This window comes from Paraburkholderia sp. DD10 (assembly GCF_049177125.1).
GTDB classification, from domain to species: domain Bacteria; phylum Pseudomonadota; class Gammaproteobacteria; order Burkholderiales; family Burkholderiaceae; genus Paraburkholderia; species Paraburkholderia terricola.
The window spans coordinates 1,661,567-1,719,237 of sequence record NZ_CP185393.1; the positions used below are offsets into that span (position 1 = coordinate 1,661,567).

The window sequence follows — 57,671 nt, forward strand, 5'->3', positions numbered from 1 at the left end:
GGCGCATACCGTCCGCCATACCGTCATTTTGCCGCACACAATGGCTCGGCTGCTTCCGGAATCCTCAAAAATTTTGCTTCTAGATCAATGACTTACAACGAAACGATCAACAAAGAACTTTTTACATCAATCATTACAAGCCATTGATTTTATTGAGATTTTTTTACCCCCTACTCCCACTCAATCGTCGCCGGCGGCTTCCCCGAAATGTCATAAACAACCCGGTTGATCCCGCGCACTTCATTGATGATCCGGTTCGACACATGCCCCAGCAGCTCATGCGGCAGATGCGCCCAATGCGCGGTCATGAAATCGAGCGTTTGCACCGCGCGCAGCGCCACCACGTACTCATAAGTCCGCCCGTCGCCCATCACACCGACACTCTTCACCGGCAGAAACACCGCGAACGCCTGGCTCGTCAGGTCGTACCAGGACTTGCCGGTTTCCTTGTCGATGAAAGTCCGCAGCGTCTCGATGAAAATCGCGTCCGCGCGACGCAACAAGTCCGCGAAATCGCGCTTCACTTCGCCGAGAATCCGCACACCCAGACCCGGGCCCGGGAACGGATGGCGATATACCATCGCGGGCGGCAAACCAAGCTTCACGCCGAGTTCGCGCACTTCGTCCTTGAACAGTTCGCGCAGCGGCTCCAGCAGCTTCAGATTCAGCGTCTCAGGCAGGCCGCCCACGTTGTGGTGGCTCTTGATGGTTTGCGTCGCCTTCTTGCCCTTGCCGGCCGATTCGATCACGTCCGGATAGATCGTGCCTTGCGCCAGCCACTTGGCGTCGGTGAGCCTGCCGGCCTCGGCCTGGAACACCTCGACGAACTCCGCGCCGATGATCTTGCGCTTCGCTTCCGGATCGCTCACGCCGGCGAGCTTCCTCAGGAACACATCGCTGGCGTCCACGTGAATCACCTTCACGCCGAGGTGATCGGCGAACGTCGCCATCACCTGCTCCGCTTCGTTCAGGCGCAATAGGCCGTGATCGACGAACACGCAGGTCAGTTGATCGCCGATCGCGCGATGCAGCAGCGCCGCCGCCACCGACGAATCCACGCCGCCCGACAGCCCCAGGATCACGTGTTCGTTGCCGACCTGCTCGCGAATCTTCGCGACGGCTTCGTCGATGTAATGACCCATCTCCCAATCGGGCCTGGCGCCGCAAATCCGCAGCACGAAGCGCTCGAGCATCGCGCGGCCCTGCACGGTGTGCGTGACTTCCGGATGCCACTGTAGACCGTAGAAATGGCGCTTTTCGTCGGCCATCGCCGCGATTGGGCACGATTCCGTCGACGCCATCAGCGCGAAGCCCGGCGGCATTTCCAGTACCTTGTCGCCGTGGCTCATCCACACCTTCAGCATGCCGTGACCTTCCGGCGTGGTGAAGTCGCTGATGCCCTCGAGCAGGCTCGTATGGTTGCGCGCGCGCACTTCGGCATAGCCGAACTCGCGCAGGTGGCCGATGTCGACCTTGCCGCCCAATTGCTCGGCCATTGCCTGCATGCCGTAGCAGATGCCGAGCACCGGCACGCCGAGCTCGAACACCGCTTGCGGCACGCGCGGCGTGTCCGTTTCGGTGACCGAGCTCGGGCCGCCGGACAGGATCACGCCCTTCGGCGCGAAATCGCGAATGAACGACGCGTCGACGTCGTACGGATGAATTTCCGAGTACACGTTGGCTTCGCGAACGCGACGTGCAATCAGTTGGGTGACTTGCGAACCGAAGTCGAGAATCAGGATCTTGTCATGCATGGCAGCGGACGGAGTCAAAAGTGAACGGATACGGAATGCCGCGCACGAGGCGCGGCGTTGAATTCAAAGCGGTCCACGTGGGAACGGTCGAGCATGAAACGTAACAATGAAGCGCGCTGGCGGGGCCGACCGCAGGCACTGATTTGCGGCACGCGCGAACGAATCCGGTAGCTTCGAAGGACGGGGCGGTCCGGCGCTTCAGCCATGAAACGGCGGGCGGGGCGCACCCGGCGCGTCGGCGGCGGCGTTGCGGGCCTCGTCGCGTGCGCTCGCAGCCTCGGAACTGGCGGCCCTCGCTGCATGTTCAGCGCGTACAGCACGCTCGGCCGCCAGCCTACCCGGTTCGTCGACCGCTGGATCGACCGGCGCACCCGTAGCCGGACTCACCGGCCGCGTAGCCGGCATGACCGGCTCGATCACCGGCTCCGCACGGTAGACCGGAAAGCCCGCCGTGACGGGAGTGGGCCCGCTCGCGGGTTCGCGTTTGTAGGCGGCGTCTTTCGCGGCATCTTTCGCCGCTTGGCGCTCGGCGCGCTCGGCAGCGGCGGCTTCAGCCAGCCGCGCCTTTTCACGCCGCCGCACCGCGCTCGATAAACGCACGCCGCCCAGGCCGATCACCAGCAGCACCACACCCGTCAGCACCGCCACGATCTGCCCGAAACCCGTCAGCGACGGCGTATGCAAACCGAGCAACCAGACCAGCATCAGCACGCCGGTCAACCAGTTCACGTGCCCGACGACTCTCGCGACACTCGAAGTGAGCGCCCCGTCGATCGACGCGTGCAGGGCCAGCCAGCCGAGCCCGATCAGCGCCACGCCAAATCCCTGGCCGACCAGAGCCGGCTGGGTTTGCACCAGAAGCAGCGCGTTGTACAACGAAGTCCAGGGCGTCAGCACGAACAGCAGGCCGAACGCAAGCAACAGCAACGCATCGAGGATGAGTACAGCACGCAGCAATGGCTTCATTGGCGTTTAGTCCACGTGATAGTTGGGCGCTTCCTTGGTGATCTGCACGTCATGCACATGCGACTCGCGCAAGCCCGCGCCCGTGATCTGCACGAACTCGGCCTTCTCGTTCATCTCCGCGATGGTGCGGCAACCGCAGTAGCCCATGCTGGCGCGCACGCCGCCGATCAACTGGAACAGGATCGCGTTGACCGACCCCTTGTAGGCGACGCGGCCCTCGATACCTTCCGGCACCAGCTTGTCGATGTTCGCGGAGTTGTCCTGGAAGTAGCGGTCCGCCGCGCCGTCCTTCATCGCGCCGACCGAGCCCATGCCGCGGTAGGACTTGTACTGGCGGCCCTGAAACAGGAAGACGTCGCCCGGCGCCTCTTCGGTGCCGGCGAACATGCTGCCCATCATCACCGCGTTCGCGCCCGCTGCCAGCGCCTTGCTGACGTCGCCCGAGAAGCGCACGCCGCCGTCGGCGATGACCGGCACGCCGGTGCCCTTCAGCGCTTCGGACACGTTGGCGATCGCCGTGACCTGCGGCACGCCCACGCCCGCCACGATGCGTGTCGTACAGATCGAACCGGGGCCGATACCGACCTTCACGCCGTCGGCGCCGTATTCGACCAGCGCCCTGGCTGCCGCCGCGGTGGCGATGTTGCCGCCGATCACCTCGACGTGCGGGAAGTTCTGCTTGACCCACTTGACGCGCTCGAGCACGCCCTTGCTGTGGCCGTGCGCCGTATCGACGACGATCACGTCGACACCCGCCTGCGCCAGCAGCGCGATGCGCTCCTCGTTGTCTTCGCCCACGCCGACCGCCGCGCCCGCGCGCAGCTTGCCGTGTTCGTCCTTACAGGCGTCCGGGTGTTCGGTTTGCTTGGTGATGTCCTTCACCGTCATCAGGCCGCGCAGTTCGAACGCTTCGTTGATGACCAGCACGCGCTCGAGGCGGTGGCTGTGCATCAGCGCCTTGGCTTCGGCGAGCGGCGTGCCTTCCTTGACGGTGACGAGGCGCTCGCGCGGCGTCATGATGCTGCGCACCGGTTCGTCCAGACGCTCCTCGAAGCGCAAGTCGCGGTTCGTGACGATACCGACCAGTTGCGCGCCCTCGACCACCGGGAAACCCGAAATGCCATGCTGGCGCGACAGCGCGATCACGTCGCGCACTTTCATCTGCGGCGGCACCGTGATCGGATCACGCACGACGCCCGATTCGAAGCGCTTGACCTTGGCGACTTCACGCGCCTGCTCGGCCGGCGTGAGATTCTTGTGGATGATGCCCACGCCACCCATTTGCGCCATCGCGATCGCAAGGCGTGCTTCTGTGACCGTGTCCATGGCGGCGGACACGAGCGGCATATTCAGGGAAATATTGCGGGTCAGCCGGGTCTTGAGGCTGGTGTCGCGCGGCAGAACATCGGAGTAGGCCGGGACGAGGAGCACGTCATCGAACGTGAGTGCTGTTTGGATCAGACGCATGGCAAATCCTATAGGCGCAAAAGCGAATTATACGCGATACCTCCTGGTTTTCACTGCACGAACAGCAGCTTAGCGAGTTTCCGCCGATTTTTTTCGTGACTTTGGGCGCGGCGATTTCGCCTCGCTGTTCGGCTCGGGTTCGATCGGGTTTCGTTTGCGCGTTCGGGCGCATCGGCGCCGAATGCAGAATCGAACAAGACGCCCCGCCACCACCGGGCTATTCTGCCGACCATTCGAGTCTTTCCGGCAGGGGTAGTCGATGCAGCGCGGTGTGGCATATGGAGTGATGGCTGGAGCCTTGTGGGGCATGGTGTTTCTGGTGCCGCGCGTGCTGCCCGACTTTTCGCCGCTGCTGCTCTCTGCCGGCCGCTACACGATGTACGGCCTCGTCTCGCTGGCCGCCGCGCTGCCGATGATGCGCTCGCTCGTCAAGCGTCTCACTCGCGAGGATCTGGGCGCGCTCGTCAAGCTCGCAGTGGTCGGCAACCTGCTCTACTACCTGCTGCTAACAGCGGCCGTCCATCTGATCGGCATCGCGCCGGCGTCGCTGATCGTCGGCGTGCTGCCCGTCACGGTCACGCTGCTAGGCCGGCGCGATCGCGGCGCGGTGCCGCTCGCCCGCCTCGCATGGCCGCTCGCGATGGTGATGGCGGGCATCGCCTGCATCAATGTCGACGTGTTCACGGTCGCGGACGGCACGCCGGCGAGCGTCGCCATCAGGCTCATCGGACTCGCCTGCGCAGTCGGCGCGCTGGGATGCTGGACGTGGTTCGCGGTCGAAAACACCCGCTACCTGCAGCGTCAGACGCATTTCAGCGGCAACGAATGGTCGGTGCTGTGGGGCGTGGTGACGGGTGCGCTCGGCGCGGCGCTGTGGCTCGTGATCGGCGTGCTGCCGTCGGACGGCCTGCAAGGCGAACTCGCGGACGGCCGCTGGCATACCTTCTGGATGCTGAATCTCGGGCTTGCCGTCGGCGCATCGTGGCTCGGCAACGGGCTGTGGAACGCCGCGTCGAAACGGCTGCCGCTAACGCTCTCGGGTCAGATGATCGTGTTCGAGACGCTGTTCGCGCTGCTCTACGCGTTCATTTACGATCAGCGCCTGCCGCGTCCGCTGGAAATCGCGGCGATTTTGCTGCTAGTGGCGGGGGTCTGCTGGTCGGTGCGCCAGCATGCGGATGATGATTCGTCCGGGGCGGCGTCGCTTGGGGACAAGGCGCGGGACGAGGCAAGGATCGCGGCGCCTTGAGGCGGGGCGCGGCAGGCGCCGCCGACCGGTCTAACGCGAATCCTTGTTCTGCCAGCGGCGGCCCTCGATCGAGCCCGCCTTGCGCGTCTTTTCGACGCGCCGTTGACGCGACACCTTCGGATCCACCTGCAGCGGCCGGTAAATCTCGACGCGATCGTGGTCGGCAAGCACCGTATCGAGCGGCTTGAGTTTGCCGAACACGCCGACTTTCTGCGTGTCGAGATCGATCCGCGGGTAGCGTTGCAGGATGCCGCTCGCCTCGATCGCCTGCCGCAGCGTCGCGCCCAGCGGCAAATCAACCGCGATCAGCGTCTGCTCCGTGGCGCTCGCGTAGCAGACTTCGATCGACAGCCGCGCGCTCATGCCTTACCGTAGCGCTGATCGGCGCGCTTCACGAACGATTCGACAAAAGTATTGGCGATGTGATTGAACACCGGCCCAATGATCTTCTCGAGAATGATGTTGGTGAATTCGTAGTGCAGCGCGAATTCGATCTTGCAGGCGTCGGCGCGCAACGGCGTGAAGCGCCAGAAACCGGTGAATTTGCGAAACGGGCCGTCCGCGAATTCCATATCGATGCGTGTGGGCCGCTCCATGCTGTTACGCGTGGCGAAATGCTGCTTGATGCCCTTGAAGTTGATATCGATCTTCGCCTCCATGCCGGTTTCGTCCTGGCGGCGGATTTCGACGCCTCCGCACCAGGGCAGGAAGTTGGGGTAATCGGCGACGTCGGTAACGAGGTCGAACATCTGTTCCGCCGAATGGCGGATCAACACGGTTTTCTGGACATCTGCCATAAATTGAACAGCACGTGGCAAGGGTGGACAAGCGCCGCGGGCTTTCCTTGCCCCGCTTTGCTAAAATCGTGATTTTAAACGAGTTGGGCACTTTCCATTCATGAGCATCATCGACAACAGAAAAGCCTTCTACGACTACTCGGTCGAAGAACGCTATGAAGCAGGGCTCGTGCTCGAAGGATGGGAGGTCAAGGCGCTACGCGCCGGGCGCGGCCAGATCAAGGAGGGTTATGTCGTTATCCGCAATAACGAACTGTTCCTGATCGGCACGCACATCAGCCCGCTGCCCGAAGCCTCGACCCACATCCACCCGGACCCCGTGCGCACGCGCAAGCTGCTTCTGCACAGCGAAGAGATCAGCAAACTGATCGGCAAGGTCGAGCAGCGCGGCTACACGCTCGTGCCGCTGAACTTCCACTACAAGGGCGGCCGCGTCAAATGCGAAATCGGTCTCGCCAAGGGTAAGAAGCAGCACGACAAACGCGAAACCGAGAAGAAACGCGATTGGGAGCGCGAGAAGGCGCGCCTGATGCGCTCGCCGAGCTGATCCAGGCTTGACGACGGGCGCCACAAGCAGGCGCTCAATGAAAAATGGCCCGCACACCGCGCGGGCCATTCTTTTTTCTGCGGACCAAGCCGTGCACTGACACGCGCACCCGCGACGAACTCACCGCACGTCGGTCGCGCCCTTGCCTTTGTTCACGATGGTCAGCGCCGAGGCGATCATCGAACTCATATCCGACATATTGCCTGGCACGATCAGCGTCGTGCCCTGCTTCGCCAGGTTCGCGAACGCGTTCACGTATTGTTCCGCCACCTTGAGGTTCACCGCCTCCATCCCGCCATTCGACTGGATCGCCGCCGCGATCTTCTGAATCGCCTGCGAATTGGCTTCGGCCACCGCCAGGATCGCCGCCGCCTGGCCTTGCGCCTGGTTGATCGCGGCCTGCCGTTCGCCTTCGGACTTCTGGATCGACGCTTCACGGCCGCCGGAGGCGATGTTGATCTGCTCCTGCTTGCGCCCTTCGGACGCCGCGATCAGCGCGCGCTTCTCGCGCTCGGCGGTGATCTGCGCCTGCATCGCGTGAAGAATCTCCTTGGGCGGCGTGAGGTCCTTGATTTCATAGCGCAACACCTTGACGCCCCAGTTCGCCGCGGCCTGATCCAGCGACGACACGATGCTGTGGTTGATGAAGTCGCGCTCCTCGAACGTCTTGTCGAGCTCCAGCTTGCCGATCACGGAGCGCAGCGTGGTCTGCGACAACTGCGTGATCGCGAACACGAAATTGCTCGACCCGTACGAGGCCTTCATCGGATCGGTAACCTGAAAATACAGCACGCCGTCCACCTGCAACTGCGTGTTGTCACGCGTGATGCAGACCTGGCTCGGCACTTCGAGCGGAATCTCCTTGAGGATGTGCTTGTACGCGATCCGGTCGACGAAGGGAAACGCGAAGCTCAAGCCCGGCGTCAGCGTGCGGTGATAGCGGCCGAGCCGCTCCAGCACCCACGCATGCTGTTGCGGCACGATCTTGATGGTCTGCGCTGCCAGCACGATCACGATGACTAAAAACACCGCCCCGATGATGGTCGAATCCATTAATGTCCTCCGGTTCTTGTTCGAATAGTCGTGTGCATTGCAAACGTTCAGGTCGCCGTCGCCTTTTGCTTGCGCCTCGCATGCGGGCTCGCCACGACGATGAGACAACTGCCGCGCAGCTCCGTGATCTCGTAGACCTGCGCGTCTTCCGGCTCGCCCGCGGCCAGTTCGACGTCCCATGCCGCGCCGCGATAATCGACGCGCGCCCGGCGCTCGTGCCACGCCGGCACGCTCAGCGTCTGACCGATGTCCAGATTGACGTCCGGGTTCTTCGACGCCTCCTTGCGCGTTCTGCGGCCAAAACCGGAGCGCCGGAGCAACAGCACCGCGGCGAGCGCCACGCCGGCCGCCAGCGCGAACTGCGCGTCGGCGGCGGCGCCCATGAGGTGCGCGACGGCAGCCGCCACGAAGCCCAACGCGATCATTAGCAGATAGAACGTGCCGCTGATCAGTTCCAGCACGACAAGCACACCCGCCCCGACCCACCAGAACCATCCCGCTGGCGCCACGTCGACCTCCACAAAGCAAAACACCCCGGATCTACCGGGGTGTTTATAGCACGAAGCGGGTGCATTTTACCGAGCGGTGCAACAAGCTTTAACAGGCGCCTGACACGCGCTCGGCTGGGCACACCGCTCGCCCTGCATGCCGCCTGAAAACGGCATGCATGGCGCGCGCTTTACTTCTTCGACGACTTCGCCAGTTGCTGCCACGTCTCGATGATCGTGTCCGGGTTCAGCGAGATTGACTTGATGCCCTCATCGGTCAGCCATTGCGCGAAGTCCGGATGATCCGACGGGCCCTGGCCGCAAATACCGACGTATTTGTCGAGGCGCAGGCAGGTGTCAATCGCGCGCTTGAGCATGAACTTGACCGCCGGATCGCGTTCGTCGAAATCGACCGCCAGCAGTTCCATGCCGGAGTCGCGGTCGAGGCCGAGCGTGAGCTGCGTGAGGTCGTTCGAACCGATCGAGAAACCGTCGAAGAATTGCAGGAATTCCTCGGCGAGAATCGCGTTCGACGGCACTTCGCACATCATGATCAGGCGCAAGCCGTTTTCGCCGCGCTTGAGGCCGTACTTCGCGAGCAGCCCCACCACGCGTTCCGCCTGCTTCAGCGTGCGCACGAACGGCACCATGATCTCGACGTTGTCGAGGCCCATTTCTTCACGCACCTTCTTCAGCGCGATGCATTCCATCTGGAACGCTTCGGCGAAGTCGTCGGCGATGTAGCGGGACGCGCCGCGGAAGCCCAGCATCGGGTTTTCTTCGTCCGGCTCGTAGCGCGAACCGCCGATCAGCTTCTTGTACTCGTTCGACTTGAAGTCCGACAGACGCACGATGACGGGCTTCGGATAGAACGCCGCGGCAATCGTCGCGATGCCTTCGGTCAGCTTGTCGACGTAGAACGCGCGCGGCGATGCATGACCGCGCGCCACGCTTTCGACAGCCTTCTTCAAGTCCTGATCGATGTTCGGATACTCGAGAATCGCCTTCGGATGAACGCCGATGTTGTTGTTGATGATGAACTCGAGCCGCGCGAGCCCCACGCCAGCGTTCGGCAGTTGCGAGAAGTCGAAGGCCAGTTGCGGATTGCCGACGTTCATCATGATCTTCACCGGAATCGGCGGCAGTTCGCCGCGCTGCACTTCGGTGATTTCGGTTTCCAGCAGGCCGTCGTAGATCTTGCCTTCGTCGCCTTCCGAGCACGACACGGTGACGAGCGCGCCTTCCTTCAGCACGTCGGTGGCGTCGCCGCAGCCGACCACGGCCGGCACGCCCAGCTCACGCGCGATGATGGCCGCGTGGCAGGTCCGCCCGCCACGATTCGTGACGATCGCGGATGCGCGCTTCATCACCGGCTCCCAGTTCGGGTCGGTCATGTCGGCGACCAGCACGTCGCCCGGCTGCACGCGGTCCATTTCCGACGGATCGTGAATCACGCGCACCGGACCCGCGCCGATCTTCTGGCCGATCGCGCGGCCGGTTGCCAGCACGTTCGATTGACCCTTCAGCTTGAAGCGCTGCTCGGCCTTGCCCGTGGCCTGGCTCTTCACCGTTTCCGGACGCGCCTGCAGAATGAAGATCTTGCCGTCGCGGCCGTCCTTGCCCCACTCGATGTCCATCGGACGCTGGTAGTGCTTTTCGATGATGACGGCGTACTTCGCGAGTTCGATGACGTCTTCGTCGGTGATCGAGAAGCGGTTGCGCTGCTCGTGCGGCACGTCCACGGTCTTCACGCGGCCTTCTTCGCCGGCCTTCGTGAATTCCATCTTGATCAGCTTCGAGCCGATCGAGCGGCGGATGATCGGGTACTTGCCTTGGGCGAGCGTGGTCTTGTAGACGTAGAACTCGTCCGGATTCACCGCGCCCTGCACCACCGTTTCGCCCAGACCGTAGCTCGACGTAATGAAGACGGCGTCCTTGAAGCCCGATTCCGTATCCAGCGTGAACATCACGCCCGCTGCGCCGACGTCCGAGCGCACCATGCGCTGCACGCCCGCCGACAACGCGACTTCGGCGTGAGTGAAACCCTTGTGGACGCGATAGGAGATAGCGCGGTCGTTATATAGCGACGCGAACACGTGCTTCATGCGATCGAGCACGTCGTCGATGCCGACCACGTTGAGGTAGCTTTCCTGCTGACCCGCGAACGATGCGTCCGGCAAGTCTTCAGCCGTGGCCGACGAACGCACGGCGAATGAGAGCTCTTCGGGCGAGCTGTTTTGCAGGGTGTCGAAACCCGCGCGGATATCAGCCTCGAGCTGCGGCTGCAGCGGCGCGTCGACGATCCATTGACGGATCTCCTTGCCCGCTTCGGCGAGTGCCTTCACGTCGTCGACGTCGAGCGTTTCGAGACGTTTGGCGATGCGTTCGGTCAGATTGTTGTGATGCAGGAAGTCACGGAAAGCCAGCGCCGTGGTGGCAAAACCGGTCGGCACCCGCACGCCGGCTTCAGCGAGCTGACTGATCATCTCGCCAAGCGACGCGTTCTTGCCGCCGACGATTTCCACATCGGTCATCCGCAACTGCTCGAACGGAACTACATACGCCTTGTCCTTTGCGACGGTAACTGCGTTAGTCATACAAGCCCCTAAGTGTGAAAGAAATTCACGGCTGTGCAAGTGGGCTTGAACGCGAGACGCTCATTGGAAGCGTGACCTCGCGTCTTGCACAACCTGTTGGAGAAGCAATCGCTGCAAGTTGCCGAGGGGCGCTCGAAACACCAGATGCACGACGTAGAAGACGATTGGACGAATTTACCGATCGATCCGCCCTATTCGGCGCAGGTTACGGCCGAAAGCAAGGCGTTGACCGGCTATTCGCGGTAAGTTAGGCGCCAATCGCCTGCAATTGCTTATCCAACAGGTTGCCGCTATTCTACCGTGCCGACTCTCAAAATGTGACAGTCGGCCGAGAATTGCGCCTCGAACCGCGTCCTGGACCGGCCGGCGGGCTTTGCGAGGCCCCGTTGCCATCCGGGAGCGATTGCGGTGCCCACGGCGCGCTGCATCGACGCCGCTGCAGTTTCCGGTCAGCCACCGTGCAGCGAACTCAACGCAGCGATGTTTCCTTCGAGCGCTCATTTCCGCTCACGTTCCCAGCCCCACTGATGCCGCCCACCGTATTCATCGTCTCCGACGGTACCGGGATCACTGCCGAAACTTTCGCGCATTCGATCCTCTCCCAGTTCGACCAGAAATTCCGCCTGGTTCGCGTGCCTTTCGTCGACTCGACGGAAAAGGCATATGCCACGCTCGAAAAGATCAACGAAGCGATCCAGCAGGACGGCCGCCGTCCGATCGTCTTCACGACGCTGGTGGACAGCGCGTCGAATCAGATCGTCAAAGGCTCGAACGCGCTCGTGCTCGACATGTTCCAGACCTTCGTCGAGCCGCTCGAACAGGAACTGGAGCTGAAATCGAGTCACGCGATGGGTCGCGGCCACCAGAACGCGGACACCGAGGAATACAAGAATCGCATCGAGGCGATCAATTTCTCGCTCGCCCACGACGACGGTCAATCGAATCGCAATCTCGCCGACGCCGACGTGATCCTGGTCGGCGTATCGCGCAGCGGCAAGACGCCGACGAGCCTCTATCTCGCCATGCAGTACGGCGTGAAAGCGGCGAATTATCCGTTGATTCCCGAGGATTTCGAGCGCGGCAAGCTGCCTACGCCGCTATTGGCGCATCGGCAGAAGATGTTTGGTTTGTCGATCGATCCGCAGCGGCTCTCGGAGATCCGCAACGAGCGCCGGCCGGGCAGCAAGTACGCCGCGCCGGAAAACTGCCGTTACGAGATCAATGAAGCGGAAGCGATGATGCGGCGCGAAGGCATCAAGTGGTTGTCGTCGACGCATAAATCGATCGAGGAGATCGCGACCACGATCCTGCAGGAGATCAAGCTCGAGCGATCGGCTTATTGATCGCTCGGTTGCGCCTGAGATGCGCGCGGCGCCGGGATTCCCGGCTCACGCGCGGCCGCGCTGCTGCCGGCACTGTTCGAACACGCAGACAGCCGCCGCGGCCGCCACATTCAGCGACTCCATGCCGCCTGGCTGCGGAATCGTCACCCGCAACGAGACCGCGTCGCGCCATGCCTGCGAGACGCCCGCCCCCTCGTTGCCGAACACCCAGGCAAGCGGTCCGCTCAGATCGCAGTCGTAGATCGCCTCGGCGCTGTGCGAATCCGTGATCACGACGGGTATCGCAAGACGCTCGATCAGCGCTTGCGCTTCCACGTCTTCGTGAATCTGCAACAGGAAATGCGCGCCCATGCCCGAGCGCAGTACTTTCGACGACCACGCGTACGCCGTGCCTGGCGCACAAAATACCTGTTGAATGCCGGCGGCCGCCGCGCTGCGCAGAATCGAGCCGACGTTGCCGGCGTCCTGCACGCTGTCGAGCACGAGGCAGGTTCGCGCGACATTTTCCGGCAAAGGCGTATCGAGCTTCTCGACCAGCAGCAGAATGCCGACGCCGTGCACGACATTCGACAGTTGCCCGAACAACGCATCCGGCAGCGTGACAAGGCGATGCTCGTCGACGCGCGACACGATCGCCTGCGCCTCGTCATGGCGCAGCGCGCCATCCGTGACGACGCACAGTTCCGGCTGCCCGGCGACGTCGAGATAGGCGCTTGCGAGATGAAACCCTTCGAGCAGCGCGTGGCCGCCGCGACGCTGCTGATGCGTCGAACCGGCCAGTGCTTTCAGGCGCTTGTAGAGCGGATTGTCCCGCGAGGTGATGGCTTTCACAGGCAGCGAAGACAGTAAGGATGAGCGATTAGCGGGCGACGTGCTGGCCACGCCCACGAGTTGGTCGATTACGCGCCGCTGCGTTCGCCGAAAGCGTCGTCGTCGAGCAGGGCATCATCGTCGAGCATGGCGGGCAGGATGACGTCGCCCGCCGGCAGCGGCACACCCGTGCCGAAGCGCAGATGCGCTTCGCGCACCGGCGCGAACGAGCGCCGGTGATGCTCGCACGGCCCGTGCTCGCGCAGCGCCGCGAGATGCTGCGGCGTGCTGTAGCCGACATGGGCGTTGAAGCCGTAGACCGGATACGTTTGGTGCAATTCGAGCAGCATCCGGTCGCGCGTGACCTTGGCAAGAATCGACGCCGCCGAAATGCATTTGACGAGCGCGTCGCCGCCGATCACCGCCTCGCTGCGAATGCTCAGCGTCGGACAGCGATTACCGTCGATCTTGACGAGCGTCGGTGCGACCGACAGGCCCTCGACGGCGCGCTTCATCGCCAGCATGGTGGCGTGCAGAATGTTCAGCGTATCGATTTCCTCGACCGTTGCCGAAGCGATGCAGTAAGCGAGCGCCCGATCGACGATCTTGTCGTACAGTTCCTCGCGCTTTTTGGCGGTGAGGGCCTTGGAATCGTCGAGGCCGCGGATCATCGGTTTGGACGGGTCGAAAATCACCGCCGCCGCGACGACCGGACCGGCTAGCGGTCCACGCCCTGCTTCGTCGACGCCGCAGACGATGTCGTCCGGCGTCTCGAAGTTCAGGCCGACCTGCTCCGCCGCCGCGCCTGCAACGGTCGCGGCCTTGCGGCGCGGCGCGCGTGATTGGGTCACGGCCGCCCCTTGCGCTGTTCGATGACGCTCGCCACGACTTCCGCCGCACGCTGCGCCGTGTTCTGCTTCAGCACGTGATGCATCTCCGTGAAGATTTCCGTCAGCGTGCGCCGGTTGGACTCGTCGCGCAACTGTTTCAACGTGGCTTCGGCAAGCGCTTGCGGCGTGGCGAAGTGCTGAAGAATTTCCGGGACCACGAAACGCCCCGCCAGAATGTTCGGCAACCCGACATACGGCAGATAGCCCTGGCGGCGCATGATCTGGCCGGTCAGCCAGGGCACCTTGTACGAGATCACCATCGGTTTCTTCAGCAACGCCGCTTCGAGCGTCACTGTGCCGCTTTTCACGAGGATCGCGTCTGCCGCCGTCATTGCGAGCTGCGCCTGGCCGTCAGTGATCGTGAGCGCGAGACCGGGGTGCGCATCCACCAGTGGCCGCAGCATCTCGCGCAGTGCCGGTGTGGCCGCCGGCATCACGAAGCGCAGGCCCGGTTCCTGGTGCTGCATCATTTCCATCGCGGCGAAGAAGGTCGGGCCGATCAGATCGATTTCCGAGCGACGGCTGCCCGGCAGCACCGCAATGACCGGCCCGCTTTCCGCAAGACCCAGCGTGCGGCGCGCGCCGAGCGTATCGGGTTCGAGCGGGATTTCGTCGGCGAGCGGATGGCCCACGTACGATGCCGCGACGCCCGCCTTCTCCAGCAGCGCCGTTTCGAACGGAAACACGCACAGCATGTGATCGACCGCTTTGGCGATCTTCCTGATGCGGCCGCCCCGCCACGCCCAGATCGACGGGCAGACGAAGTGGACGGTCGGAATGCCCGCCTCGCGCAACGGATGCTCGAGGCCGAAATTGAAATCGGGCGCATCCACGCCGACGAACACCGCCGGCGGCTCGGCCAGCAGCTGGCGCTTCAGTTCGTTGCGGACGGCGAGAATGCCGGGAATATGCCGCAGCGCTTCGACATAGCCGCGCACGCTGAGTTTTTCCATCGGCCAGTGGGCGTCGAAACCCGTGGCGATCATGCGCGGTCCGCCGATCCCATAGTACTGGGTGGCGGCCGGCAGACGGCTCGCGAGGCCGTCGAGCAGCGAGGCCGCCAGCAGGTCGCCGGACGGCTCGCCCGCCACCATCGCGACGCGCAGCGGATTCGGTTGCAATGCCATCGGTTAGCGGATGATGCCGCGTTGCGACGCTTCGACGAACGCGAGCAGCGTTTGCACCGGCGCGTCGCCATCGCCACCCGCGGACGCGAGTTCGCGCAACTGCACCTTCGCCTCTTCCAGCGACAGGCCGTTCTTGTACAGCACGCGGTACGCCGTGCGCAGCGCGGAAATCGCATCCGGCGAGAAGCCGCGGCGACGCAAGCCCTCGACGTTGATGCCGTGCGGCTCGGCCTTGTTGCCGGCGGCGATCACGAACGGCGGAATATCCTGCACCAGCGCCGAGGCGCCGCCCAGCATCGAATGCTCGCCGATCCGGACGAACTGATGTACGCCCGACATGCCGCCGACGATCGCGTGGTCGCCAATGGTGACGTGGCCCGCCATCTGCGCGTTGCTCGACAGAATGACGTTGCTGCCGACGTGGCAATCGTGGCCAATGTGCACGTAGGCCATGATCCAGTTGTCGTCGCCGAGCGTGGTGACGCCCGCGTCCTGCACCGTGCCGGTGTGGATCGTGGTGAACTCGCGGATCGTGTTGCGGTTGCCGATGACGAGCCGGGTCGGCTCGTCCTTGTACTTCATGTCCTGCGGACGGCCGCCGACCGATGCGTAGTGACCGATCCGGTTGTCCTCGCCGAGCGTGGTGTGACCTTCGATCACGCTATGCGAACCGACCGTGGTCCGGGCGCCGATCGTCACATGTGCGCCGATCACGGCATACGGTCCAATTTCGACGGATTCGTCGAGTTGCGCGCCCGGTTCGACGATCGCAGTGGGATGAATCCTGCTCATGCGTCCTCGCTTCTGATTCTGTTGCGTTGTCTGGATGGGCCCGGCCGGGAGCGGCGAGGCTGATAGCCGCGCCAGCCGTTCACCGCCGGGACGCCGACTCAGGCGTCTTTATCCGTATGCCGCACGGCGCACATCAGGTCGGCTTCCGCCGCCACGGCGCCATCCACTTCGGCGCGCGCCTTGAACTTCCAGATGCCGCGCATATGGCGCTCGAACGTGCAGTTCAGGATCAACTGGTCGCCCGGTTCCACCACGCGCTTGAAGCGTGCATTGTCGATACCGACGAATAGATACAGTGTGTTCGCCGGATCGCTCGGTTCTTCCGAAAACGTCAGCAGCGCTGCCGTTTGCGCGAGCGCCTCGAGTATCAGCACGCCCGGCATCACCGGACGCGTGGGGAAATGCCCCTGAAAATACGGCTCATTGATCGACACGTTCTTCAACGCTTTGATGCTCTTGTGCGGCTCGAGTTCGAGCACCCGGTCGACCAGCAGGAACGGGTAACGATGCGGCAGCAGCGTGAGAATCTTGTGGATGTCGAGATTGATTTTTTCGGTGCTCATGGCGTTTCTGCTCACGCATTGACTGCGCGATGATGACTGCGGATGCTGGTGCAGGTGGGTTAGTAACGCATGCTGCCGGCGCTTGCCGTGACCCGGCGGCCATGCCACCCGGTCACGGCAACCGACGTTGCTTCCTGATGCTCGCCCGCTATTTTACGCGGTGCCGGCGGCTGCCCCTGATATCTCAGGCTTTCTCGCTCGCGGAATTGCCGGGCTCATTGCCCGCCGCGCTGTCCAGCTTATCAGCGGCGGCGTTTTCGAGTGCCTTGATGCGGTCGCGAAGTTTGTCGATATTGCGCAGCAAAGCCGCGCTCCGGTTCCAGTCCGCATGGTTCACAGCCGGGAACGCGCTGGTGTACACACCGGGCTTCAACAAGGACTTCGACACGCCCGACTTCGCCGTGACGACCACGTGATCGGCCAGCGTGACATGCCCGGCAATTCCGACCGCGCCGCCGATCATGCAATGACGGCCGATCGTGGTGCTGCCGGCGATCCCCGCGCAGCCTGCGATCACGGTATAGGCGCCAACCTTGCAGTTGTGGCCGATCTGGACGAGGTTGTCGATCTTCACGCATTCCTCGATGATCGTGTCGGCCATTGCGCCGCGGTCGATCGTGGTGTTCGCACCGATTTCGACGTCTGCCGCGATCGAGACGCCGCCGACCTGCGGAATTTTCACCCAACTGCCGGTACGCGCATCGCCTTCACCGACAAAATCCGGCGCGAAGCCGAAACCGTCCGAGCCGATTACCGCGCCCGCGTGCACGATCACGCGCTCGCCGAGCGTGCAGCCGTGGTACACCGAGACATTCGGATACAGGTGCGAGCCCGCACCGATCCTGGTGCCACGTCCGATCGCGACGTTGGCGTCCAGCCGCACGTTTTCGCCGATCACCGCGCCTGCTTCCACGGTGACATGCGGACCGATCACCGCGCTCGCGGCGATCTGCGCCGACGGATCGATCGTGGCACTGGGATGCACGCCCGGCACCGCCTTCGGCGAGGCGAGATCGATGAAAGTTTGCGCGACGCGCGCGAAGTAAGCGTACGGATTCGGTGTGACGATGAAGTTACGAGCGTCGCGGGAGGCGAGCTTCGCGAGGTCGTCGGCGTTGATCAACACCGCGCCCGCACGGGTCGTCTCGACCTGCGACAGGTACTTCGGATTGGCGAGGAACGCCAGCTGGTCCGGGCCTGCCTGGTCGAGCGGCGCCAGACTGCCGACGCGCTGCGAACCCTCTCCGACTACTTCACCGCCGAACCGTTGGACGATGTCCTCGAGCGTAAATGCCATGCCTACTCTGTCTCCTGTGTCGATTGGAGTTAGCGCTTTAGCGCTTACTCCAACCCCATGCAACATGCGCGTCGATTGGAGTTAGCGCTTCAGCGCTTACTCCAATCCCATGCAACATCCTTGCTGCAGTTCGTTGCAACCTGTCTGTTTCGCGATCCGGCGTATGCACCGGTGGCCCGGTGACCGCCTTCAGTTGCCCGAGGCCGCCAATGCCTTCAGCACCTGATCGGTGATGTCGATGCGCGGGCTCACGTACACCGCTTCCTGAACAATCAGGTCGTAATGTTGCTGTTCGGCGATCTGCTTGATCACCTTGTTCGCCCGGTCGAGCACCGCAGCCAGTTCCTCGTTGCGGCGCTGGTTCAGGTCCTCGCGAAACTCGCGTTGCTTGCGCTGGAAGTCCGTGTCCAATTGCGACAGGTCGCGCTGCTTCTGCGCGCGATCGGCCGGCGACATCGACGCGCCGTTCTTGTCGAGCGAATCGGACATCGACTTGAGTTTTTGCGCCATGTCGGCAAGATCCTTGTCACGCTTGGCGAACTCGGCCTCGAGCTTGATCTGCGCGGTCTTGGCGGCAGCGGATTCACGCAGGATCCGGTCGGAATTCACTGCGGCGATCCTGGCTTCCTGCGCGTGCGCTACCCCGACGCCCAGCGTCATTGCCAGCGCCAGCGCGCATGCCACACGTTTCGAAAACATACCGGTTAGCAAAGTCATCCTCTCGATACTGTAGTTTGGCCGGCAGCCCGTCACCCGATCGCGGGCCACCGAGCGCCGGCCGCCGGATCAGAATGCCGTTCCGATCTGGAACTGGAACTTCTGATACTGGTCGCCGGTGTGCTTCGTGAGCGGGAAGCCCAGGCTCAGCTTGAGCGGGCCGATCGGCGAGATCCACGCGAGACCGACACCATAGCCGTAGCGCAGACCGTTCGCGCCATTCGACGTCGCAGCGGTGCTTGCGTCGGCCCACACGTTGCCTGCATCGAGGAACGTGAAGACGCGCAACGTGCGGTCGTAGCCGGTGCCCGGCAGCGGGAAAGTCAACTCGATATTCCCCACCAGCAGCTTGGAGCCGCCGATCGGATCGCCCGTCGATGCGTCGCGCGGACCGAGCGAGCTCGGCTCGTAGCCTCGAACCGAACCGATACCGCCGGCGTAGTAGTTCTTGAAGATCGGATAAGGCTTGCCGCCCATGCCTTTACCATAGCCGCCCTGGAAGTTGAAGCCCAGCACGAAGCCGCGCGCAAACGAGTAATAGTACTGCGCGTTGATGTCGGCCTTGTAGTATTGCGTGCCGCCGATCGGCGTGCCGTATTCGGCGTTCGCCTGCGTGAAATAACCGCGGCTCGGCACGAGCGCGCTGTCACGGGCGTCACGCGACCAGCCGACCGTGATCGGCACGTTGTTCGACACACGGCCAAAGTCCTTGACGTATTCCTTATAGGACGCCGGCGTGTTCGAGTCCACGTCCAACTGGTTCTGTTCGAGGCCGGCACCGAAGTACACCGTGTCGACTTCGGAGAACGGAATGCCGAACTTCAGGTCGCCGCCGATCGTGACGATCTTGAAGCTCGAATCCGTGGAGTAGTACAGCGGCTGATACGTACGATAGTAGACGTCGGTAATGCGCTTGATGCCGTCCACCGTGAAGTACGGGTCGACCTGCGTGACCGTCAACGTACGGTAGGTCTTTGCGGTGTTGACGTTCACCGCGAGACTCGTGCCCGAACCGAACACGTTGTCTTGCGACACGCCCGCCGAGAGCACGACCTTGTCGGTCGATGAAAAGCCCGCGCCCAGCGTGATTGCGCCGGTCGGCTTTTCGGCCACCTTGACGTCCACGTCGACCTGGTCCGGCGTGCCTTCGACCGGAATCGTGGTCACGTCGACATCGGTGAAGTAGCCCAGACGGTTGATCCGGTCCTTCGACAGCGCGAGACGATTGGAGTCGAACCACGAGCTTTCGAGCTGGCGCATTTCACGGCGCACCACTTCATCTCGCGTACGCGTGTTGCCCACCACGTTGATGCGGCGCACGTATACGCGGCGGCTCGGGTCCACCTGCAGCGTCAGGTCGACCTTGTGGTTGGCCTGATCGATCTGCGGCTGCGCATTGACGGTGGCGAACGCATAGCCGTATTCGCCGAGCTTGTCGACGATGGCCTTGGTGCTGGCTTGCAGCTTCTCGGCCGAGAAGCGCTCACCCGGTTTGATCTTGATGAGCTTGTTCAGCTCGGCCTCGCGGTCGAGCAGATTGCCGGCCAGCTTGATGTTCGAAATCGTGTACGGCTCGCCTTCGTGCAGCGTGACCGTCAAATACATGTCCTTCTTGTCCGGCGTGATCGACACCTGGGTCGACTCGATGTTGAACTCGAGGTAGCCGCGATTCAGGTAATACGAGCGGACGTTTTCGAGGTCGCCGGTGAGCTTGTCTTTCGCATACAGATCGTTCTTCGTGTACCACGAGAACCAGTTCGGCGTGGACAACTGCATTTCGTCGCGCAGCGTACCGGTGCTGAACGCCTTGTTGCCGATGAAGTTGATCTGGCGGATCTTCGCGCTCGGACCTTCGGCCACCGAGAACAGCACCGACACGCGGTTGCGGTCGATCGGCGTGATGGTGGTGGTGACTTCGGCGGCGTAGTAGCCGCGCGTCAGGTACTGGCGCTTGAGTTCCTGCTCGGCCTTGTCGACCAGCGCCTTGTCGTAGTAGCGGCCTTGGGACAACCCGACGGCACGCAGCGCCTTGGTCAGGTTTTCCTTGTCGAACTCGTGAATGCCGGAGAAATCGATCGTGCCGATGGCCGGGCGTTCCAGCACCTGCACGATGACGACATTGCCTTCGGTCGCGATCTTGACGTCGTTGAAAAAACCCGTGGCGTACAGTGCGCGAATGGCTTCGGAAGCCTTGTCGTCGCTGAAGGTGTCGCCTTGCTTGATGGGCAGGTACGCGAACACGGTGCCGGGTTCGACGCGTTGCAATCCCTCGATCCGAATGTCTTGCACCACGAAGGGCGACGTTGCGTGAGCAACCAGCCCATGCGCGGCGAACGCCGCGGCTATAACCGTCTTTGGAACAAAGCGATGAGGTTTAAACAACGTGCTTCCCCAGTGTGTATAGCTGCATCAGGTCAGACGGTCGCCATCGTGAACGCCGCCGGACACTTTAAAAATGGATTAAACGAGCCAGATCGTTGAACAGCGCAATCGCCGACAACGCGACGATGCAGGCGAGCCCCGCCCTCTGAAAAACGAGTTGCCAGCGATCGGAGACAACTTTGCCGGTCACAGCTTCAACCAAATAATATAACAGATGCCCCCCGTCCAATACCGGAATCGGTAACAAGTTCAGTACGCCGAGGCTAATACTGACAAGGGCTAGGAACGACAGAAACGCAGAAGGACCTAGACGTGCGCTCTTTCCTGCGTAATCGGCGATCGTCACGGGACCCGAAAGATTTTTCAGCGAGGCTTCGCCGACGATCATCCTGCCGAACATCCGCACCGAATAAACCGCGAGATCCCAGGTACGGCGCGCGCCGAGTTGCAGGCTCTCGATAGGCCCGTAATGCACGTCGATCGACGGCACCTGGGTGGACAGTTCCGCGCCGATGCGGCCGATCTGCTGCCCCGTCGCGTCGTCACGCTGTGCTTGCGGAACGATGCGAATCTCTGCGAGCTTGCCCGCCGCCGCGCCGGCACCGCCACGCTCCACTTGCAGCGTCATCGGCTTGCCGGCGTGCGATTTTACATAGGCGATGAAGGCCGTGGCATTGTCGGTCGACATGCCGTCGACGGAACGCAGACGGTCGCCCGCCGTCAGACCAGCCTGTTGCGCCGCGCTGCCCGGCTGCACCCCCGCCACCGTCAGCTTGCCGCCGCCAGGCTCGAAACCGAGATGCGACATGAAGTCGTCATCGACGTCTTTCTCGGTGATGCCGCGCAGATCGAGCTGAAACTCGGACGTGCCGTGCGCATCTTTCGCGCTCAGCACGACGCGCTTGTGATCGAACGCGGCACCTAGCAGCTTCCAGCGCAGATCAGACCATGAACGCACCGGTTCCGATTCGCCGGCGTTCTCGGTACGCGCCGCGACAATGGTTTCGCCTCCGTCGAAGCCGGCCATTGCCGCCGGTGTATTCGACGCCGGCGCCGCGACCACGGCCGCCGGCTCGGTTACGCCCGTGGCGAACACGAGCGCGAACAGTACGATGGCAAGCAGGAAATTGGCGACCGGCCCGGCCGCGACGATCGCGAAGCGACGCCCCACCGACTGCCGGTTGAACGCATGCGGCAATGCTTCCGCGGGAATCGGCGCACCGCCGGTTTCGCGCTCGTCGAGCATCTTGACGTAGCCGCCGAGCGGCAAGGCCGCAATGGTCCACTCGGTGCCCGTCTTTGGACTTACCCATTGGAACAGCGGCTTGCCGAAACCGATCGAAAAGCGCAGCACCTTGACGCCGCACAGGCGCGCCACACTGTAATGCCCGTACTCGTGAACCACCACGAGTACGCCAATCGCGACCGCGAAAGCCAGCAGTTCGATTAGCAGATTCATGAGCGCCTCACTGGACGGCGCGTTCCGTACGACGTGCGCCGTCGGGCAGGCGCGCGATGAGTTCGGCAGCGGAGCGACGCGCGGCGGCATCCGCTTCGATCACGTCCTCGAGCACGTGCGCGCTGCGGTTCGGCAGCGCATTGAGTACCGCCTCGACCACTTCGGCGATCTTCATGAAACCGATCTGGCGCGACAGGAACGCTTCAACGGCGATTTCGTTCGCGGCATTCAACGCCGCGCTGGCCACCCCGCCCGCGGCCAACGCCTTCATGGCGAGCGCGAGACACGGAAAGCGTGCGTAATCCGGCTTTTCGAACGACAGCGATGCGATTTCCGCGAGATCGAGTTGGGCGACGCCCGAATCCACGCGATCCGGAAACGCCAGCGCGTGCGCGATCGGCGTGCGCATGTCGGGGTTGCCGAGTTGCGCGAGCACCGAGCCGTCGGCGTAAGAAACGAGCGAGTGAATCACGCTTTGCGGATGGATCAGCACGTCGATGCGCTCGCCCGGCAAGCCGAACAGCCAGTGCGCCTCGATCACTTCGAGGCCCTTGTTCATCATCGTGGCCGAGTCGACCGAAATCTTGCGGCCCATCACCCAGTTCGGATGCTTGCAGGCCTCTTCCGGCGTAATGTTGGCGAGCGTGGCCGGTTCACGCGTGCGGAAGGGTCCGCCCGAGGCCGTCAGAATGATCTTGGAGACCCCGCCATGCAACGCGGCTTCGCGCGGCAGGCATTGGAAAATCGCGTTGTGTTCGCTGTCGACCGGCAGCAGGACGGCGCCGTTGTCGCGCACTGCGTCCATGAAGATCGCGCCGGACATCACCAGCGCTTCCTTATTGGCGAGCAGAATGCGCTTGCCGGCACGCGCGGCGGCGAGACTGGGCGCGAGGCCGGCCGCGCCGACGATCGCCGCGACCACCGTGTCGCAGCCGTCGCTCTTCGACACGTCGACGAGCGCCTGCGGTCCGTACGTCACCTCGGTCTTGCAACCCGCGGCGCGCAGTTTCGCGGCGACGCGCGCGGCCGTGTCGGCGTCGCCGACCACCGCGACTTCCGGCTGAAAGCGCAGGCATTGCTCGGCGAGCTTGTCGCCGTTGCGATGCGCGCTGAGCGCGTAAACCGAAAAGCGCTCGGGATGACGCGCGACGACGTCGAGCGTGCTGTCTCCAATCGAGCCCGTGGAACCGAGCAATGTCAGACGTTTTTGCATATCTCTTTCTCTAGCCGAGCAGCAGCATGGCAAGCGGCAGCACCGGCAACAATGCGTCGATGCGATCGAGCACGCCGCCGTGCCCCGGCAACAGGCCGCTTGAATCCTTCACTCCGGCCTGGCGTTTCAACATCGATTCGAACAGGTCGCCCACCACGCTGAATGCCACCAGCAAGGTCAGTGCGAGCAGCGTGCGTACGGCGCCCAGTTGCGCCAGCAGCGCAGAATACAGCGTCGGCTCGAACGCCTGCAAAAAGACCGCCGCCGCCGCGACGATCATCACCACCAGCCAGCCGCCGATCGCGCCCTCCCAGGTCTTGCCCGGACTGATGGCTGGCGCCAGCTTGTGTTTTCCGAACGCTTTTCCCGAGAAGTATGCGCCGATATCGGCCAGCCATACCAATAGGAGCAGCGACAGCACGAACGGCACGCCCTTCATGCGCGCGGCGACGAGAGCATGCCAGCACGCGACGAATACCACAATGCCGGCAAGGAACAGGAAGGCGCGCCAGGCGCCCTGAGCGAGCGCCGGCTTGCGCAGCAGCACATAAGGCCCCGCGATCAGCCAGAAAATGGCGGCCGCCTGAAAGAGCGGCCGGGGTTTCTCGACACCAGCGCCGAGCCACGTGCTCGCCACCAGGGCCACTGCGGCGACCAGCGCGTAAATCACCGGGCCCGCGCCGCCCAGCTTCAGCAGTCGCGCCCACTCCCATGCGGCGAACACGACGACAAAGGCGATCAGCGCGCCGAACGCGCCCACCGGCGCGAACAGCGTGACCGGCAGGAACACCGCCAGCAGAATGATCGCCGTGATGACACGGGTTCTTAGCATGGGAGCGAATCGACGTTTTGCGATTGCGGCTCGAGTTGAGCACTGGTGCGGCCGAAGCGGCGCTCACGCTCGGCGTACGATGCGATGGCGTGGCCGAGCGCGTCGGCGTCGAAGTCCGGCCAGAAGGTGTCGGTGAAATAGAACTCGGTGTATGCGAGTTGCCACAGCAGGAAGTTGCTGACGCGGCGCTCGCCGCCCGTGCGGATGAACAGGTCCGGCTCGGGCGCATAGGCCATGGACAGGTGTTCGGCGAACGATTCCTCGTTGATCTCGACCGCCTTGCCCGCCAGCGCCGATTGCTCGGCGAGCTTGCGGGTAGCCTGCATGATGTCCCAGCGCCCGCCGTAATTGGCGGCGATGGTCAGTGTGAGACGGGTATTGCGCGCGGTCTTCGATTCCGCGCGCTTGATCAGATCGCGGATGCGGGTGTCGAATTTGGACAGGTCGCCCACCACGCGCAACCGGATGCCGTTCGCGTGCAGCTTGCCGATTTCGCGCTCCAGCGCGGTGACGAACAGGCGCATGAGGAACGAGACTTCGTCGTTCGGACGGCGCCAGTTCTCGGAGCTGAAGGCGAACAGCGTCAGATATTCGACGCCCTGCCGGGCGCATGCCTCGACGGCCGCACGCACCGCGTCGACGCCGCGCGTATGGCCGGCCACGCGCGGCAGGCGCCGCTGGGTGGCCCAACGGCCATTGCCGTCCATGATGATCGCGATATGTCGCGGCACCGCGGCGACATCAGGCACGCGCACGGTTGAGCTGGTATAGGTCATGGCCGTCGGGACAGTGACTGCAAATAAAGAAGTGGAAACCGTGAAGGTACTGAGCCAGACGGCCTCAGACCGTCATGATCTCGGCTTCCTTGGTCACGACGAGCTTGTCGATTTCAGCGACGAACTTGTCCGTCAGCTTCTGAATATCGTCACCCGCTCGACGCTCGTCGTCTTCTGAAATTTCCTTGTCTTTCACGAGCTTCTTGAGTTGCTCGTTGGCGTCACGGCGCAGGTTGCGCACGGCGACCTTGGCCGTTTCGGCTTCGCTCTTGACCACCTTGGTCAGTTCGCGGCGGCGTTCCTCGGTGAGCGCGGGCATCGGGACGCGGATCACGTCGCCTTGCGTGGCGGGGTTCAGACCGAGGTCCGACTCGCGGATCGCCTTTTCGACGACCTGCACCATCTTCTTTTCCCACGGCTGCACGCCGATCGTGCGTGCGTCGATCAGCGTCAGGTTCGCGACCTGCGAGATCGGCACCGGCGAACCGTAGTAATCGCACTGGATATGATCGAGCAGGCCAGTGTGCGCACGGCCCGTGCGGATCTTCGACAGGTCGTTCTTGAACGCGTCGATGGAACGCTGCATCTTTTGCTCAGCGCCCTTGCGGATATCAGCCACAGACATTTTTAAACCTCCGAACCTTCAAAACGGTGCGAGCCGGCCAGCGCGCGCGATATGCGGCGGCCACTGCTCGCGCTAAAGCCCACGTTATGTGAACGAGAGTTTACACGTGGACGAGGGTGCCCTCGTCCTCGCCTTGTACGATGCGTTTGAGCGCGCCCGGCTTGACGATCGAAAACACGCGGATCGGCAGCTTCTGGTCGCGGCACAGCGCGAATGCGGTGGCGTCCATCACCTGCAGGTTGCGGCCGATCGCCTCGTCGAAGCTGATCGTGGTGTAACGGGTGGCGCTCGGGTCTTTTTTCGGGTCGGCGGAATAGACGCCGTCCACCTTGGTGGCCTTCAGCACGACTTCCGCGCCGATTTCGGAGCCGCGCAGCGCGGCGGCCGTATCCGTCGTGAAGAACGGGTTGCCGGTGCCGGCTGCGAAAATCACGACCTTGCCTTCTTCCAGTTGGCGAATCGCGCGGGGCCGGATGTACGGCTCGACCACCTGGTCCATGCGCAGCGCGGATTGCACGCGTGCTTCGATACCGGCGTGGCGCATTGCGTCCTGCAACGCCAGCGCGTTCATCATGGTGGCCAGCATGCCCATGTAGTCAGCCGTGGCGCGATCCATGCCGGCCGCGCCGCCTGCTACGCCGCGAAAAATATTACCGCCGCCGATCACCACGGCCAGCTGCGTTCCGAGACGGACCACTTCGGCCACGTCCGCCACCATTCGTTCGATGGTCGCGCGATTGATGCCGAAGGCATCGTCGCCCATCAGAGCTTCACCGGAGAGTTTGAGCAGGACGCGTTTATAGGCAATGGGCATAGGGGTATCCAGATCGCGCAGAACAGGGCAACAACAAGGGACTAATGTAGGGGTGAAACGCTGATTCGGGCAAGCGCCGCCAAATTCACGAACCCTGGGGTTCGCTGGCGGCCGCGCGGCCGGGACCAACCCGCGCGCAGCCTTGCGGCGCCGCCGACCGCGGCAAAGTCTTGCTCCGCCGCGGGTCCAACGATACTACGATGAAGCTTCGATATAAGACTTATTGTTGCTTTGCAGCAGCGACTTGCGCAGCCACTTCGGCCGCGAAGTCGTCCTGCTTCTTCTCGATGCCTTCGCCGACCACGAACAGCGCGAACTTCTGGACGCTCGCATTGCCGGCCTTGAGCATCTGCTCGATCGTCTGCTTGTCGTTCTTAACGAACGTCTGGTTCAGCAGCGACACTTCCTTCAGGTACTTCTGCACGCTGCCGTCGACCATCTTGGCGACGATTTCAGCCGGCTTGCCCGATTCGGCGGCCTTCTGCTCGGCAATGCTGCGCTCCTTGGCGATCAGGTCCGCAGGCACGTCGTCCGACGACAGCGAAACCGGCTTCATCGCGGCGATGTGCATGGCGACGTCCTTGCCGACCTGCTCGTCCGCGCCGGTGTATTCGACCAGCACGCCGATACGCGTGCCGTGCAGGTACGCCGCCAGTTTGTTCGGGGTTTCGAAACGCACGAAACGACGGATCGACAGGTTTTCACCGATCTTGCCGACCAGCGCGAGGCGCACTGCGTCGACCGTCTGGCCGTCCAGCGGCAGTGCCGCCAGCGCGGCGACGTCAGCCGGGTTTTGCGTGGCGACCAGCTCGGCGACCTTCTTCGAGAACGCGAGGAAGTCGTCGTTTTTCGACACGAAGTCGGTTTCGCAATTCAGCTCGACCAGCGAACCCGCATTGCCGCCGATGAACGAGGCAACCACGCCTTCAGCCGTCACGCGCGATGCCGCCTTGCTGGCCTTGTTGCCCAGCTTCACGCGCAGCAATTCTTCGGCGCGCGCCATGTCGCCGTCGGCTTCCGTCAGCGCCTTCTTGCATTCCATCATCGGCGCGTCGGTCTTTGCGCGCAGTTCTGCAACCATGCTTGCGGTAATTGCCGCCATCATTTGCTCCTTGAGTTCCGTCTTTGACACGCCGCCCGGACTTCGATACCGGGGGCAAGAATTCGTTTCAGCGCTGTGCGTATTTTTTACAGACAACGCTTTGGGCACCGCTTCGGCCAGTTCTGACCGCCATGAACAGTGCCCCACCACGACGTCGCGGCTTAAAAAAAGGGGGCCTGTAGAAAGCCCCCTTTTTTGCCGGACACGGGGCAGCTTTACGCTTCCGAGTTGACCTCGACGAACTCGTCGCCGTCGCCGCCACGTGCAGCCTGCACCACTTCGTTGACCGCATTCGCACGGCCTTCGAGAATCGCGTCAGCCACGCCAGCCGTGTACAGAGCGACAGCCTTGCTGGCGTCGTCGTTACCCGGGATCACGTAGTCGATGCCTTCCGGCGAGTGGTTCGTGTCGACCACGGCGATGACCGGCACGCCGAGCTTGTTGGCTTCGGTGACGGCAATCTTGTGGTAACCGACGTCGACCACGAAGATCGCGTCCGGAATACCGCCCATGTCCTTGACGCCGCCGATCGACTTTTGCAGCTTGGCCATTTCGCGTTCGAACAGCAGCGCTTCCTTCTTGCTCATGCGTTCGGTTTCGCCGGCTTCCAGCGCCGCTTCCATGTCTTTCAGGCGCTTGATCGATACCTTCAGCGTCTTGAAGTTGGTCAGCATGCCGCCGAGCCAGCGTGCGTTGACGTACGGCATGCCGGCGCGCTGCGCTTCTTCAGCGATCGTGTCGCGCGATTGACGCTTCGTGCCGACGAACAGGATCGTGCCGCGGTTTGCCGCCAGTTGACGCGCGTACTTCAGCGCGTCGTTGTACATCGGCAGCGTCTTTTCGAGGTTGATGATGTGAATCTTGTTGCGATGGCCGAAAATGAAGGGGGCCATCTTCGGATTCCAGAAGCGCGTTTGGTGACCGAAGTGGACACCGGCTTCCAGCATTTGACGCATGGTAACTGCCATGAAAATCTCCGCGAGGGTTGGGTCTTAAGCCGGCTGCCGTATCGGCCGCGCCGCCTTTGTGGCTGAACGCGACGGACACCCTGGGTGCGCCGGCTTGCGAGTTGCTGCTAATCTGCTGCCTCTTTTTACTGCTGCTTCACCCCGTAGCACAGGCAACCAGCACTACGAGTAGTCTTCCCTCCTGCTCCTGCTCCCTCACTCATACCGAGAAACACAAAGCAAGACAGGGATCGACTTAGCCAAAGATTATAGCACGTGACTATCGGCCGACTCAACCTGCCCGGCGGCTCCCTTTGCCGCAGCCGGGTTGCATCCGAACGCTCGTCCATGCTTGCCGCAAGCCGCTGAAAACGCGCCCGCCAAGCCGCCGCGCCTATCGCAAAACCCTGCGGCAGCCGGAATATGGTGCGATAATCTCGCAATAAATCGCATTTCAGGCCCGGCTCATGGCTATTACGCTCAAAAACGAACACGATATCGCGCAAATGCGCGTCGCTTGCAAACTTGCGAGCGAAGTGCTCGACTACATCACGCCGTTCGTCACGGCCGGCATCACCACCGGTGAACTCGACCGTCTGTGCCACGAATACATGCTGAAGGAACAGGGCACGATTCCGGCGCCCTTGAACTATCAGCCGCCCGGCTATCCGCCCTATCCGAAAGCCACCTGCATCTCCGTCAACGACGTGATCTGCCACGGCATTCCGGGCGACAAGACGCTGAAGAACGGCGACGCGCTGAATATCGACGTCACGGTCATCAAGGAAGGCTATTTCGGCGACACCAGCCGCATGTTCATCGTCGGCGAGGGCTCGATCCTGGCCAAGCGGCTCGTGCAGACCACCTTCGAATGCATGTGGCTCGGTATCGATCAGGTGCGCCCGGGCGCGCATCTGGGCGACATCGGCTATGCGATCCAGAAGCATGCCGAAGGTCACGGCTACAGCGTAGTGCGCGAATATTGCGGCCACGGCATCGGCACCGTGTTCCACGAAGACCCGCAGATCCTGCATTACGGCCGCCCCGGCACCGGGCTGGAACTGCAGGCGGGCATGATCTTCACGATCGAGCCGATGATCAACGCCGGCCGGCGCGACATCCGCACCATGCCGGACCAGTGGACCGTCAAGACCAAGGACCGCAGCCTGTCGGCGCAGTGGGAACACACGATCCTCGTCACGGAAACCGGCCATGACGTGCTCACCGTGTCCGCCGGCACGCCCGCGCGTCCGCCGGTCGTCGCGGCCACCGCCTGAACGACTTCCGACCTCGCCCTCCTGCCAATGAGTAGTGTTCCAGCCGTCGCCCCATCCCATGCCACGTCGCTCAAGGCGGACTACAAAGTGGCCAAAGCCCAGTTGCTGGAACGCTTCAAGACGGCCACCAACGTCGACGCGTTGATGGCCGCGCTCGCGCGCACCACCGACGAGTCGCTGCGCGCCGCCTGGAACACCTGCGAACTCCCGCCGGAACTGGCGTTGCTGGCCGTCGGCGGCTATGGGCGGGGCGAACTCGCGCCGCACTCGGACATCGACATCCTCGTGTTGCTGCCCGACACGCCGATCGCGCATCTGGAAGCGCGCATCGAACGCTTTATCAGCCTCGCGTGGGATTTGGGGCTGGAACTCGGCAGCAGCGTGCGCAGCGTCTCGCAATGTCTCGAGGAAGCCGCCAACGACGTCACCGTGCGCACGTCGCTGCTGGAAGCGCGACGCATCACGGGCAGCACGGCACTGTTCAACGACTTCGGCAAGCGCTATCGCGAGGCGCTCGATCCGCGCGCGTTCTTCCAGGCGAAAGTGCTGGAAATGCGTCAGCGCCACGCCAAGTTTCAGGACACGCCTTACGCGCTCGAGCCGAACATCAAGGAAAGCCCGGGCGGTCTGCGCGATCTGCAACTGATTCTGTGGATCACCCAGGCGGCCGGGTTCGGCAGCAGCTGGCGCGAACTGGAAGCGCGCGGCCTGATCACCGAGCGCGAAGCACGCGAACTGCGCCGCAACGAGGGCTTCCTCAAATCGCTGCGCGCCCGCCTGCATGTGACTGCCGGGCGTCGTCAGGACATTCTGGTGTTCGACCTGCAAACGGCGGTGGCCGAAAGTTTCGGCTACAAGCCGACCGCCACCAAGCGCGCCAGCGAACAGCTGATGCGCCGCTATTACTGGTCCGCCAAGGCCGTCACGCAACTCGCCACGATCCTGATCCAGAACATCGAGGCGCAGCTTTTCCCCAGCACCAGCGGCATTACCCGCGTGTTGTCGGATCGTTTCGTCGAGAAGCAGGGCATGCTGGAGATCGCCAGCGACGACGTGTTCGAGCGCGAGCCGAATGCGATCCTCGAAGCCTTCCTGCTGTACGAACAGACACCTGGCGTGAAGGGCCTGTCGGCGCGCACGTTGCGCGCGCTCTACAACGCCCGCGACGCGATGGATCAGCACTGGCGGCGCGATCCGGAAAACCGGCGACTCTTCATGGAGATCCTGAAGCAGCCGGCCGGCATCACGCACGCGCTGCGCCTGATGAACCAGACCAGTGTGCTCGGGCGCTATCTGCTGAACTTCCGGCGCATCGTCGGACAGATGCAGCATGACCTGTATCACGTCTACACCGTCGATCAGCACATTCTGATGGTGCTGCGTAATCTGCGCCGTTTCGCGGTGGCCGAGCACGCGCACGAATATCCGTTCTGCAGTCAGTTGATCGCCAACCTCGACCGCCCTTGGGTGCTGTACGTGGCGGCGCTGTTTCACGACATCGCCAAGGGCCGCGGCGGCGACCACTCGCAGCTAGGCATGGCCGACGCGCGACGCTTCTGCCGCAATCACGGCATCGAGGGAGAGGACGGCGAACTGGTCGTATGGCTGGTTCAGCAGCACCTGACCATGAGCCAGGTCGCGCAAAAGCAGGACACGAGCGACCCGGAAGTCATCAAGCGCTTTGCCGAACTGGTCGGCACCGAGCGCCGGCTTACCACGCTCTATCTGCTGACGGTGGCCGACATTCGCGGCACCAGCCCGAAAGTCTGGAACACCTGGAAAGGCAAGCTGCTCGAGGACCTGTACCGCGCCACGCTCGCGGTGCTCGGCGGCGCGCGGCCGGACGCGCATTCCGAACTGAAATCGCGCCAGGAAGAGGCGCTCGCGCTGCTGCGTCTCGAAACCGTGCCGGAAGGCGCGCAAAAGGCGTTGTGGGATCAGTTGGACGTCGGCTATTTCCTGCGCCATGACGCCGCGGACATCGCATGGCAGACGCGCGTGCTGTACCGCCATGTCGAAACGCCTACACCGATCGTGCGGGCGCGTCCGTCGCCGATCGGCGAGGCGCTCCAGGTGCTGGTGTACGTGAAAGACCAGCCCGATCTGTTTGCCGGCATTTGCGCGTATTTCGACCGCAACGGCCTGTCGGTGCTCGATGCACGCGTCAGCACGACCCGCCACGGGTATGCGCTCGATAATTTCCTCGTCGCGCACACCGAAGAAGACGTGCATTATCGCGATATTGCCAATCTGGTCGAACAGGAACTGACCGCGCGCCTCACCGGCGACGGCACCCTGCTCCCCGGGCCGTCGAAAGGCCGTTTGTCGCGGCTGTCGCGGACCTTCCCTGTTACGCCGCGCGTCGATCTTCGGGCCGACGAGCGCGGCCAATACTACATCCTGTCCGTGTCGGCGAACGACCGGCCAGGCCTTCTTTATTCGATCGCGCGCGTGCTGGCCGAGCACCGGGTCGGCGTCGCGTCGGCGCGGATCAATACGCTCGGCGAACGCGTCGAGGACGTGTTCCTGCTGGATGGAAACGGTCTGTCGGACAACCGCCTGCAAATTCAGGTCGAGACCGAACTGCTGCGCGCGATCGCAGTGTGAGATTTCATGCGAGTCAAATTAACAGCCAAGCACCCGCGGCCGGCTTCGTCCGAACGCGCCCCTGTCCGTACCGGAAGCACGTCGGCGCGTAAGCCGACGCGTCCGGTCGGACCCAAGCCGTCATCGTCGACGGCGGGTTTTAGCGGGGCACGGGGCGAAGGTGCCGGCAAGACGGCGGGCGGCGGCAAGCGGCCGGCGGGCGGGAAACCTGCGGGTGCCGGCGCGCGCGCGCCGCGCGCGGAAGGGTCGTTTTCGCGCGAGCGGGATGCGGGTGGGCCGCGCCGGACGACGTCGGATCGACCGCCGCGGCGTGAAGGCGCCGGCGGCGCGCCGCGACGTTTTGAAGGTAGTGGCGAGCGGGCTCCGCGACGCGCCGAGGGCGAGCGCGCGCCGCGTCGGTTTGAAGGCGCAGGGGACCGCGGCGAACGGGCTCCCCGTCGCTTTGAAGGTGCTGGAGATCGCGGCGAGCGCACCCCGCGTCGATTCGAAGGCGCAGGGGATCGTGCCGAACGGGCTCCTCGTCGCTTTGAAGGTACGGGCGATCGCACCGAACGTGCCCCACGCCGTTTTGAAGGTACAGGGGACCGCGCCGAACGGGCTCCCCGCCGTTTTGAAGGCGCGGCCGATCGCACCGAACGTGCCCCACGCCGTTTTGAAGGTACAGGGGACCGCGCCGAACGGGCTCCCCGCCGTTTTGAAGGTGCGGCCGATCGCACCGAACGCCCGCCCCGACGCTTTGAAGGCGCTGGCGATCGAGGCGAACGGGCTCCGCGTCGGTTTGAAGGTGCCGGAGACCGCACCGACCGCCCGCCGCGCCGTTTCGAAGGCGCTGGTAACCGCACCGACCGCGCGCCCCGCAGCATCGAAGGCAACCGCGCGCCGCGCCGCGATGAAGGCGAACGCCGTTCGTTCACCGGACCGCGCCCAGGCGCAGGCCGCCCATCGGAGGGCGGACCGCGCGGCGAACGTCCGGCGCGACGCGAACACGAGGGCGCTGACCGTCCGCGCTTCGGTAGCGACCGAGGCGCCCCGCAAGAGCGCCGCTCCGGCGGCGAGCGGGCACGGCGCAGCGACAGCGCACCGCGCCGTTTCGAGGGTGAGCGCGGCTCGTCCGAGCGTGGCGAGCGCGGCTTCGCAAAACCCGTCAAGAGCGGCTATGGCGACCGCTCCGACCGTCCGGCGCGCGCACCGCGCGACGATCGCGGCGAACGTGCGCCGGCCAAACGCGAATTCGGCGACCGCCCGGCGCGAACCGGCGAACGTGGCGAACGCGCCGAGCGCCCTGCCCGCAGTGTCGACAAAACGCTGCCGGCCGCCTCGCGCCGTTTCGGCGACGACCGCCCCGCGCGTGCGGACAAGCCGCGCGGCACCGGTCCCGCAACGCGCACCAAACGCAATCCTGAGATGGACGCAGCCCCGCGCACGCCGCGTCGCGATTACGAAGACGCGCCCGGCACCTTGCGCCTGTCCAAGCTGATGTCGGAACTCGGCCTGTGCTCACGCCGCGAAGCCGACGAGTGGATCGAGAAAGGCTGGGTGCTGGTCGACGGCGAGCGGATCGACACGCTCGGCACCAAGGTTCGTCCGGATCAGCGCATCGAGATCGACCCCGCCGCCGAAGCCGCGCAAGCGAGCCAGGTCACCGTGCTGGTCCATAAAACGGTCGGCTTCGTGTCGGGCCAGGCGGAAGACGGCTATCAGCCGGCCATCACGCTGGTCACGCCGGAAAACCGCTGGGAAGGCGACCGCTCCGCGATTCGCTTCTCGGTCGCGCATCTGCGGCAATTGGCGCCGGCCGGACGGCTGGACATCGATTCGACCGGCCTGCTGGTGCTGACGCAAGACGGCCGCATCGCCAAGCAACTGATCGGCGGCCATTCGGAGATCGACAAGGAGTATCTGGTGCGCGTGTCGTACGGCGAGCACACCGTCGATGTCGAAAGCCACTTCCCGCCCGAAAGCCTTGCGTTGCTGCGCCACGGCCTGTCGCTCGACGACGTGCCGCTGAAACCCGCGCAAGTCAGTTGGCAAAACGGCGAGCAGTTGCGTTTCGTGCTGCGCGAAGGCAAGAAGCGCCAGATTCGCCGGATGTGCGAGCTGGTCGGCCTCGAGGTGGTCGGACTGAAGCGCGTGCGGATGGGACGGGTGACGCTCGGCGCGCTGCCGCCGGGGCAATGGCGCTATCTGTCGCCGGACGAGTCGTTTTAACGCGTTCGGCTGGCCGGTCGAGCAGCCGGTCGAGCAGACGGAAGAGCAGCCGGAAACGACACCGCGAACGGCTTGACGCCCAACAAAAAACCCACGCAAGCGCGTGGGTTTTTTATGCCGCGATTCGGAAACGCAGCCTCAATCGTCGCTATTCGGATCCATATCCGGAAACAGGATCTCGGTGAAGCCGAACTTCGCGAAATCGTTGATCCGCATCGGGTACAGCTTGCCGATCAGGTGATCGCATTCGTGTTGCACGACCCGCGCGTGAAAGCCCTCGGCGACGCGATCGATCGGCTTGCCGAATTGATCGAAGCCGTGATACTTGATCATCGAGAACCGGCTCACCGCGCCGCGCAGGCCCGGCACCGACAGGCAGCCTTCCCAGCCCTCCTCCATATCCAGCGAGACCGGCGTGATGGTCGGATTGATCAGCACCGTTTCGGGCACCGGCGGCGCGTCGGGATAGCGTTCATTGCTCCCGAAGCCGAAGATCACCACCTGCAGGTTGACGCCGATCTGCGGCGCGGCGAGCCCCGCGCCGTTCGCATCGTGCATGGTCTCGAACATGTCCTTGACGAGTTCATGGAGTTCCGGCGTATCGAAGTGATCGACCGGATCGGCAATGCGCAAAAGGCGCGGATCGCCCATCTTGAGAATTTCGCGGATCATAACTGCCCCTCCAGGAGCTTACGCATACCATCTTCGTCGAGTACCGGAATGCCGAGTTCCTCGGCCTTCGCCAACTTGCTGCCGGCTTCGGCGCCCGCCACCACATAGTCCGTTTTCTTCGACACGGACCCCGCCACTTTCGCGCCGGCCGCTTCCAGCATTTCCTTCGCCTCTTCGCGGGCCAGCGAAGGCAAGGTGCCGGTCAGCACCACCGTCTTGCCGGCCAGCACGCCTTGCGGCGCTTTCGGCGCGGGCGGCCCCTCCTGCCACGTTACCTTGCCTGGCGCGCGCAGTTGCTCGATGACCGTGCGGTTGTGTTCCTCGGCGAAAAACTGATGAATCGACTCCGCGACCACCGGCCCCACGTCGTTGACCTCCAGCAAGGCTTCGACGGACGCATCCATGATCGGATTCAACGAGCCGAAATGCTTCGCCAGATCCTTCGCCGTCGACTCGCCCACATGGCGAATGCCGAGCGCGTAAATGAAACGCGCCAGCGTAGTGTGTTTGGCCTTGTCGAGCGAGTCGAGCAGATTCTGCGCGGATTTTTCGGCGAACCGGTCGAGTTCGGCGAGCGTTGCGAAACCGAGGTTGAAGAGATCGGCCGGCGTGCGCACCAGGTTCTGCTCGACCAGTTGATCGATGATCTTTTCGCCCAGCCCGTCGATGTCCAGCGCGCGCCGCTGCGCGAAGTGCCACAGCGCCTGCTTGCGCTGCGCGGGGCAGAACAGTCCGCCGGTGCAGCGCGCGATCGCCTCGTCCGGCAGCCGTTCGATGTTCGAGCCGCACACCGGACAATGCGTGGGCATCACGAATTCGCGGGCGTCGTCCGGGCGACGGTCGAGCAACGCGCTCACCACCTCGGGAATCACGTCGCCCGCACGCCGCACGATTACCGTGTCGCCGATGCGGATGTCCTTGCGGCGTATTTCGTCTTCGTTGTGCAGCGTGGCGTTCGTGACCGTCGCGCCGCCGACGAACACCGGCTCCAGCCGCGCGACCGGCGTGATCGCGCCGGTCCGGCCCACCTGCACGTCGATTGCGACGAGTTTGGTCAGCGCTTCCTGCGCGGGGAATTTGTGCGCCAACGCGAAGCGCGGCGCGCGCGTTACGAAGCCGAGCGCGTCCTGCTCATCGCGACGGTTGACCTTGTAGACCACGCCGTCGATGTCGTAGGGCAACTGGTCGCGCTTCTCGCCGACGCCGTGGAAGAAAGCCAGCAAACCCGCGGCGCCCTTCACCACCGCCCGTTCGCCGTTCACCGGCAAACCGAGTTCCTTGTACCAGTCGAGCAGTTCGCTATGCGTGGCCGGCATCTCCATGCCGTCGAGCACGCCGATTCCATAAGCGAAAAACGACAGCGGCCGCTGCGCGGTGATCTTCGAATCGAGTTGCCGCAGACTGCCCGCCGCCGCATTGCGCGGATTGGCGAACTCCTTGTGCCCCGCCGCGCGTTGCCGTTCGTTCAGGCGCTCGAAATCGCGCTTGAACATCAGCACTTCGCCGCGCACGTCGAGAATGTGCGGCACGCGCTTGCCTTTTAGCTTGAGCGGAATGGAGCGGATCGTGCGGACGTTCTCGGTGACGTTCTCGCCGGTGGTGCCGTCGCCGCGCGTGGCCGCCTGGACGAAGGTGCCGTCGACGTAACGCAGCGAAATAGCGAGGCCGTCGAACTTCAGCTCGGTCGCGTAATCGACCGGCACCGGCGGCTCTTTCGCGTTGTTGCCGAGTGCGTCGCCGACGCGCTTGTCGAACGCGACGATGTCTTCGTCGGCAAAGCCGTTGTTCAGCGACAGCATGGGCTGATCGTGCAGGACCGGCTCGAAACCGCTCGCCGCCTCGCCGCCCACGCGCTGGGTGGGTGAATCCGGCACGATCAGGTCCGGGTGCTCCGCCTCGATCTGCTCCAACTCCTTGAAGAGCTTGTCGTATTCCGCGTCCGGCAGGTCCGGCTGATCGAGCACGTAGTACGCGTAGTTCGCGCGTTCGAGTTCCGCGCGCAGCCACGCGGCCCGTTCTGCCGGAGCGCTGGTTGCTGGATTGGGGACGGAGGTTCGGGCCATGCTGTCGGAAGGTCTTTTCAATGAAATTCAGACATTGGATTATCGCAGGAAGCGTGCCCCTTTACATCGGCCGAATGGCCAGTTTCTCGCGCCCGGCTTTCCCTGCAAGCGCCCCACCAAGCGTCGCGATGCGCGCTCCTCAAACGCGGACGGCCGCACATCGTGCGGCCGTCTGACACAACCTGCAATGCGCTGACTTACTGGCTGAACAAGCGCCGCGTGGCCGGCGAACCGGCCGGAATGCCCGCCTGCTCGAGCTTGGCGTAAAGCGTCATCAACTGTTTTTCGATGGCGAGCAGCGCGGTTTCGGGCAACGGACGGCGGCCGTCGTCGACCACCCGCCCGCCGATACGCTCGGCCAGCGATTTCGCGTAGTCGCACATCAGACGGAACGGCAGGATGTCCTCGTCGGCCACCGGCACGTCGAGCACCAGCGTGATCATCTGTCCGCCCTTGTAGGTGAGGTCGTCGCGCAGGAAGTTGGTGTCGCCGAATTGCAGCATGAACACCGGGCTTTGCTTCGCGTCCAGCTTGACGAAACGCGTGCCGTCGCGCGAGAGCAGCAAGCCGTCCTGCGACGCAACCGCCTGCACGTAATTCGCCGACCACGGCGCGCCATCCGAGAGCACGTTGATCGACAACTGCGCGTCGCATTGCGCGGCGAAACCGTCGAGCTCACGCGCCATCGCCACCGTTTCGAGCATGTCGGGAAATTCCGGCGACGCATCGAGCGCGTCGGCGAAGTGCTGCACGCCGGTCACGAACTCGGAGAACTCCAGTTCGTTGAGCGCCCCGCTGCGATTGGCCAATTGCGCGGCCGCGCGCAGTTCGTCATAGCGCGCGCCGTTTTGCAGCAGTTCCCACGCGCCGCCCTCGGGTTTGCCTTCGATATGCACCGGCTTGCTGCCGGCGCGGCGCAGACGTTGCGCGAGCGGAATCACCTTGTCGCCGGCAACCGGGCCGTTCAGACGAATCGGCACGATACAGTCGATGCGGCGATCGACGATGGCGGGCGGCGCCGACGAAATGGTCGTGGCGGCGGGCATGATCGGCTCGACCGGCTCGTGCGCTTGCCGACCTGCTGGCTGGCCTGCTGGCGTTCCCGTCGTGGCCTTGCCGGCCTCGGACATCTTGCCGGCATCAGCCGCCTCGGCTCCGCTCCCGGCGTCCGGATACCCGTTCGGCGAGGTCGTCTCCGCCTGAATATCGGCCGGCGTATCGAGCGGCGCGGCGCTCGCGCCGAATGTCGGCTCGACGCGCGCAGCCGCCGTTTCAGCCGCCGCATCGGAACCCGCCACCGGCTCGCGCCGCGTGGTCGGCCGGGCCGGTTCGATGAACGGGCTTTGTTCCTGCTGATCGTCCCGCGCGAAGCTTTCGGCGGTATCGGCCGGCATCGGTCGCGGCATCTTGCGGCGCACCTTGGCGCCCTGCCACGCGTTGTACACGACCACGCCCCCGACCACCACGGCACCCGCGCCGATCAAACCGAGTGTCAACTCGTCCATGCATGCTCCATCAGCAATTCTTTTATGTGCGCGGCGCTGCGCCCGCTCCACGTGTCGCGCGGCCGATGGCCGCTGCGCTGAACGCGGGCGCCCGCGATGCTCGACTCAAACGAAAACTCAAACGATATTCTGGGCGAAACCGGCAGCCGTTTCCATGTCGACGGCCACGATCCGCGAGACGCCCTGCTCCTGCATGGTCACGCCGATCAACTGCTGCGCCATTTCCATCGCGATCTTGTTGTGCGAGATGAACAGGAACTGGGTTTTGTCCGACATCGCGCGCACGAGGTTCGCGAAACGTTCCGTGTTGGCGTCGTCGAGCGGCGCGTCCACTTCGTCGAGCAGACAGAACGGCGCCGGATTCAACTGGAACATCGCGAACACCAGCGCGGTGGCGGTCAGCGCCTTTTCGCCGCCCGACAGCAGATGAATGGTCGAATTCTTCTTGCCCGGCGGCTGCGCCATGACCTGCACGCCGGCGTCGAGAATTTCGTCGCCGGTCATGATCAGCCTGGCCTGCCCGCCGCCGAACAGACGCGGGAACAGTTCGCCGAAATGACGGTTCACTTCGTCGAAGGTGCCTTGCAGGAGCGTGCGCGTTTCGCCGTCGATCTTGCGGATCGCGTCCTCGAGCGTTTCGATCGCGCTCGTCAGATCGGCCGATTGCGAGTCGAGGAACGACTTGCGTTCGGTCGCCGCTTTCAGTTCGTCGAGCGCGGCCATGTTGACCGGCCCGAGCGCCGTGATCGCGTTGTTGATGCGCGTGACCTCGCCTTGCAGGTACGACGGCTTCATGTCCGGCGTGAGCTTGGCTTGCAGTTCGGCTTCATCGACGCCGGCCGCGGCCAGTTGCTCGATGAACTGTTCGCCGTTCAGACGCGCGGCCTGTTCCTTCAACTGCAATTCGTTGATGCGGTCGCGCAGCGGCTGCAACGCGCGCTCGGCGGTGAGACGGGTTTCGTCGGCGGCGCGCAGCTTGGCGGTCAGATCGTCGAGTTCGAGACGCGCGGCGTGCAACGCTTCCTCCTTGACCGCGCGGATGTCGAGCGCGTCCTGCAGGCCGGTGTGCGCCGTTTGCTCGTTGATCGTTTCCAGTTCGGCGCGCGCGTCTTCCAGCGATGCGGCGACGCGCTCGCTCTGCTCATGCGCGACCTGAATGCTGCGCTTCAACTCGTCGATGCGATTCGCCATGTTGCGCGCGGCGAAACGGGCGTCGGTGGCGGCACGGTCGAGATCGCGCGATTGCGCGCGCGCGGCGGTGAGGGCTTCGTCGAGCGCCTCGAACGCCAGTTGATGATCCTCGAAGCGCGCCTGCAATTCGGCGAGTTCGCCGTCATGACGCTCGAAGTTCGCTTCCGACTCCGCCCGCATCGCGCGCTGCTCTTCGATCTGCGCGGTGATTTCCTCGAGCTCTTCGCGAATCTGCGTGCTGCGCTGGGTGTAGCGCTCGTGCGCCTGCGTGAGCTTGAGCACGTCCATCTGCAACGCATGCACGCGCTGCGTCGCGCGTTCCGCCTGCTGACGCACGTCGCTCAGCGCCTGCGTGGCTTGCGTATGAGCCGCTTCGGCGCGGATCGCGGCGGCCTTCGCCTCGTCGGCGAGCAAAGCCTGCGCGCGCACCTGGCGCGCGAGGTTTTCGATTTCCTGCTGACGCGCCAGCATGCCGGCCTGTTCCGAATCGGCTGCATACAGTTGCACGCCGACGCGCGTCACCACGTGACCCGCCTTCACGACGAACGAGCCGCCTTCGGGCAATTGCGCGCGCATGGCGAGCGCCTGCTGCAGATCGTCGGCCATGAAGACGAGGCCGAGCCAGTCGTTCAGCACCGCGCGGATGCCCGCGTCGTCGATACGAACCAGCGACAACAGCGGCCGCAGCGTGGCCGACGCGGCCGCCGGCTGTCCGGCCAGCGGCGGCGCGTAGAACGCGAGCTTGGCGGGCGGCGCATCGGTTGCGAACGCTTTAACCCAGTCGAGATTCGATACTTCGAGCGCGGCGAGCCGCTCGCGCAGCACCGCTTCGAGCGCGGTTTCCCAACCGGCTTCGACGTGCAGTTTCTTCCAAAGACGCGGCAAGCCGCTCAGTTCGTGCTTTTCGAGCCACGGCTGGATCTTGCCTTCGGTCTGGACGTTTTCCTGCAATTGCTTGAGTGCGGCAAGGCGCGCGTCCAGTTGATGAATCTGCGCGCTTTCCGCCTGCACGCGCTCCTGCGCGGCACGCCGCTCGCCGTCGAGGCGCGGCAGTGTTTCCTGGGCGTCGGCGAGACGCGCCTGGACGTCGTGCAGAATTTCTTCGTGCTCGGCGAGCTGCATGCGCAGGTCTTCGAGCTGCGCTTCGTCGGGTGCGTCGAGACCGCCCGCTTCGAGCTTCAGGCGCTCGTGACGCTGCTGCAACTGCTGCAATTGCTGATCGGCATTGCGCTGATGCGCGGCTTCGAGTTTCAACGCCTGTTCGGTCTGCGCAATACCGCCGCGCTCGGCGTTCAACTCCGTCTGCGCATCGCGCCAGCGCGCTTCGAGCGCGGGCATCGCGTCGTGCTTCGCGGCGGCTTCGTCTTCGGCGAGCGCGGCTTTTTCCTCGGCGACGGCCAGTTGCACTTCCGCTTCTTCCAGATCGCCTTGCGCCTTTTCGGCTTGCGACTGCCACTGCTCGCGTTGCGCGGTGAGCGCGGCGATCTGCGCCTGCACGCGGTTGCGCGATTCGACGATGAACTTGATCTCGGCTTCGAGCCGGCTGACTTCGGCGTTCGCCTCGTACAGCGCGCCTTGCGCGCCCTGCATCGCGTCGCTGGCCGAGTAATGCGCGACGCGCAGCGTTTCCAGTTGCGCTTCGACTTCGCGCAGTTTGGCGGTTTGCGCCTCGAGGTCGATTTGCGCCTGTTCGATCGCGCGCTGCTGGCGTTCCTGCTCGCTGCCGGCTTCGTTCTTGCGCAACAGCCACAGGAGGCGCTGCTTCTCTTCGCCGTCGGCCTGCAATTCCTTGTAGCGCGTGGCGACGACCGCCTGCGCTTCCAGCTTCTCCAGATTCGCCCCGAGTTCGCGGACGATGTCCTCGACCCGCGTCAGGTTCTCGCGCGTATCGTGCAGACGGTTCTCGGTCTCGCGGCGGCGTTCCTTGTACTTGGACACGCCCGCGGCTTCCTCGAGAAACACGCGCAGCTCTTCCGGCTTCGCCTCGATCAGGCGCGCGATCATGCCCTGCCCGATGATCGCGTAAGCGCGCGGCCCGAGGCCGGTGCCGAGGAAGATGTCCTGAATGTCGCGGCGGCGCGCCGGCAAATTGTTGATGTAGTAGCTCGAGGTGCCGTCGCGCGTGAGCACGCGCTTCACGGCGATTTCGGCATACTGGCCCCACTGGCCGGCGGCGCGGCCGTCGGCGTTGTCGAACACGAGTTCGACGCTGGCGCGGCTACCCGGCTTGCGCGCGGTCGAGCCATTGAAGATCACGTCCTGCATCGACTCGCCGCGCAGCTCGGAGGCGCGCGATTCGCCGAGCACCCAGCGCACGGCGTCGATGATGTTGGACTTGCCGCACCCGTTCGGCCCGACCACGCCAACTAGCTGGCCGGGAACCTGGAAATGCGTGGGATCGACGAATGACTTGAAGCCAGCGAGTTTGATCGAGGTCAGACGCACGGCGGATTCGCTGTTGGAAAAGGGAAAATAAAAAGTGGCTCGCGAGGGCCGCGCCTGCCGCGCGCCGAAGCAGCGAAACGGCAAAGGCTCGCGACACCCCGCAACGCCCTGCGATATGGGCGCTGAGCACGCGCTGTCCAACGTGCTTCAGCTAATGAGGGGCAATCATACCATCGCGCGTGGACGGTTTTTACCGTCCTTACGGTCTGTATCAGGATCGATGGCGGCGCTCACGTCCTGATTGGCGGGATCGGGCGGCAAAGCCCTCGTGCGATGCATCCAGCTCGACAGCGCGGACGCCAGCACGATGCACGCGCCGCCCGCCCATTCGCGCGGCCCCGGCATCTCGCCGGCAAAAAGCCACGCGGAAAACGCCGTGACCACGAGTTCGAACAGCATGATGATCGAGGCCCGATTGGCCGGCACACGCGCGAGCCCGTACTGCACCAGCATATTGTTCGACGCCAGCAGAAAGCCGAGGCCGAGCACCAGCAGCGCGGCGGTGCCGAGATGCGCGCCGGTGGGCGGCGCGGGCATGGCCTCGAACAACGACGCGCACGCGCCGAAAAGCGCCGCGCCGCCGAAGATCGTTGCGGTGCGCATTTCGGGCTTCATGTCGGGCAATACGCGGCTCGTCTTGAGGATCAGCACGTTGCTCATCGCGAAGCCCATGCCGCCCGCGAGGCCCGCCCATTCGGCGAGATTGCCGGGCACGGGAAGGCCGAGCCGCGGCGACCACAGCATCGTCATCGCGCCGGCCAGCGACAGCGCGGCGAGGCCCGCGCCCGGCCAGGTCAAGCGTTCATGCAGGATGAAGTGCGCGAACAGCGCGGTCCATGCCGGGGTGAGATAGAACAGCAGCAACACGCGCATGACCTCGCCGTGGATCGAGCCCCACACGAAGCCGAGATTGGTGATGCCGGCCGCCAGCGCCAACGCCGGCAGCAGCCAATGCCAGCGCACCGTCTTGAGCGCGTGACGCCGCACCAGCAGCACGAACAGGCAGCCGGCGCCGCTCGTCAGCGCGCTCGCCGCCGTGCCGGTCACGCCGAGCGCCGCGAGCATGCGCAGTGGATACCAGATCATGCCCCACACCGAAGCGCCCAGCATGATCGCAAGCGTCGGCCAGCCGTGGCGAAGCCAGTTGGTCATGCCGCGCTCCTTGCGGAACCGCCGGCGGTGCTGCTGTTGGGGGCCGCGGGTTTATCGCGCCCGCTTCGTCCGAATGTCTCGAATGTCTTGACGACTGCTACGACCATTGCTGCTCCTGCTTCTTTCTTGCGCGAACCGTCGGCGGCTCGCGTCGTTCCCGCTGCGTCGCATGCGCTGCGCCACCTGGCGGGCGGCGCGGCCAGCCGCTTGTCAGCGCTGCGCCGTGTCGTGAGAGGGCTGATGGGACCGCGAACCGCCACGCGCCACGCCATGCGCGCCACGCTATAATCATCCGCTCGCCGCCGTCCGTTTGGCTGCCGTCCCGCTGCTGTTTTACCGCCGTCCCGCTGCTGTCTGTCTCGCGCATTGGTCAACGCATTGGTCAGCGCATTAGTCAGCGCTTTGCCGCCGGCGCGCGTGCCGGCATCTTCCTGCATCCGTCCACGCCCATCTTCGATCAGGCCCGAACCGTCCAGTGAACCCGCTCCTCGATTCTCTCCAGCCCTATCCGTTCGAAAAGCTGCGTGCGCTTTTCAAGGACATCACGCCGCCGGCCGGCCTCGCGCACATCAGCTTCGGCATCGGCGAGCCGAAACATCCCACGCCGGCGCTGATCCGCGACGCGGTGGTCGCCTCGCTCGGCGGCCTGGCCGCGTATCCGGCAACGATCGGCTCGCAGCCGCTGCGCGAGTCGATCGCGCAATGGGTCACGCAGCGCTACAATCTGCCGCCGGTCGACGCCGCCACCCAGGTGCTGCCGGTGTCGGGCTCGCGCGAGGCGCTGTTCGCCCTGGCGCAGACCGTGATCGACCCGCAACGCAATGCCGAAGGCGAGCCTGCGATCGTACTCTGTCCGAACCCGTTCTACCAAATCTACGAAGGCGCGGCGATTCTGGCCGGCGCGCAGCCGTACTTCGTGAACAGCGACCCGGCGCGCAACTTCGCCTGCGACTATTCGGCGGTGCCGGACGACATCTGGGCGCGCACGCAACTGCTCTACGTATGCTCGCCAGGCAACCCGACCGGCGCGGTGCTCACGCTCGACGACTGGCGCGAACTGTTCGCGCTGTCGGACCGCTACGGCTTCGTGATCGCCTCCGACGAGTGCTACTCGGAAATCTATTTCGACGAAGCCCATCCCCCGCTCGGCGGCCTCGAAGCGGCGCACAAGCTCGGCCGCGGCTTCGAGCGGCTCGTGATGCTGTCGAGCCTGTCCAAGCGCTCGAACGTGCCGGGCATGCGCTCGGGCTTCGTGGCGGGCGACGCGGCGATCCTGAAAGCCTTCCTGCTCTACCGCACCTATCACGGCGCGGCCTTGTCGACGGTGTACCAGGCGGCCAGCATCGCCGCCTGGAACGACGAAGCGCACGTGCGCGAGAACCGCGCGAAATACGTGCGCAAGTTCGCCACCGTCACGCCGATGCTCGCCGAAGTGCTCGACGTGCGCCTGCCCGACGCCGCCTTTTATCTGTGGGCCGACGTCTCGCGCACGGGCCTTACGGATACCGGGTTCGCCCAGCGCCTGTACGCCGACTATAATGTGACGGTTCTGCCGGGCTCGTTTCTCGCGCGCACCGCGCACGGCGTGAACCCCGGCCGCAATTTCGTGCGCATGGCGCTCGTCGCCGACGTCGACGAATGCACCCAGGGCGCGCAACGGATCGTCGACTTTTGCCGCGCGCTCGCGGGTTGAGTTTGCTTTAACGCCCCCGCACCGCATCCCTTCTTCCGACTTCAACTCTTCAGAAAACACGCATATGTCGCAACCACTTCAGAGCATCATCGACACCGCCTGGGAAAACCGCGCCGAGCTGTCGCCGAAGGCCGCGCCGGCCGACGTGCGCGAAGCCGTCGCCCACGCCATCGAGCAACTGGACAAGGGCGCGCTGCGCGTCGCCGAGAAGAAGGACGGCGACTGGGTCGTCAATCAATGGCTGAAGAAAGCGGTGCTGCTGTCGTTCCGCCTGGAAGACAACGCGCCGATGCCGGCCGGCGGTTACTCGCAGTTCTACGACAAGGTGCCGTCGAAGTTCGCCAACTACACCGCTGAAGACTTCGCCGCCGGCGGCTTTCGCGTGGTCCCGCCGGCCATCGCGCGGCGCGGCTCGTTCATCGCGAGGAACGTCGTGCTGATGCCGTCGTACACCAACATCGGCGCCTATGTGGACGAAGGCTCGATGGTCGACACGTGGGCCACCGTCGGCTCGTGCGCGCAGATCGGCAAGAACGTTCACCTGTCGGGCGGCGTGGGCATCGGCGGCGTGCTGGAGCCGCTGCAGGCGAACCCGGTCATCATCGAGGACAACTGCTTCATCGGCGCGCGCTCGGAAGTGGTGGAAGGCGTGATCGTCGAGGAAAACTCGGTGATCTCGATGGGCGTGTACCTCGGCCAGAGCACCAAGATTTACGACCGCGAAACCGGCGAAGTGTCGTATGGCCGCATTCCGGCCGGCTCGGTGGTGGTGGCGGGCAACCTGCCGTCGAAAGACGGCTCGCATAGCCTGTACTGCGCCGTGATCGTCAAGAAGGTCGACGCCAGGACGCGCGCCAAGGTCGGCCTGAACGAGCTGCTGCGAGGCGATTGATGGCACGCGGCACCAAAACCGTCGTCTACGGCATCCCGAACTGCGACACCGTGAAGAAAGCCCGCGTGTGGCTGGAAGAGCACGGCGTCGAGTTCGAGTTCCACGACTTCAAGAAAGCCGGCGTGACCGAGCCGCTCGTGCAGGACTGGCTGAAGGACGTGAAGCTCGACGCGCTGCTGAACCGGCGCGGCACCACCTGGCGCGGCCTGGCCGACGACATGAAGGCGGCCGCCGATACCCAGTCGGGCGCGATCGCGCTGATGATCCACAAGCCCTCGGTGATCAAGCGGCCGGTGCTGGTGGTCAACGGTCGGGTCAAGTCGCTCGGTTTTTCCGCGGACGAATACGCAACGCTGTTTGCGTGAAGCCACGCCCGAACGCAACAAGAAGTCGACACGCGGCCTCGCCGCGTTGCCTGAAAGCCGTTGCCGGCTGCGGTGTTCAACCGCCAGCCGGCATTTTTTCATTTCCAAGTGGCTTGTACGAAATCCATGTCCGGCACCCTCGCCCTTACCGAACAACTCATCGCGCGCGCGTCCGTCACGCCCGACGACCAGCATTGCCAGCGCCTGCTGATCGAACGCCTGTCCGCCATCGGCTTCGAACACGAGACGATCGAATCGAACGGCGTGACCAACCTGTGGGCCGTCAAGCGCGGCGTCGACGGCACCGCGGGCAAGCTGCTCGCCTTCGCCGGCCACACCGACGTGGTGCCGACCGGCCCGCTCGAACAGTGGCGCTCGGCGCCGTTCGAGCCGACCCATCGCGACGGCAAGCTGTATGGCCGCGGCGCGGCGGACATGAAAACGTCGATCGCCGGCTTCGTGGTGGCGAGCGAGGAATTCGTCGCGGCCCACCCGTCGCATCGCGGCTCGATCGCGTTCCTGATCACGAGCGACGAGGAAGGCCCCGCCACCGACGGCACCGTCAAGGTGGTCGAGGCGCTGGAAGCGCGCGGCGAGCGCATGGACTATTGCATCGTCGGCGAACCGACTTCGAGCGAACGGTTCGGCGACACGGTGAAGAACGGCCGGCGCGGCTCGATGTCGGGCAAGCTGGTCGTCAAGGGCGTGCAAGGCCACATCGCCTATCCGCATCTGGCGAAAAATCCCGTGCATCTGCTCGCGCCCGCGCTCGCGGAACTGGTCGCCGAACGTTGGGACGACGGCAACGAATACTTCCCGCCCACCACGTGGCAGGTGTCGAACATTCACAGCGGCACCGGCGCGACCAACGTGATCGCGGGTCACGCGGACGTGATGTTCAACTTCCGCTTTTCGACGGCCAGCACCGTGGAGGGTCTGCAGGCGCGCGTGCATGCGATCCTCGACAGGCATGGGCTCGAATACGATCTGCAATGGACCGTGAGCGGCCTGCCGTTCCTCACGCCGCGCGGCGACCTGTCGAATGCGCTCGCCAAGGCGATCGCGGACGAAACCGGCGTAAGCACCGAACTGTCGACCACCGGCGGCACCTCGGACGGCCGCTTCATCGCGCGCATCTGCAAACAGGTGGTCGAATTCGGTCCGCTGAACGCCAGCATCCACAAGATCGACGAACATATCGAACTCGCACACATCGAGCCGCTGAAAAACGTGTACCGCCGCGTGCTCGAACAACTGATCGCCTGAACAAGGACTAATTGCGATGACGCTTCCGTTTTCCACTGTCCGCGACCTGCTGCGTTTCGCGGTGTCGCGCTTCAACCAGGCCGGGCTGTCGTTCGGCCACGGTTCGGCCAATGCTTACGACGAAGCCGCCTATCTGATCCTGCATACGCTGCATTTGCCGCTCGATCTGCTGGAGCCGTTTCTCGATGCGCGCTTGAGCGCGGCCGAAATCGACGCCGTGCTGAACGTGATCGAGCGCCGCGCCGCCGAACGCGTGCCGGCCGCGTACATCACGCAGGAAGCGTGGATGCACGGCTTTCGCTTCCACGTGGACGAGCGCGTGATCGTGCCGCGTTCGTTCATCGGCGAGTTGCTGCAGGACGGCCTGCAACCGTACGTGGAAGATCCCGAGCAGGTGAGCGCGGTGCTGGAACTATGCACCGGCTCCGGCTGCCTCGCGATTCTCGCGGCGCATGCCTTTCCGAACGCCGATATCGACGCGGTCGATCTGTCGGCGCCCGCGCTGGAAGTCGCCGCGCGCAACGTCGCGGACTATAAGCTCGACGACCGCATCGCCCTTTTCGAAGGCGATCTGTACGCGCCGCTCGCCGAACGGCGCTACGACGTCATCATCAGCAACCCGCCTTACGTGAACGCGGCGTCGATGCGGGAGTTGCCCGCCGAATACAAGCACGAGCCGGACATGGCGCTCGCGGGCGGCGCCGACGGCATGGACGTCGTGCGCCGGATCATCGCCGACGCGCGCAACTGGCTCACCGAAAACGGCGTGCTGGTGATCGAGATCGGCAACGAGCGCCAGCACGTCGAGGCGGCGTTCGGCGGCCTCGATCTGGTATGGCTCTCCACCAGCGCCGGCGACGACAACGTGTTCCTGATCCAGGCCGCCGATCTGCCGGTGTAACGGTTTATCGCGGGCCGGGCGCGGCGGTCGGCTACGCTTGTCGCTCGCCGCGCGGCGCGTCTGAGTACACTCCCGGAAGTGACTCGGAGCGCGCTTTCCAACCCTTCGCCTGCCTATGCAATTCGACCTGCTTCACGTCGGCACGCTGGTCGCCCTCGCTCACATCCTGGGCGTCGTCGCGGCGTGCCACGCGATTCTGAATACCCGCACGTCGCAAGGCGCGATCGCGTGGGCCGTGTCGCTGGTCGCGATGCCTTATCTGACGCTGGTGCCCTACCTGTTCCTCGGCCGCAGCAAGTTCGCCGGCTATGCGGACGCGCGCCGCGTCGAAAACGAACTGCTGCGCGCACGCGCCCACCCGCCGGAGTGGGACGTGCAGGCTTCGTCCACGGGACTGCCCATGCAGGCGCTCGGCGCGAGGCTCGTGCATTCGCTCACGCGGCTCGGCGGCATGCCGTTTCTGCCGGGCAACTCGGTGCGCACGCTGGTGAACGGCACGGCGACCTTCGAGGCGATCTTCGAGGCGATCGAAAGCGCGCGCCACTACGTGATCGTGCAGTTCTTCATCGTGCGCGCCGATGCGCTCGGCGAAATGTTCAAGGACGTGCTGATCGCGAAGGCGAAACAAGGCGTGCGCGTCTACTTCCTGTACGACAGCATCGGCAGCTTCGATCTGCCGCACCGCTACGTGGCGGCGCTAACCGCGGGCGGCGTGGAAATGCATCCGTTCGCCACCCATCGCCGGTTCGTAAACCGGCTGCAACTGAACTTTCGCAATCACCGCAAGATCGTTTCGGTGGACGGCGAGCGCGCGTTTGTCGGCGGCCATAACATCGGCGTCGAATATCTCGGCGCGAGGCCGCCGCTCTCGCCGTGGCGCGACACGCATATCGAGGTGCGCGGCCCCGCGGTCGCGAGCATTCAGTTCGTGTTCACCGAGGACTGGCACTGGGCGACCCAGCAATTGCCCGTGTTCGACATGCCCGCCGCGCCGGCGGCCGCCGAGCGCCCGGCCGGTCACGACATGCACTGCCTCGTGGTGCCGAGCGGCCCGGCCGACAAACAGGAGACCTGCTCGCTCTTTTTCGTCGAAGCGATCAACGCGGCGCGCGAACGGATCTGGATCACCACGCCCTATCTCGTCCCCGACGAAGCCGTGTTCGCCGCCTTGCGGCTCGCCGCGCTGCGCGGCGTGGACGTGCGCATCATGATTCCGTGCCGGCGCGATCACGTGGTCGTGTTCGAAGCCTCGAAGCTATATGCGTACGACTCGCTGCGCGCGGGTATCCGGATCTTTCGCTACCAGCCGGGCTTCCTGCATCAGAAGGTGGTGCTGATCGACAGCATGGCCGCCGCGATCGGCAGCGCCAATCTCGACAACCGCTCGTTCCGGCTCAACTTCGAGATCATGGTGCTGACCGTGGACCGCGGCTTCGCCGAAGAGGTTGAGGCGATGCTGCTCGAGGACTTCGCCGAATCGATCGAAATCGATCGCAACGAGTACCGCCATGCGAGCGCGCTGCGGCGCGTGTTGATGCACGTGGCGCGGCTGTTCGCGCCGATTCTCTAGCTGCGTTGCATTTGCGCGGGTTCCTTGCCTTACGCTCCGCGGCAACTCAACGCGGCAACTCAAAAGCAGCCACTCAAAGCAGCTTCTCGATGTCCTCGGCAATCGCCTCGGGCTTGGTCAACGGCGCATAACGCTTGACCACCTCGCCGTCGCGGCCGATCAGGAACTTGGTGAAATTCCACTTGATCGCCTCGAGCCCCAGCAGGCCCGGCGCCTCGCCCGTCAGATAGCGGAATAGCGGATGCGCGTTCGCCCCGTTCACGTCGACCTTGTCGAACATCGGGAAGGTCACGCCGTAGTTCTTCTCGCAGAACGCGCCGATCTGCGCCGCGTCGCCCGGCTCCTGCTTGCCGAACTGGTTGCACGGAAAACCGAGCACCGTCAGCCCGCGCGCCGCGTAACCGTCGTACAGCTTCTGCAAGCCCGCGTATTGCGGCGTGAACCCGCATTCGCTCGCCGTATTGACGATCAGCAACACCTTGCCTTGATAGCGCTCCAGGTTCACTTCCTCGCCGCCCAGCGTGCGCGCCGAAAACGAATAGATCGATGTCATGGGCTCTCCCCTCTCTGAAAGCCGTCAGTCTATGCCAAAAGCCGTGCCGATACAGTCGGCCGAATGGCCGATGCCGCTTGAGCGCCCGGTGCCGGCCCCGGCGGTCTAAAATAGCGGTTTTCTTCAGCCGGCCTCTTCGTGATCCGCTTTAACCAGTTCAGCCTCGCGCGCGGCACCAAGCCGCTCTTCGACAACACCACGTTCACGCTCAACCCCGGCGAAAAAGCCGGCCTGGTGGGAGCGAACGGCGCGGGCAAGTCGACGCTGTTTGCCGTGCTGCTCGGCGAACTGCATGCGGACGGCGGCGATTTTTCGATCCCGCCCACCTGGCAGATCGCGCACGTCGCGCAGGAAACCCCCGCCGCGGACAAAACCGCGCTCGACTACACGCTCGACGGCGACGCCGCCTTGCGCGCGATCGAAGCGTGCATTGCCGAGGCCTCCGCCGCGCACGACGGCGCGGCCGAAGGCGAAGCGCACGCCGCGTTTGCGGACGCCGACGGCTACACCGCGCCCGCGCGCGCCGAAGCCTTGCTGCTCGGCCTCGGCTTCACGCTCGAACAGACCCGCGAGCCGGTCAGCAGCTTCTCGGGCGGCTGGCGCATGCGGCTGAACCTGGCGCAGGCGCTGATGTGCCGTTCCGACCTGCTGCTGCTCGACGAACCCACCAATCACCTGGATCTCGACGCGATCATCTGGCTCGAAGACTGGCTGCATCGCTATCCCGGCACGCTGATCGTGATCTCGCACGACCGCGAGTTTCTCGATTCGGTCTGCAACGTTACGCTGCATCTGGAAAAACAGCAGATCAGGCGCTATGGCGGCAACTACTCGCAATTCGAAGTGCTGCGCGCGCAGCAGATCGCTTTGCAGCAGAGCGCGTATGAAAAGCAGCAGCGCACGGTCGAGCATCTGCAGAGCTACATCAACCGCTTCAAGGCGCAGGCCACCAAGGCGCGCCAGGCGCAAAGCCGCGTGAAGGCGCTGGAAAAGATGGAGCTGATCGCGCCCGCGCACGCGTCCTCGCCGTTCACGTTCGAATTCCGCACGCCCGATTCGGCGCCCAATCCGATGATGGTGATGGAAGACGTGCGCTGCGGCTATCGTAGCGACGGCATTGAGATTCCGATCGTCGATCATGTGATGCTGTCGATCCAGAACGGCCAGCGCATCGGCCTGCTCGGCGCGAACGGCCAGGGCAAGTCGACGCTGATCAAGACGCTCGCCGGCACGCTCGAAGCGCTCGGCGGCCAGGTGCGCGAAGGCAAGGGGCTGCGCATCGGCTACTTCGCGCAGCATCAGCTCGAAACGCTGCGCCCGGACGACACGCCGTTGCAGCACCTCGCGCGCCTCGCGCCCGATATGCGCGAACAGGAATTGCGCGACTTCCTCGGAAGTTTCAATTTTTCCGGCGAAATGGCGACCTCGAAGATCGCGCCATTCTCCGGCGGCGAAAAAGCGCGCCTCGCGCTGGCGCTGATCATCTGGCAAAAGCCGAACCTGCTGCTGCTCGACGAGCCGACCAATCACCTCGACCTCGAAACGCGCCACGCGCTCACCATGGCGCTCGCGCAGTTCGAAGGCACGCTGATTCTCGTGTCGCACGACCGGCATTTGCTGCGCGCCACCACCGATCAGTTCATGCTGGTCGCGAAACACCGCCTGCAGGAATTCGACGGCGATCTGGACGACTACCGCGACTGGCTGCTGCAACATGCCGCCGAACAGCGCGCGGCGCTCAAGGCGGGCAACGCATCCAGCGGCGCGAACGGTGCGGACAGCGCCGCCGACGGCGGCGTGAACCGCAAGGAACAGCGGCGCCTCGAAGCGGAGACGCGCCAAAAACTCGCGCACCTGAAAAAGCCGCTGCAAAGCCGTGTCACGAAGATCGAAAAGGAAATGGACGCGCTCAACGCGGAGAAGGCGGCGCTCGATGTGTTCGTCGTCGATCCGGCGAGTTATGAGCCCGAGCAGAAAAGCAGGCTGACGGAGGCAATCCGCCGTCAGGCAGACGTGAACGCACGCCTCGAAACGCTCGAAGCCGAATGGCTCGAGATTCACGAGGAACTCGAACAGATCGGCTAGCGGCACGCCGCTTGCGGTCCGCAACGGCATCGACGGGAGGTTGGCTTTGTCATCTGCGACATCATCCGGGGCGTCGTCCAGTCCGTCACCGGTGCCGCCCGCGCTGCAAGGCTTGCGCGTGCTCGACCTGACGCGCCTGCTGCCCGGTCCGGTCGCCGCGTTGCGGCTTGCCGAACTCGGCGCGGACGTGCTGAAGATCGAGGCGCCCGGCGCCGGCGACCCCACCCGCGCGATGATGCAGTCGTCGAGCGACCGCGTGGCCGGACGGCCCGGCGCGTTTTACCGGCTGGTGAATCGCGGCAAGCGCGAAACGCGCCTCGACCTCAAATCAGAAGCGGGACGCAACGTGTTGCGCGCCCTCGCCGCCGAAGCCGACGTGCTGATCGAGAGTTTTCGGCCAGGCGTGACGGAGCGCCTCGGCGTCGGCTATGAAACGCTGCGCGCGGCCAATCCCCGGCTCGTCTACTGCGCGATCAGCGGGTATGGCACGAGCGGTCCATTCGTCGACCATCCCGGCCACGACCTGAACTACATCGGCTATGCGGGCGTGCTCGATCAACTGGCGAGCCGCGACGGCACGCCGATCCTGCCGAATTTCCAGATCGCGGATCTGCTCGGCGGCGCGCTGAGCGCGGTCACGCAGATTCTCGCCGCGTTATGGCACGTGTCGCGCGGCGGCGCGGGCCGCTTCATCGACGTATCGATGGCGCACGTCACGCATGCGCATAACATCGTCGCGCAAGTCGGGCTCGTCAATGACGGCGCCGCGCCGGCAGCCGGCGGCGGTCTGCTGAATGGCGGGGTGCCCTGCTACAACCTGTACCGCACGCTCGATAACCGCTGGCTCGCGGTCGGCGCGCTCGAACTGAAGTTCTGGGAAACGCTGTGCATGGCGCTCGACCGGCCCGAATGGGCGACGCGCCACTGGAGTCTCGGCCAGGCGATCGGCGGCCCGGACGCCGCCGCGCTAACACAGGAACTCGCCGACATGATCGGCAAGCGTGCGCTGGAGGAATGGGTGCGGTTGCTGGAGCCGCTCGGCTGCTGCGTGTCGCCGGTGCTGACGCCGGCCGAAGCCGCGCGGCACCCGCTGTTCGATCCGCAAGCTCTCGCGGCGGCGAGCGGCGGCGAAAACGAAGCGGAAGGCGACGACCGGTTTATCGGTTGAACGGAGCGTTCGACCGGCGTGAGGCAAAAGCCAGGTCGACCGGCTCGGCAGTCATGCAGCGCTTACCACCGCGCAGTTCAGGCAAACGCCGCTGCCCCGAACCATCAGCGCCGTGCCGGCGTCTGCCGCGGCAAGGTCTGACGCGGTGTCTTTTCATCGTCGTACAGCAGATGCTTGCGGCCTTCCACATGACGATTGATCGTGGCGCGCACCTCGGCGGCCGTGGCGTGCTCGGCGACCACGCCCCGCGAAATCTGCCCCGCCGTATCGATCCATTCGACGATCCGGCAAGCACCGCCCCAAGGCTGGCGAATAGGCTCGGAGACGCGGCAGCCGCGCACCTGCATCGGCCGCTCGGCCACGGTTTCATATGACTGTTTCAAGGCGCGATCCTTTTTCGGGCATCAGAAGGGATGCAATATCCCCCGCAGCTTAGGAAAAAGGAATGTCCGATGGGTTACAACCAATATGGAGATATTTACCGCGCATTACGGGTCGCGCCAGCGCGCACGGGCGCGCAAGCCCCGTCTAGTCGAGCGTGCGAACCCGGTCGATAGCCTGTTCGATGCGCTCGACCGCAACGACCTGTAAGCCTTCGATCGGCTGCTTCGGCGCATTGGCCTTCGGAATGACCGCGACGGAGAAGCCCAGTTTGGCGGCTTCCTTCAGCCGCTCCTGACCGCGCGGCGACGGCCGGATCTCGCCGGCCAGCCCCACTTCCCCGAATACGACCAGTCCCTTGGGCAGCGGTTTGTTGCGCATCGACGAATGAATCGAGAACAGCACGGCAAGGTCCGCGGCGGGCTCGCTGATCTTCACGCCGCCCACCGCGTTGAGGAACACATCCTGATCGAAACAGGCAATGCCGGCGTGCCGATGCAGCACGGCCAGCAGCATCGCGAGCCGGTTCTGCTCGAGGCCCACCGCGAGCCGCCGCGGGTTCGGCGCGTTGGCCGAATCCACCAGCGCCTGCACCTCGACCAGCAACGGCCGCGTGCCCTCCTGCGTGACCAGCACGCACGAACCCGGCACCGACTGCTCATGCTGCGACAGAAACAGCGCCGACGGATTGGCGACGCCGCGCAGGCCGCGCTCGGTCATCGCGAACACGCCTAGTTCGTTGACCGCGCCGAAGCGGTTCTTGATCGCGCGCACCAGCCGGTACGACGAATGCGTATCGCCCTCGAAGTACAGCACCGTGTCGACGATATGCTCGAGCACGCGCGGCCCCGCGAGCGCGCCTTCCTTGGTCACGTGGCCGACCATGATGATCGTGGTGCCCGTTTGCTTGGCGATCCGCGTCAATTGCGCCGCGCATTCGCGAACCTGCGCGACCGAGCCGGGCGCGGAAGTCAGCGCGTCGGAATAAACGGTCTGAATCGAATCGATCACGGCGACCTCGGGCCGTTGCTCGGCGATCGTCGCCTGGATTTTTTCGAGCTGGATTTCCGCGAGCAGTTGCAGCTCGCTCGCCTTCGAGCCGGGCTCCAGCAACGAAAGCCGCTGCGCGCGCAACGCGATCTGCGCGGCCGATTCCTCGCCGCTGATATAGAGCGCGCGTTTGTGCGCAGCGATTTCCGCGAGCGATTGGAGCAGCAGCGTCGATTTGCCGATGCCCGGATCGCCGCCGATCAACACCACGCCGCCCGGCACCAGGCCGCCGCCCAGCACGCGGTCGAATTCGCTCACGCCAGTGGAAAAGCGCGGCACGTCGGACGCCTCGATGTCGGCGAGACGCCGCACGGGCGCGCTCTTCGCGAGCGACTGGAAGCGGTGGGTGGACGGCGTTTCCGCGACCGATTCCACCAGCGTGTTCCATGCATTGCATGACGGGCACTGACCGGCCCATTTCGGCGATTGCCCGCCGCATTCACTGCAGATGTACAACGTCTTCGGTTTAGCCACGCGCGATTGCCTGTATTGCTGTTCTTGGGAGGGTGGGCTCGGTGAGGAGAGTTCGGCGAGCGATTGGTCGGCAACCCATGCGGCCACCGAGCCGATATACGCGGACCGCCATTGGCGGCTCGCCCGTCGGTGTGCAAACGCCGCACGCGCTACCGGAAGAAACCGCCTACTCGGCGCGCACCTGCACGCGCGGCGCCACCGCGCACATCAGCTCGTAGCCGATCGTGCCGCATGCCTGCGCGACGTCGTCGATCGGCAGCGAGGCGCCCCACAACTCGACGCGCGAGCCGACGTTGGCGGTCGGGATCGGCGTCAGGTCGACCGTGAGCATGTCCATCGAGACGCGCCCGACGACCCGCGTGCGCACCCCGTCGACGATCACCGGCGTGCCTTCCGGCGCGATGCGCGGATAGCCGTCCGCGTAGCCGCAGGCCACCACGCCGATGCGCATCGGCGCGCGTGCCTTGAACAAGGAGCCGTAGCCGACCGTCTGGCCTTCGCCGATGGTTTGCACGGCGATCAATTCCGAACTGAGCGTCATGGCCGGCTGCAGCCCGGTGCCCGCGATCGCGGCCGTCACGCCCGAGGGCGACGCGCCGTACAGGATGATGCCCGGACGCACCCAGTCGAAGTGCGTCTCGGGATGCCACAGCGTGGCCGCCGAATTGGCGAGGCTGCGTGCGCCGGCGATGCCTTGCGCGCCGCGCTCGAAGGCGTCCATCTGATGCGCGACGCCGCGTTCGCCGTCGGCGTCCGCGAAGTGGGTCATCAACGTGATCTGGCCGACGCCCTGGCAGGCGCGCGCGCGCTCCCATGCGGCGCGGAATTTTTCCGGCGTGTAGCCGAGGCGGTTCATGCCGCTGTTCATCTTCAACTGGATGTTGACGGGCTTGGAGAGGCGCGCCATTTCAAGCATGCGCAACTGTTCGTCCGAGTGCAGCGCCGTGGTCAGGCTGTAGCGGTCGATCACGTCGATATCGGTCGGACGAAAAAAGCCTTCGAGCAATAAAATTGGGCCGGCCCACCCTAATTCACGCAACTTCACGGCTTCTTCGAGGTCCAGCAACCCGAAGCCGTCGGTTGCGCGCAGGCCCGGAAAAGCGCGCGCGAGGCCGTGCCCGTAAGCGTTCGCCTTCACGACGGCCCAGATCTTCGACTTTGGCGCGTAGCGCCGGGCGACGGCGAGGTTATTGGCGAGTGCGGAGGTATGAATCGTGGCTGAGAGGGGGCGCGGCATGGGATATTTTCGTAAAGACGCTTGCGAATCAGCGGCTTACAGGGCGTTTTCAATGCCAGTCCGCCGCTGGGCGGTGCGATCAAGGATTCTGCTAGTCCGAATCCATCTATTTTCATGATATAAAGCCGTGCGCACAACCCATTTCGAACGGCATAAGCCCGGACGCCTTGCACGCGGCCGGGGCGGACGGGCCGCAGCGAGGACAGCATCGCATCAGATGAAAAAAGGTTTTTACACCATCATGGCCGCGCAGTTTTTCTCGTCGCTGGCCGACAATGCGCTTCTGATCGCCGCTATCGCACTGCTGAA

General features: G+C 64.4%; 49 protein-coding genes (1 of these 49 cut by a window edge). 16 read left to right on the top strand and 33 right to left on the bottom strand.

Going from position 1 to position 57,671, the window contains the following annotated elements:
• Nucleotides 1-170 precede the first annotated feature (170 nt).
• From guaA to guaB, 3 genes are all read right to left on the bottom strand, one after another.
• Nucleotides 171-1,754: a glutamine-hydrolyzing GMP synthase gene (gene guaA / locus ACOCG7_RS22850; RefSeq protein WP_073428004.1), complete on the bottom strand. Its 1,584-nt coding sequence runs from the start codon at nucleotides 1,752-1,754 to the stop codon at nucleotides 171-173.
• A 198-nt stretch (nucleotides 1,755-1,952) separates the two neighbouring features.
• Entirely contained in the window at nucleotides 1,953-2,720 is a 768-nt protein-coding gene (locus ACOCG7_RS22855; RefSeq protein WP_083083843.1) for a hypothetical protein, read from the bottom strand.
• A gap of 6 nt (nucleotides 2,721-2,726) precedes the next feature.
• Entirely contained in the window at nucleotides 2,727-4,187 is a 1,461-nt protein-coding gene (gene guaB, locus ACOCG7_RS22860; protein WP_073428002.1) for an IMP dehydrogenase, read from the bottom strand.
• A gap of 259 nt (nucleotides 4,188-4,446) precedes the next feature.
• Here guaB and ACOCG7_RS22865 point away from each other — a divergent pair, with 259 nt between their 5' ends.
• Entirely contained in the window at nucleotides 4,447-5,436 is a 990-nt protein-coding gene (locus tag ACOCG7_RS22865; protein WP_083083844.1) for a DMT family transporter, read from the top strand.
• A 30-nt stretch (nucleotides 5,437-5,466) separates the two neighbouring features.
• On the opposite strand, the gene ACOCG7_RS22870 is transcribed toward ACOCG7_RS22865, so the two are convergent.
• Together ACOCG7_RS22870 and ACOCG7_RS22875 are read right to left on the bottom strand one after the other, a co-directional pair.
• Entirely contained in the window at nucleotides 5,467-5,799 is a 333-nt protein-coding gene (locus tag ACOCG7_RS22870; RefSeq protein ID WP_083083845.1) for an RnfH family protein, read from the bottom strand.
• On the bottom strand, nucleotides 5,796-6,233 hold the full coding sequence (locus tag ACOCG7_RS22875; protein ID WP_073427999.1) for a type II toxin-antitoxin system RatA family toxin: 438 nt from the start codon (nucleotides 6,231-6,233) through the stop codon (nucleotides 5,796-5,798). Before ACOCG7_RS22875 ends, ACOCG7_RS22870 begins: the two co-directional genes overlap by 4 nt.
• Nucleotides 6,234-6,333: 100 nt before the next feature.
• On the opposite strand from ACOCG7_RS22875, the gene smpB reads away from it, so the two are divergent.
• Nucleotides 6,334-6,780 carry an SsrA-binding protein SmpB gene (gene smpB, locus ACOCG7_RS22880; protein ID WP_073427998.1) on the top strand — a complete coding sequence of 149 codons (447 nt, stop codon included), beginning with the start codon at nucleotides 6,334-6,336 and terminating at the stop codon, nucleotides 6,778-6,780.
• A gap of 120 nt (nucleotides 6,781-6,900) precedes the next feature.
• On the opposite strand, the gene ACOCG7_RS22885 is transcribed toward smpB, so the two are convergent.
• The 3 genes from ACOCG7_RS22885 to ppsA all read right to left on the bottom strand — a co-directional run bounded on the left by ACOCG7_RS22885 (nucleotide 6,901) and on the right by ppsA (nucleotide 10,918).
• Nucleotides 6,901-7,833, bottom strand: coding sequence for an SPFH domain-containing protein (locus ACOCG7_RS22885; RefSeq protein ID WP_073427997.1), 933 nt, complete (start codon nucleotides 7,831-7,833; stop codon nucleotides 6,901-6,903).
• 47 nt (nucleotides 7,834-7,880) lie between these two features.
• Entirely contained in the window at nucleotides 7,881-8,342 is a 462-nt protein-coding gene (locus ACOCG7_RS22890; RefSeq protein WP_083083846.1) for an NfeD family protein, read from the bottom strand.
• Between the two features lie 170 nt (nucleotides 8,343-8,512).
• The gene (gene ppsA, locus ACOCG7_RS22895; RefSeq protein WP_073427995.1) at nucleotides 8,513-10,918 is read right to left on the bottom strand and encodes a phosphoenolpyruvate synthase; all 2,406 of its coding nucleotides are present in this window, start codon (nucleotides 10,916-10,918) and stop codon (nucleotides 8,513-8,515) included.
• Between the two features lie 84 nt (nucleotides 10,919-11,002).
• Here ppsA and ACOCG7_RS22900 point away from each other — a divergent pair, with 84 nt between their 5' ends.
• Nucleotides 11,003-11,164: a hypothetical protein gene (locus tag ACOCG7_RS22900; protein ID WP_159442545.1), complete on the top strand. Its 162-nt coding sequence runs from the start codon at nucleotides 11,003-11,005 to the stop codon at nucleotides 11,162-11,164.
• 281 nt (nucleotides 11,165-11,445) lie between these two features.
• Nucleotides 11,446-12,261 (top strand): posphoenolpyruvate synthetase regulatory kinase/phosphorylase PpsR, encoded by an 816-nt coding sequence (gene ppsR / locus ACOCG7_RS22905; RefSeq protein WP_073427994.1) that lies wholly within the window; start codon nucleotides 11,446-11,448, stop codon nucleotides 12,259-12,261.
• Nucleotides 12,262-12,306: 45 nt separating this feature from the next.
• Here ppsR and ACOCG7_RS22910 read toward each other — a convergent pair whose 3' ends face one another.
• The 16 genes from ACOCG7_RS22910 to rpsB all read right to left on the bottom strand — a co-directional run bounded on the left by ACOCG7_RS22910 (nucleotide 12,307) and on the right by rpsB (nucleotide 28,628).
• On the bottom strand, nucleotides 12,307-13,092 hold the full coding sequence (locus ACOCG7_RS22910; protein WP_083083847.1) for a TrmH family RNA methyltransferase: 786 nt from the start codon (nucleotides 13,090-13,092) through the stop codon (nucleotides 12,307-12,309).
• 68 nt (nucleotides 13,093-13,160) lie between these two features.
• Nucleotides 13,161-13,922, bottom strand: coding sequence for a ribonuclease HII (gene rnhB / locus ACOCG7_RS22915; protein WP_083083848.1), 762 nt, complete (start codon nucleotides 13,920-13,922; stop codon nucleotides 13,161-13,163).
• Nucleotides 13,919-15,088, bottom strand: a complete 1,170-nt coding sequence (lpxB, locus tag ACOCG7_RS22920) for a lipid-A-disaccharide synthase (RefSeq protein WP_083083849.1) — start codon at nucleotides 15,086-15,088, stop codon at nucleotides 13,919-13,921. The genes rnhB and lpxB overlap by 4 nt, the downstream gene beginning before the upstream one ends.
• A 3-nt stretch (nucleotides 15,089-15,091) precedes the next feature.
• Nucleotides 15,092-15,880, bottom strand: a complete 789-nt coding sequence (gene lpxA / locus ACOCG7_RS22925) for an acyl-ACP--UDP-N-acetylglucosamine O-acyltransferase (RefSeq protein ID WP_073427990.1) — start codon at nucleotides 15,878-15,880, stop codon at nucleotides 15,092-15,094.
• Nucleotides 15,881-15,978: 98 nt separating this feature from the next.
• Nucleotides 15,979-16,443: a 3-hydroxyacyl-ACP dehydratase FabZ gene (gene fabZ, locus ACOCG7_RS22930; protein ID WP_073427989.1), complete on the bottom strand. Its 465-nt coding sequence runs from the start codon at nucleotides 16,441-16,443 to the stop codon at nucleotides 15,979-15,981.
• Between the two features lie 184 nt (nucleotides 16,444-16,627).
• Nucleotides 16,628-17,740 (bottom strand): UDP-3-O-(3-hydroxymyristoyl)glucosamine N-acyltransferase, encoded by a 1,113-nt coding sequence (gene lpxD, locus ACOCG7_RS22935; RefSeq protein WP_083083850.1) that lies wholly within the window; start codon nucleotides 17,738-17,740, stop codon nucleotides 16,628-16,630.
• A gap of 189 nt (nucleotides 17,741-17,929) precedes the next feature.
• Complete coding sequence (locus ACOCG7_RS22940) at nucleotides 17,930-18,451, bottom strand: OmpH family outer membrane protein (RefSeq protein WP_176035760.1); 522 nt, start codon at nucleotides 18,449-18,451, stop codon at nucleotides 17,930-17,932.
• A gap of 75 nt (nucleotides 18,452-18,526) precedes the next feature.
• The gene (gene bamA, locus ACOCG7_RS22945) at nucleotides 18,527-20,839 is read right to left on the bottom strand and encodes an outer membrane protein assembly factor BamA (protein ID WP_083083851.1); all 2,313 of its coding nucleotides are present in this window, start codon (nucleotides 20,837-20,839) and stop codon (nucleotides 18,527-18,529) included.
• 67 nt (nucleotides 20,840-20,906) lie between these two features.
• A complete protein-coding gene (rseP, locus tag ACOCG7_RS22950; RefSeq protein WP_073428107.1) occupies nucleotides 20,907-22,298 on the bottom strand; it encodes an RIP metalloprotease RseP in 1,392 nt (463 codons plus the stop codon).
• A 7-nt stretch (nucleotides 22,299-22,305) separates the two neighbouring features.
• Complete coding sequence (locus ACOCG7_RS22955) at nucleotides 22,306-23,511, bottom strand: 1-deoxy-D-xylulose-5-phosphate reductoisomerase (protein ID WP_073427985.1); 1,206 nt, start codon at nucleotides 23,509-23,511, stop codon at nucleotides 22,306-22,308.
• A gap of 10 nt (nucleotides 23,512-23,521) precedes the next feature.
• The gene (locus tag ACOCG7_RS22960) at nucleotides 23,522-24,343 is read right to left on the bottom strand and encodes a phosphatidate cytidylyltransferase (protein WP_073427984.1); all 822 of its coding nucleotides are present in this window, start codon (nucleotides 24,341-24,343) and stop codon (nucleotides 23,522-23,524) included.
• Nucleotides 24,337-25,119 (bottom strand): polyprenyl diphosphate synthase, encoded by a 783-nt coding sequence (gene uppS / locus ACOCG7_RS22965; protein WP_073427983.1) that lies wholly within the window; start codon nucleotides 25,117-25,119, stop codon nucleotides 24,337-24,339. Before uppS ends, ACOCG7_RS22960 begins: the two co-directional genes overlap by 7 nt.
• Before the next feature lie 64 nt (nucleotides 25,120-25,183).
• On the bottom strand, nucleotides 25,184-25,744 hold the full coding sequence (frr, locus tag ACOCG7_RS22970; RefSeq protein ID WP_073427982.1) for a ribosome recycling factor: 561 nt from the start codon (nucleotides 25,742-25,744) through the stop codon (nucleotides 25,184-25,186).
• A 100-nt stretch (nucleotides 25,745-25,844) separates the two neighbouring features.
• Nucleotides 25,845-26,558: a UMP kinase gene (pyrH, locus tag ACOCG7_RS22975; protein ID WP_007181434.1), complete on the bottom strand. Its 714-nt coding sequence runs from the start codon at nucleotides 26,556-26,558 to the stop codon at nucleotides 25,845-25,847.
• Nucleotides 26,559-26,778: 220 nt separating this feature from the next.
• A complete protein-coding gene (tsf, locus tag ACOCG7_RS22980) occupies nucleotides 26,779-27,660 on the bottom strand; it encodes a translation elongation factor Ts (RefSeq protein ID WP_073427981.1) in 882 nt (293 codons plus the stop codon).
• 215 nt (nucleotides 27,661-27,875) lie between these two features.
• Nucleotides 27,876-28,628, bottom strand: coding sequence for a 30S ribosomal protein S2 (gene rpsB / locus ACOCG7_RS22985; RefSeq protein WP_073427980.1), 753 nt, complete (start codon nucleotides 28,626-28,628; stop codon nucleotides 27,876-27,878).
• 446 nt (nucleotides 28,629-29,074) lie between these two features.
• Between rpsB and map the strand changes: the two genes are divergently transcribed.
• From map to ACOCG7_RS23000, 3 genes are read left to right on the top strand one after another with little or no spacing between them, the layout of a single operon-like run.
• A complete protein-coding gene (gene map / locus ACOCG7_RS22990) occupies nucleotides 29,075-29,884 on the top strand; it encodes a type I methionyl aminopeptidase (protein WP_083083852.1) in 810 nt (269 codons plus the stop codon).
• 27 nt (nucleotides 29,885-29,911) lie between these two features.
• Nucleotides 29,912-32,491, top strand: coding sequence for a [protein-PII] uridylyltransferase (locus ACOCG7_RS22995; RefSeq protein ID WP_073427978.1), 2,580 nt, complete (start codon nucleotides 29,912-29,914; stop codon nucleotides 32,489-32,491).
• Nucleotides 32,492-32,497: 6 nt separating this feature from the next.
• Nucleotides 32,498-34,699 (top strand): pseudouridine synthase, encoded by a 2,202-nt coding sequence (locus ACOCG7_RS23000; protein ID WP_244744957.1) that lies wholly within the window; start codon nucleotides 32,498-32,500, stop codon nucleotides 34,697-34,699.
• Nucleotides 34,700-34,837: 138 nt separating this feature from the next.
• On the opposite strand, the gene def is transcribed toward ACOCG7_RS23000, so the two are convergent.
• The 5 genes from def to ACOCG7_RS23025 all read right to left on the bottom strand — a co-directional run bounded on the left by def (nucleotide 34,838) and on the right by ACOCG7_RS23025 (nucleotide 43,727).
• Nucleotides 34,838-35,371: a peptide deformylase gene (gene def / locus ACOCG7_RS23005; protein ID WP_083083854.1), complete on the bottom strand. Its 534-nt coding sequence runs from the start codon at nucleotides 35,369-35,371 to the stop codon at nucleotides 34,838-34,840.
• Nucleotides 35,368-37,434, bottom strand: coding sequence for an NAD-dependent DNA ligase LigA (gene ligA, locus ACOCG7_RS23010; RefSeq protein WP_083083855.1), 2,067 nt, complete (start codon nucleotides 37,432-37,434; stop codon nucleotides 35,368-35,370). The genes def and ligA overlap by 4 nt, the downstream gene beginning before the upstream one ends.
• A 197-nt stretch (nucleotides 37,435-37,631) precedes the next feature.
• Nucleotides 37,632-38,939 (bottom strand): cell division protein ZipA C-terminal FtsZ-binding domain-containing protein, encoded by a 1,308-nt coding sequence (locus ACOCG7_RS23015; protein WP_244744956.1) that lies wholly within the window; start codon nucleotides 38,937-38,939, stop codon nucleotides 37,632-37,634.
• A gap of 117 nt (nucleotides 38,940-39,056) precedes the next feature.
• Nucleotides 39,057-42,575 carry a chromosome segregation protein SMC gene (gene smc, locus ACOCG7_RS23020; protein ID WP_083084317.1) on the bottom strand — a complete coding sequence of 1,173 codons (3,519 nt, stop codon included), beginning with the start codon at nucleotides 42,573-42,575 and terminating at the stop codon, nucleotides 39,057-39,059.
• Nucleotides 42,576-42,740: 165 nt separating this feature from the next.
• On the bottom strand, nucleotides 42,741-43,727 hold the full coding sequence (locus tag ACOCG7_RS23025; RefSeq protein WP_083083856.1) for a DMT family transporter: 987 nt from the start codon (nucleotides 43,725-43,727) through the stop codon (nucleotides 42,741-42,743).
• Nucleotides 43,728-44,202: 475 nt separating this feature from the next.
• Here ACOCG7_RS23025 and dapC point away from each other — a divergent pair, with 475 nt between their 5' ends.
• The 6 genes from dapC to cls all read left to right on the top strand — a co-directional run bounded on the left by dapC (nucleotide 44,203) and on the right by cls (nucleotide 50,414).
• On the top strand, nucleotides 44,203-45,420 hold the full coding sequence (gene dapC, locus ACOCG7_RS23030) for a succinyldiaminopimelate transaminase (RefSeq protein WP_083083857.1): 1,218 nt from the start codon (nucleotides 44,203-44,205) through the stop codon (nucleotides 45,418-45,420).
• Nucleotides 45,421-45,484: 64 nt separating this feature from the next.
• Nucleotides 45,485-46,312, top strand: coding sequence for a 2,3,4,5-tetrahydropyridine-2,6-dicarboxylate N-succinyltransferase (gene dapD, locus ACOCG7_RS23035; RefSeq protein ID WP_421380155.1), 828 nt, complete (start codon nucleotides 45,485-45,487; stop codon nucleotides 46,310-46,312).
• Nucleotides 46,312-46,677 (top strand): ArsC family reductase, encoded by a 366-nt coding sequence (locus ACOCG7_RS23040; protein WP_073427970.1) that lies wholly within the window; start codon nucleotides 46,312-46,314, stop codon nucleotides 46,675-46,677. Before dapD ends, ACOCG7_RS23040 begins: the two co-directional genes overlap by 1 nt.
• Before the next feature lie 126 nt (nucleotides 46,678-46,803).
• Nucleotides 46,804-47,943, top strand: coding sequence for a succinyl-diaminopimelate desuccinylase (gene dapE, locus ACOCG7_RS23045; RefSeq protein WP_083083858.1), 1,140 nt, complete (start codon nucleotides 46,804-46,806; stop codon nucleotides 47,941-47,943).
• A gap of 16 nt (nucleotides 47,944-47,959) precedes the next feature.
• Complete coding sequence (prmB, locus tag ACOCG7_RS23050; protein ID WP_073427968.1) at nucleotides 47,960-48,844, top strand: 50S ribosomal protein L3 N(5)-glutamine methyltransferase; 885 nt, start codon at nucleotides 47,960-47,962, stop codon at nucleotides 48,842-48,844.
• Nucleotides 48,845-48,959: 115 nt separating this feature from the next.
• Nucleotides 48,960-50,414 carry a cardiolipin synthase gene (cls, locus tag ACOCG7_RS23055; protein ID WP_083083859.1) on the top strand — a complete coding sequence of 485 codons (1,455 nt, stop codon included), beginning with the start codon at nucleotides 48,960-48,962 and terminating at the stop codon, nucleotides 50,412-50,414.
• 73 nt (nucleotides 50,415-50,487) lie between these two features.
• On the opposite strand, the gene ACOCG7_RS23060 is transcribed toward cls, so the two are convergent.
• Nucleotides 50,488-50,967 (bottom strand): glutathione peroxidase, encoded by a 480-nt coding sequence (locus ACOCG7_RS23060; protein WP_083083860.1) that lies wholly within the window; start codon nucleotides 50,965-50,967, stop codon nucleotides 50,488-50,490.
• A gap of 138 nt (nucleotides 50,968-51,105) precedes the next feature.
• On the opposite strand from ACOCG7_RS23060, the gene ACOCG7_RS23065 reads away from it, so the two are divergent.
• Together ACOCG7_RS23065 and ACOCG7_RS23070 are read left to right on the top strand one after the other, a co-directional pair.
• Nucleotides 51,106-53,052 carry an ATP-binding cassette domain-containing protein gene (locus ACOCG7_RS23065; protein ID WP_083083861.1) on the top strand — a complete coding sequence of 649 codons (1,947 nt, stop codon included), beginning with the start codon at nucleotides 51,106-51,108 and terminating at the stop codon, nucleotides 53,050-53,052.
• A 103-nt stretch (nucleotides 53,053-53,155) separates the two neighbouring features.
• Nucleotides 53,156-54,220: a CaiB/BaiF CoA transferase family protein gene (locus ACOCG7_RS23070; protein WP_083084319.1), complete on the top strand. Its 1,065-nt coding sequence runs from the start codon at nucleotides 53,156-53,158 to the stop codon at nucleotides 54,218-54,220.
• Between the two features lie 104 nt (nucleotides 54,221-54,324).
• Here the strand turns inward: ACOCG7_RS23070 and ACOCG7_RS23075 are convergent, their stop codons facing one another.
• The 3 genes from ACOCG7_RS23075 to alr all read right to left on the bottom strand — a co-directional run bounded on the left by ACOCG7_RS23075 (nucleotide 54,325) and on the right by alr (nucleotide 57,362).
• Entirely contained in the window at nucleotides 54,325-54,603 is a 279-nt protein-coding gene (locus ACOCG7_RS23075; RefSeq protein ID WP_073427964.1) for a DUF2866 domain-containing protein, read from the bottom strand.
• 145 nt (nucleotides 54,604-54,748) lie between these two features.
• Nucleotides 54,749-56,125, bottom strand: coding sequence for a DNA repair protein RadA (gene radA / locus ACOCG7_RS23080; RefSeq protein ID WP_083083862.1), 1,377 nt, complete (start codon nucleotides 56,123-56,125; stop codon nucleotides 54,749-54,751).
• A 166-nt stretch (nucleotides 56,126-56,291) separates the two neighbouring features.
• Entirely contained in the window at nucleotides 56,292-57,362 is a 1,071-nt protein-coding gene (gene alr, locus ACOCG7_RS23085; RefSeq protein WP_073427962.1) for an alanine racemase, read from the bottom strand.
• 217 nt (nucleotides 57,363-57,579) lie between these two features.
• Between alr and lplT the strand changes: the two genes are divergently transcribed.
• Nucleotides 57,580-57,671, top strand: partial view of a lysophospholipid transporter LplT gene (lplT, locus tag ACOCG7_RS23090; RefSeq protein ID WP_083083863.1) — the beginning only. It continues 1,216 nt past the right edge of the window; 92 of the gene's 1,308 nt are visible here — the first part of the coding sequence; its start codon is at nucleotides 57,580-57,582; its stop codon lies beyond the right edge, outside the window.

Excerpts from the sequence above, each read along its gene's own strand:
- guaA (WP_073428004.1), bottom strand. The coding sequence starts at position 1,754 with ATGCATGACAAGATCCTGATTCTCGACTTCGGTTCGCAAGTCACCCAA.
- ACOCG7_RS22855 (WP_083083843.1), bottom strand. The coding sequence starts at position 2,720 with ATGAAGCCATTGCTGCGTGCTGTACTCATCCTCGATGCGTTGCTGTTG.
- guaB (WP_073428002.1), bottom strand. The coding sequence starts at position 4,187 with ATGCGTCTGATCCAAACAGCACTCACGTTCGATGACGTGCTCCTCGTC.
- ACOCG7_RS22865 (WP_083083844.1), top strand. The coding sequence starts at position 4,447 with ATGCAGCGCGGTGTGGCATATGGAGTGATGGCTGGAGCCTTGTGGGGC.
- ACOCG7_RS22870 (WP_083083845.1), bottom strand. The coding sequence starts at position 5,799 with ATGAGCGCGCGGCTGTCGATCGAAGTCTGCTACGCGAGCGCCACGGAG.
- ACOCG7_RS22875 (WP_073427999.1), bottom strand. The coding sequence starts at position 6,233 with ATGGCAGATGTCCAGAAAACCGTGTTGATCCGCCATTCGGCGGAACAG.
- smpB (WP_073427998.1), top strand. The coding sequence starts at position 6,334 with ATGAGCATCATCGACAACAGAAAAGCCTTCTACGACTACTCGGTCGAA.
- ACOCG7_RS22885 (WP_073427997.1), bottom strand. The coding sequence starts at position 7,833 with ATGGATTCGACCATCATCGGGGCGGTGTTTTTAGTCATCGTGATCGTG.
- ppsA (WP_073427995.1), bottom strand. The coding sequence starts at position 10,918 with ATGACTAACGCAGTTACCGTCGCAAAGGACAAGGCGTATGTAGTTCCG.
- ppsR (WP_073427994.1), top strand. The coding sequence starts at position 11,446 with ATGCCGCCCACCGTATTCATCGTCTCCGACGGTACCGGGATCACTGCC.
- lpxB (WP_083083849.1), bottom strand. The coding sequence starts at position 15,088 with ATGGCATTGCAACCGAATCCGCTGCGCGTCGCGATGGTGGCGGGCGAG.
- lpxA (WP_073427990.1), bottom strand. The coding sequence starts at position 15,880 with ATGAGCAGGATTCATCCCACTGCGATCGTCGAACCGGGCGCGCAACTC.
- fabZ (WP_073427989.1), bottom strand. The coding sequence starts at position 16,443 with ATGAGCACCGAAAAAATCAATCTCGACATCCACAAGATTCTCACGCTG.
- lpxD (WP_083083850.1), bottom strand. The coding sequence starts at position 17,740 with ATGGCATTTACGCTCGAGGACATCGTCCAACGGTTCGGCGGTGAAGTA.
- rseP (WP_073428107.1), bottom strand. The coding sequence starts at position 22,298 with ATGAATCTGCTAATCGAACTGCTGGCTTTCGCGGTCGCGATTGGCGTA.
- ACOCG7_RS22955 (WP_073427985.1), bottom strand. The coding sequence starts at position 23,511 with ATGCAAAAACGTCTGACATTGCTCGGTTCCACGGGCTCGATTGGAGAC.
- ACOCG7_RS22960 (WP_073427984.1), bottom strand. The coding sequence starts at position 24,343 with ATGCTAAGAACCCGTGTCATCACGGCGATCATTCTGCTGGCGGTGTTC.
- uppS (WP_073427983.1), bottom strand. The coding sequence starts at position 25,119 with ATGACCTATACCAGCTCAACCGTGCGCGTGCCTGATGTCGCCGCGGTG.
- frr (WP_073427982.1), bottom strand. The coding sequence starts at position 25,744 with ATGTCTGTGGCTGATATCCGCAAGGGCGCTGAGCAAAAGATGCAGCGT.
- pyrH (WP_007181434.1), bottom strand. The coding sequence starts at position 26,558 with ATGCCCATTGCCTATAAACGCGTCCTGCTCAAACTCTCCGGTGAAGCT.
- tsf (WP_073427981.1), bottom strand. The coding sequence starts at position 27,660 with ATGGCGGCAATTACCGCAAGCATGGTTGCAGAACTGCGCGCAAAGACC.
- rpsB (WP_073427980.1), bottom strand. The coding sequence starts at position 28,628 with ATGGCAGTTACCATGCGTCAAATGCTGGAAGCCGGTGTCCACTTCGGT.
- map (WP_083083852.1), top strand. The coding sequence starts at position 29,075 with ATGGCTATTACGCTCAAAAACGAACACGATATCGCGCAAATGCGCGTC.
- ACOCG7_RS22995 (WP_073427978.1), top strand. The coding sequence starts at position 29,912 with ATGAGTAGTGTTCCAGCCGTCGCCCCATCCCATGCCACGTCGCTCAAG.
- ACOCG7_RS23000 (WP_244744957.1), top strand. The coding sequence starts at position 32,498 with ATGCGAGTCAAATTAACAGCCAAGCACCCGCGGCCGGCTTCGTCCGAA.
- def (WP_083083854.1), bottom strand. The coding sequence starts at position 35,371 with ATGATCCGCGAAATTCTCAAGATGGGCGATCCGCGCCTTTTGCGCATT.
- ligA (WP_083083855.1), bottom strand. The coding sequence starts at position 37,434 with ATGGCCCGAACCTCCGTCCCCAATCCAGCAACCAGCGCTCCGGCAGAA.
- ACOCG7_RS23015 (WP_244744956.1), bottom strand. The coding sequence starts at position 38,939 with ATGGACGAGTTGACACTCGGTTTGATCGGCGCGGGTGCCGTGGTGGTC.
- ACOCG7_RS23025 (WP_083083856.1), bottom strand. The coding sequence starts at position 43,727 with ATGACCAACTGGCTTCGCCACGGCTGGCCGACGCTTGCGATCATGCTG.
- dapD (WP_421380155.1), top strand. The coding sequence starts at position 45,485 with ATGTCGCAACCACTTCAGAGCATCATCGACACCGCCTGGGAAAACCGC.
- ACOCG7_RS23040 (WP_073427970.1), top strand. The coding sequence starts at position 46,312 with ATGGCACGCGGCACCAAAACCGTCGTCTACGGCATCCCGAACTGCGAC.
- dapE (WP_083083858.1), top strand. The coding sequence starts at position 46,804 with ATGTCCGGCACCCTCGCCCTTACCGAACAACTCATCGCGCGCGCGTCC.
- prmB (WP_073427968.1), top strand. The coding sequence starts at position 47,960 with ATGACGCTTCCGTTTTCCACTGTCCGCGACCTGCTGCGTTTCGCGGTG.
- cls (WP_083083859.1), top strand. The coding sequence starts at position 48,960 with ATGCAATTCGACCTGCTTCACGTCGGCACGCTGGTCGCCCTCGCTCAC.
- ACOCG7_RS23060 (WP_083083860.1), bottom strand. The coding sequence starts at position 50,967 with ATGACATCGATCTATTCGTTTTCGGCGCGCACGCTGGGCGGCGAGGAA.
- alr (WP_073427962.1), bottom strand. The coding sequence starts at position 57,362 with ATGCCGCGCCCCCTCTCAGCCACGATTCATACCTCCGCACTCGCCAAT.